53 protein-coding genes and 1 pseudogene (1 of these 54 only partly in view) are annotated in these 57237 nt (G+C 66.6%); 42 read left to right on the forward strand and 12 right to left on the reverse strand.

What is annotated here, in order from left to right; genetic code table 11:
• Together ASC92_RS29155 and ASC92_RS28420 are read left to right on the forward strand one after the other, a co-directional pair.
• On the forward strand, positions 1-718 hold a 718-nt coding region (locus ASC92_RS29155), incomplete at its 5' end, for an RHS repeat domain-containing protein (RefSeq protein WP_235505624.1).
• Positions 719-724: 6 nt separating this feature from the next.
• Positions 725-1060, forward strand: coding sequence for a hypothetical protein (locus tag ASC92_RS28420; RefSeq protein WP_157608950.1), 336 nt, complete (start codon positions 725-727; stop codon positions 1058-1060).
• An 86-nt stretch (positions 1061-1146) separates the two neighbouring features.
• On the opposite strand, the gene ASC92_RS28425 is transcribed toward ASC92_RS28420, so the two are convergent.
• A complete protein-coding gene (locus ASC92_RS28425) occupies positions 1147-1503 on the reverse strand; it encodes a hypothetical protein (protein ID WP_157608951.1) in 357 nt (118 codons plus the stop codon).
• Between the two features lie 424 nt (positions 1504-1927).
• On the opposite strand from ASC92_RS28425, the pseudogene ASC92_RS28990 reads away from it, so the two are divergent.
• The 10 genes and pseudogenes from ASC92_RS28990 to ASC92_RS00040 all read left to right on the forward strand — a co-directional run.
• Positions 1928-2392, forward strand: a pseudogene (locus ASC92_RS28990) (RHS repeat-associated core domain-containing protein); the annotation flags it as partial.
• A 410-nt stretch (positions 2393-2802) separates the two neighbouring features.
• Positions 2803-3210, forward strand: a complete 408-nt coding sequence (locus tag ASC92_RS28440; protein WP_157608952.1) for a hypothetical protein — start codon at positions 2803-2805, stop codon at positions 3208-3210.
• Positions 3211-3594: 384 nt separating this feature from the next.
• Positions 3595-4005: a hypothetical protein gene (locus ASC92_RS28445; protein WP_157608953.1), complete on the forward strand. Its 411-nt coding sequence runs from the start codon at positions 3595-3597 to the stop codon at positions 4003-4005.
• A gap of 276 nt (positions 4006-4281) precedes the next feature.
• Positions 4282-4917: a 2-hydroxychromene-2-carboxylate isomerase gene (locus ASC92_RS00010; protein ID WP_056508851.1), complete on the forward strand. Its 636-nt coding sequence runs from the start codon at positions 4282-4284 to the stop codon at positions 4915-4917.
• A gap of 7 nt (positions 4918-4924) precedes the next feature.
• Entirely contained in the window at positions 4925-5800 is an 876-nt protein-coding gene (dapF, locus tag ASC92_RS00015) for a diaminopimelate epimerase (protein WP_056508853.1), read from the forward strand.
• Positions 5797-6501: a DUF484 family protein gene (locus ASC92_RS00020; RefSeq protein WP_007838428.1), complete on the forward strand. Its 705-nt coding sequence runs from the start codon at positions 5797-5799 to the stop codon at positions 6499-6501. The genes dapF and ASC92_RS00020 overlap by 4 nt, the downstream gene beginning before the upstream one ends.
• Entirely contained in the window at positions 6498-7133 is a 636-nt protein-coding gene (locus ASC92_RS00025; RefSeq protein ID WP_056508856.1) for a YdcF family protein, read from the forward strand. Before ASC92_RS00020 ends, ASC92_RS00025 begins: the two co-directional genes overlap by 4 nt.
• Positions 7117-8109: a tyrosine recombinase XerC gene (locus ASC92_RS00030; RefSeq protein WP_056511675.1), complete on the forward strand. Its 993-nt coding sequence runs from the start codon at positions 7117-7119 to the stop codon at positions 8107-8109. The genes ASC92_RS00025 and ASC92_RS00030 overlap by 17 nt, the downstream gene beginning before the upstream one ends.
• 18 nt (positions 8110-8127) lie before the next feature.
• Positions 8128-9348 (forward strand): class I SAM-dependent rRNA methyltransferase, encoded by a 1221-nt coding sequence (locus ASC92_RS00035; protein WP_056508859.1) that lies wholly within the window; start codon positions 8128-8130, stop codon positions 9346-9348.
• Between the two features lie 109 nt (positions 9349-9457).
• Complete coding sequence (locus ASC92_RS00040) at positions 9458-10507, forward strand: CobW family GTP-binding protein (RefSeq protein WP_056508862.1); 1050 nt, start codon at positions 9458-9460, stop codon at positions 10505-10507.
• A gap of 50 nt (positions 10508-10557) precedes the next feature.
• On the opposite strand, the gene ASC92_RS00045 is transcribed toward ASC92_RS00040, so the two are convergent.
• Entirely contained in the window at positions 10558-12054 is a 1497-nt protein-coding gene (locus tag ASC92_RS00045; RefSeq protein ID WP_235505625.1) for a YdgA family protein, read from the reverse strand.
• A gap of 394 nt (positions 12055-12448) precedes the next feature.
• On the opposite strand from ASC92_RS00045, the gene dksA reads away from it, so the two are divergent.
• The 21 genes from dksA (at position 12449) to ASC92_RS28995 (ending at position 36814) form a co-directional block, all read left to right on the forward strand.
• Positions 12449-13423, forward strand: a complete 975-nt coding sequence (gene dksA / locus ASC92_RS29160; protein WP_235505626.1) for an RNA polymerase-binding protein DksA — start codon at positions 12449-12451, stop codon at positions 13421-13423.
• A gap of 49 nt (positions 13424-13472) precedes the next feature.
• Entirely contained in the window at positions 13473-15146 is a 1674-nt protein-coding gene (locus ASC92_RS00055) for an STAS domain-containing protein (RefSeq protein ID WP_056508871.1), read from the forward strand.
• A gap of 55 nt (positions 15147-15201) precedes the next feature.
• A complete protein-coding gene (gene hslV / locus ASC92_RS00060; RefSeq protein WP_056508874.1) occupies positions 15202-15747 on the forward strand; it encodes an ATP-dependent protease subunit HslV in 546 nt (181 codons plus the stop codon).
• Positions 15748-15749: 2 nt separating this feature from the next.
• Positions 15750-17078 carry an ATP-dependent protease ATPase subunit HslU gene (gene hslU, locus ASC92_RS00065; RefSeq protein ID WP_056508875.1) on the forward strand — a complete coding sequence of 443 codons (1329 nt, stop codon included), beginning with the start codon at positions 15750-15752 and terminating at the stop codon, positions 17076-17078.
• Between the two features lie 271 nt (positions 17079-17349).
• Positions 17350-17778, forward strand: coding sequence for a division/cell wall cluster transcriptional repressor MraZ (gene mraZ / locus ASC92_RS00070; RefSeq protein ID WP_013539433.1), 429 nt, complete (start codon positions 17350-17352; stop codon positions 17776-17778).
• Positions 17779-17786: 8 nt separating this feature from the next.
• The gene (rsmH, locus tag ASC92_RS00075; RefSeq protein WP_056508876.1) at positions 17787-18710 is read left to right on the forward strand and encodes a 16S rRNA (cytosine(1402)-N(4))-methyltransferase RsmH; all 924 of its coding nucleotides are present in this window, start codon (positions 17787-17789) and stop codon (positions 18708-18710) included.
• A gap of 1 nt (position 18711) precedes the next feature.
• The gene (ftsL, locus tag ASC92_RS00080; protein ID WP_056508877.1) at positions 18712-19077 is read left to right on the forward strand and encodes a cell division protein FtsL; all 366 of its coding nucleotides are present in this window, start codon (positions 18712-18714) and stop codon (positions 19075-19077) included.
• A complete protein-coding gene (locus ASC92_RS00085; RefSeq protein WP_056508879.1) occupies positions 19074-20828 on the forward strand; it encodes a peptidoglycan D,D-transpeptidase FtsI family protein in 1755 nt (584 codons plus the stop codon). Before ftsL ends, ASC92_RS00085 begins: the two co-directional genes overlap by 4 nt.
• A 2-nt stretch (positions 20829-20830) precedes the next feature.
• Positions 20831-22411, forward strand: a complete 1581-nt coding sequence (locus ASC92_RS00090) for a UDP-N-acetylmuramoyl-L-alanyl-D-glutamate--2,6-diaminopimelate ligase (protein ID WP_056508882.1) — start codon at positions 20831-20833, stop codon at positions 22409-22411.
• On the forward strand, positions 22408-23844 hold the full coding sequence (locus ASC92_RS00095; RefSeq protein ID WP_056508884.1) for a UDP-N-acetylmuramoyl-tripeptide--D-alanyl-D-alanine ligase: 1437 nt from the start codon (positions 22408-22410) through the stop codon (positions 23842-23844). Before ASC92_RS00090 ends, ASC92_RS00095 begins: the two co-directional genes overlap by 4 nt.
• Positions 23845-23859: 15 nt before the next feature.
• Positions 23860-25038, forward strand: a complete 1179-nt coding sequence (gene mraY / locus ASC92_RS00100; RefSeq protein WP_007832453.1) for a phospho-N-acetylmuramoyl-pentapeptide-transferase — start codon at positions 23860-23862, stop codon at positions 25036-25038.
• 7 nt (positions 25039-25045) lie between these two features.
• Positions 25046-27166 (forward strand): UDP-N-acetylmuramoyl-L-alanine--D-glutamate ligase, encoded by a 2121-nt coding sequence (murD, locus tag ASC92_RS00105; RefSeq protein ID WP_056508887.1) that lies wholly within the window; start codon positions 25046-25048, stop codon positions 27164-27166.
• Positions 27163-28461: a putative lipid II flippase FtsW gene (gene ftsW, locus ASC92_RS00110; RefSeq protein WP_056508890.1), complete on the forward strand. Its 1299-nt coding sequence runs from the start codon at positions 27163-27165 to the stop codon at positions 28459-28461. Before murD ends, ftsW begins: the two co-directional genes overlap by 4 nt.
• A complete protein-coding gene (gene murG / locus ASC92_RS00115) occupies positions 28458-29522 on the forward strand; it encodes an undecaprenyldiphospho-muramoylpentapeptide beta-N-acetylglucosaminyltransferase (protein ID WP_056508893.1) in 1065 nt (354 codons plus the stop codon). Before ftsW ends, murG begins: the two co-directional genes overlap by 4 nt.
• Complete coding sequence (murC, locus tag ASC92_RS00120) at positions 29519-30994, forward strand: UDP-N-acetylmuramate--L-alanine ligase (RefSeq protein WP_056508896.1); 1476 nt, start codon at positions 29519-29521, stop codon at positions 30992-30994. Before murG ends, murC begins: the two co-directional genes overlap by 4 nt.
• A complete protein-coding gene (locus ASC92_RS00125) occupies positions 30991-31962 on the forward strand; it encodes a D-alanine--D-alanine ligase (RefSeq protein WP_056508898.1) in 972 nt (323 codons plus the stop codon). The genes murC and ASC92_RS00125 overlap by 4 nt, the downstream gene beginning before the upstream one ends.
• A gap of 3 nt (positions 31963-31965) precedes the next feature.
• Positions 31966-32754 (forward strand): cell division protein FtsQ/DivIB, encoded by a 789-nt coding sequence (locus ASC92_RS00130; RefSeq protein ID WP_056508903.1) that lies wholly within the window; start codon positions 31966-31968, stop codon positions 32752-32754.
• 28 nt (positions 32755-32782) lie between these two features.
• Entirely contained in the window at positions 32783-34012 is a 1230-nt protein-coding gene (ftsA, locus tag ASC92_RS00135) for a cell division protein FtsA (RefSeq protein ID WP_007832444.1), read from the forward strand.
• Between the two features lie 170 nt (positions 34013-34182).
• Positions 34183-35394 carry a cell division protein FtsZ gene (ftsZ, locus tag ASC92_RS00140; protein ID WP_056508905.1) on the forward strand — a complete coding sequence of 404 codons (1212 nt, stop codon included), beginning with the start codon at positions 34183-34185 and terminating at the stop codon, positions 35392-35394.
• 306 nt (positions 35395-35700) lie between these two features.
• Positions 35701-36624, forward strand: coding sequence for a UDP-3-O-acyl-N-acetylglucosamine deacetylase (gene lpxC, locus ASC92_RS00145; protein ID WP_056508907.1), 924 nt, complete (start codon positions 35701-35703; stop codon positions 36622-36624).
• Between the two features lie 13 nt (positions 36625-36637).
• Positions 36638-36814, forward strand: coding sequence for a hypothetical protein (locus tag ASC92_RS28995; RefSeq protein ID WP_200935926.1), 177 nt, complete (start codon positions 36638-36640; stop codon positions 36812-36814).
• Between the two features lie 157 nt (positions 36815-36971).
• Here ASC92_RS28995 and ruvC read toward each other — a convergent pair whose 3' ends face one another.
• Entirely contained in the window at positions 36972-37520 is a 549-nt protein-coding gene (gene ruvC, locus ASC92_RS00150; protein WP_056508910.1) for a crossover junction endodeoxyribonuclease RuvC, read from the reverse strand.
• A gap of 147 nt (positions 37521-37667) precedes the next feature.
• Between ruvC and ASC92_RS00155 the strand changes: the two genes are divergently transcribed.
• On the forward strand, positions 37668-39743 hold the full coding sequence (locus ASC92_RS00155) for a tetratricopeptide repeat protein (protein WP_056508913.1): 2076 nt from the start codon (positions 37668-37670) through the stop codon (positions 39741-39743).
• A 15-nt stretch (positions 39744-39758) separates the two neighbouring features.
• On the opposite strand, the gene ASC92_RS00160 is transcribed toward ASC92_RS00155, so the two are convergent.
• Together ASC92_RS00160 and ASC92_RS00165 are read right to left on the reverse strand one after the other, a co-directional pair.
• Positions 39759-40748, reverse strand: a complete 990-nt coding sequence (locus ASC92_RS00160) for a phosphatidate cytidylyltransferase (RefSeq protein WP_056508916.1) — start codon at positions 40746-40748, stop codon at positions 39759-39761.
• A gap of 280 nt (positions 40749-41028) precedes the next feature.
• On the reverse strand, positions 41029-41907 hold the full coding sequence (locus ASC92_RS00165; RefSeq protein ID WP_056508920.1) for a lysophospholipid acyltransferase family protein: 879 nt from the start codon (positions 41905-41907) through the stop codon (positions 41029-41031).
• A gap of 9 nt (positions 41908-41916) precedes the next feature.
• On the opposite strand from ASC92_RS00165, the gene ASC92_RS00170 reads away from it, so the two are divergent.
• Positions 41917-42333, forward strand: coding sequence for a DUF2809 domain-containing protein (locus tag ASC92_RS00170; RefSeq protein WP_056511678.1), 417 nt, complete (start codon positions 41917-41919; stop codon positions 42331-42333).
• Here ASC92_RS00170 and mtgA read toward each other — a convergent pair.
• From mtgA to ASC92_RS00195, 5 genes are all read right to left on the reverse strand, one after another.
• Positions 42299-43042 carry a monofunctional biosynthetic peptidoglycan transglycosylase gene (gene mtgA / locus ASC92_RS00175; protein WP_056508923.1) on the reverse strand — a complete coding sequence of 248 codons (744 nt, stop codon included), beginning with the start codon at positions 43040-43042 and terminating at the stop codon, positions 42299-42301. The two genes, ASC92_RS00170 and mtgA, sit on opposite strands and share 35 nt — an antisense overlap.
• Entirely contained in the window at positions 43039-43899 is an 861-nt protein-coding gene (gene aroE / locus ASC92_RS00180; RefSeq protein WP_056508926.1) for a shikimate dehydrogenase, read from the reverse strand. The genes mtgA and aroE overlap by 4 nt, the downstream gene beginning before the upstream one ends.
• A gap of 25 nt (positions 43900-43924) precedes the next feature.
• On the reverse strand, positions 43925-44779 hold the full coding sequence (locus ASC92_RS00185) for a hypothetical protein (RefSeq protein ID WP_056508928.1): 855 nt from the start codon (positions 44777-44779) through the stop codon (positions 43925-43927).
• 49 nt (positions 44780-44828) lie between these two features.
• The gene (locus ASC92_RS00190; RefSeq protein WP_056508931.1) at positions 44829-46889 is read right to left on the reverse strand and encodes a ribonuclease catalytic domain-containing protein; all 2061 of its coding nucleotides are present in this window, start codon (positions 46887-46889) and stop codon (positions 44829-44831) included.
• A 69-nt stretch (positions 46890-46958) separates the two neighbouring features.
• Complete coding sequence (locus ASC92_RS00195) at positions 46959-47552, reverse strand: YqiA/YcfP family alpha/beta fold hydrolase (protein WP_056508936.1); 594 nt, start codon at positions 47550-47552, stop codon at positions 46959-46961.
• Between the two features lie 312 nt (positions 47553-47864).
• Here ASC92_RS00195 and ASC92_RS00200 point away from each other — a divergent pair, with 312 nt between their 5' ends.
• From ASC92_RS00200 to ASC92_RS00225, 6 genes are all read left to right on the forward strand, one after another.
• Positions 47865-48611: a response regulator transcription factor gene (locus tag ASC92_RS00200; protein ID WP_056508939.1), complete on the forward strand. Its 747-nt coding sequence runs from the start codon at positions 47865-47867 to the stop codon at positions 48609-48611.
• Between the two features lie 21 nt (positions 48612-48632).
• Positions 48633-50462, forward strand: a complete 1830-nt coding sequence (locus ASC92_RS00205) for a histidine kinase (protein WP_235505683.1) — start codon at positions 48633-48635, stop codon at positions 50460-50462.
• A gap of 32 nt (positions 50463-50494) precedes the next feature.
• Positions 50495-51649: a rod shape-determining protein RodA gene (rodA, locus tag ASC92_RS00210; protein ID WP_056508943.1), complete on the forward strand. Its 1155-nt coding sequence runs from the start codon at positions 50495-50497 to the stop codon at positions 51647-51649.
• Positions 51650-51682: 33 nt separating this feature from the next.
• Positions 51683-53143: a metalloprotease TldD gene (tldD, locus tag ASC92_RS00215; protein WP_056508944.1), complete on the forward strand. Its 1461-nt coding sequence runs from the start codon at positions 51683-51685 to the stop codon at positions 53141-53143.
• A 45-nt stretch (positions 53144-53188) separates the two neighbouring features.
• The gene (locus tag ASC92_RS00220) at positions 53189-53722 is read left to right on the forward strand and encodes a hypothetical protein (protein WP_056508945.1); all 534 of its coding nucleotides are present in this window, start codon (positions 53189-53191) and stop codon (positions 53720-53722) included.
• A gap of 228 nt (positions 53723-53950) precedes the next feature.
• The gene (locus tag ASC92_RS00225; RefSeq protein WP_056508948.1) at positions 53951-55069 is read left to right on the forward strand and encodes a 3-deoxy-7-phosphoheptulonate synthase; all 1119 of its coding nucleotides are present in this window, start codon (positions 53951-53953) and stop codon (positions 55067-55069) included.
• Here the strand turns inward: ASC92_RS00225 and ASC92_RS00230 are convergent.
• A complete protein-coding gene (locus ASC92_RS00230; RefSeq protein WP_056508953.1) occupies positions 55066-55575 on the reverse strand; it encodes a cupin domain-containing protein in 510 nt (169 codons plus the stop codon). The genes ASC92_RS00225 and ASC92_RS00230 overlap by 4 nt on opposite strands.
• Positions 55572-56975 carry a UDP-N-acetylmuramate:L-alanyl-gamma-D-glutamyl-meso-diaminopimelate ligase gene (gene mpl, locus ASC92_RS00235; protein WP_056508956.1) on the reverse strand — a complete coding sequence of 468 codons (1404 nt, stop codon included), beginning with the start codon at positions 56973-56975 and terminating at the stop codon, positions 55572-55574. Before mpl ends, ASC92_RS00230 begins: the two co-directional genes overlap by 4 nt.
• A 110-nt stretch (positions 56976-57085) precedes the next feature.
• On the opposite strand from mpl, the gene ASC92_RS00240 reads away from it, so the two are divergent.
• Positions 57086-57237: the 5' portion of a hypothetical protein gene (locus tag ASC92_RS00240; RefSeq protein ID WP_056508958.1), read on the forward strand. The gene runs 445 nt beyond the window's last position; the window shows 152 of its 597 coding nt (coding positions 1-152); its start codon is at positions 57086-57088; its stop codon lies beyond the right edge, outside the window.

Below are 57237 nucleotides of genomic sequence, written 5' to 3' on the forward strand. Positions count from 1 at the left end.
GGAGGCCTTCGCGAAGGAAGAGATCGCGTTCTACCAGTGCGACCATTTGGGCACGCCGCAGGAGCTGACGGACCATGAGGGGCGCATTGCCTGGTCGGCCAGCTACAAGGCGTGGGGTGAAGCCAAGCAGGCGATCAGCGAGGCGGGCAGGAAGGCGGGGTTCAGGAATCCGATTCGGTTCCAGGGGCAGTATTGGGATGAGGAGACGGGGCTGCACTACAACCGGCATCGGTACTACGACCCGCAGAGCGGGAGGTTTGTCTCCAAAGATCCGATTGGACTTTGGGGTGGCATAAATTTGCATACATATGCTCCCAGCTCAATTGCGTGGATTGATCCGCTGGGATTAAGCGGATTTCAACCTAAGCCACTTAAAATCGGAAGTGTTTATAGAAGTGCCTCTGGAACCGCGGATAGCATGACTCCGCGCCCAGGTGTGGACGATGTTAGAAAAGGAAGTCGACCCCCAGGGCTCTCTGCCGCTACAAGTATTGAAGGATTGGATTCTGGAAAATACGTTGAAATAGACATCGCACACGCATGCTCTTGCGGGTTGGATGTAATACACGATAAGGCCGACGGACATGTCACTATAAGGCCGGCGAATGATCCAAATGATGAAAATCTCAAGTCTTGGGCGGCTACTCGCGGCACTGGAAAGCCAAATTCGTATACAGAAGGTCTGCTCGGCGGCATTCGATCAAAAGGCAAAAAGTAACCGCTTATGAAATATTTTCTAGAAAAATACCTCAAAGAGATAGAGGGTTATTTCTTGGAGGCAGGCGACGTGACAGGATCCAATTCTGGGGTGAATGATAACGGAAGAGTGTTTTATGGTTACGCAAGTTTCTACCCGCAGGAACTCGATTTGATAATCCAATTGAGCAAAAACAAAGGGGAAGACTATCTTGTTGTTGCAGAGATAATGAATAAAGAGGGGCGGGAGGATGAGGAGATTTTTAGTTTTTCGGGTGATGAATCTTTTTTAAAAAATGAATTAAATGCGCGCCGAGATGAGTTGATTTTCAGGCTTCTTTTGCGCTTCAGGCAAGCTCTTTGAAATTCAAGAATAAAATAAAATTTTCCCGGGCTTTGAGTGTCGCCTCTATAAAACGGTAGCAAGAGCGGAATGCAAAATAATGACTTTCAATTTAACGGAGGCGCAAGAGGAGAGATTTTTTTTCCTTCAGAAAAGAAAACTTGACGAGCTTCTTGGTAGCTCAAGATTTTCTTTTGAAATGATTCGCTTCCCAGATTCGTCACGTCTTCTTGGGGAAATAAAAAGGGTTGCGGATCTGAAGGATGGATTTGAGGTTCAAGAGATGTTTCAGCTCTTGAATCGTGTTGTTGAATTTGCGTCAGGTCAAGATAAGGGGTGCTTTTTGGTCCTTCCTGGCCTTTCGCCAAGAAGTGGATTTGTTTACACGCAATATCCAATAATAAAGGCGAAGCCGCAATGTCTGTTGCTGTTTCTTGAATTAATAAGAGACAGAGGAATTCCAATGGATTACGTTGCGCTGGTTCTGGATGACTTGAAGCACGGTATAGTTTTAGACGTTTATGCCGGAGATCCTAAAATTCACCAAACAGACAGGGAAATTTGCAAGATCACGTCCTGGTAGGACAGGAGATAGGGTCGCATTTGCAGGCGACCACTCTGTTCGACTGGGGTGTAGACGCGCTGGCCTTCGAGAGCACGCAGAGCACCGAGGGGCAGCAGGAGTGGGCSTGGCGCGGCGACAGCGTGCACTACATCCACGAGCCCGGCTCGTTCGTGACATCCACGAGCCCGGCTCGTTCGTGCCGCTGTTGCAGATCCGGCAGGCYCATGCTGTCGAACTGAGCGAGACGACGGACGTGAAGGCGCTGATGGCCGGCAACGGCGGGCGCTACGACATCGAGCAGGACCCGCTATGGAACGGGCAGNCATGCTGTCGAACTGAGCGAGACGACGGACGTGAAGGCGCTGATGGCCGGCAACGGCGGGCGCTACGACATCGAGCAGGACCCGCTATGGAACGGGCAGCAGCAGAGAACGCCGGAGGCCTTCGCGAAGGAGGAGATCGCGTTTTACCAGTGCGACCATTTGGGCACGCCGCAGGAACTGACGGACCATGAGGGGCGCATTGCCTGGTCGGCGAGCTACAAGGCGTGGGGTGAAGCCAAGCAGGCGATCAGCGAGGCGGGCAGGAAAGCGGGGTTCAGGAATCCGGTTCGGTTCCAGGGGCAGTATTGGGATGAAGAGACTGGGTTGCACTACAACCGGTATCGGTACTACGACCCGCAGAGCGGACGGTTCGTCTCGAGCGATCCAATCGGGTTGCTTGGAGGTCACAACACACATGTATATGCGATCAATACAACGGAATGGGTTGATCCACTCGGATTAAGCGGGAATTCGGCGCAAAGACGCCAACAGAGACGTGCATCTGCGGGTAAAAAATGTTGCACCCCCTGTCCAGAATCCGGCCATTTGTATCGCGGAGTTGCTGCAAATCATCCAGCCTTGGCCGATGCAAAAAAAGGTATCGCTACTCCTGCTCTTTCTTCCGGAGGCGCATCAGTTGCCCAGCACAATGAAGGTGGATATTCTGGAGAAAGTCAATACACCTCCTGGTCTCGTGATAAGGAGATTGCTCGGTATCACGCAAATAAAGATGGGCCCGGCGGCGTCCTAATGAGCGCCCCACTAGGAGCCCCCAAAGCTGGGGATTGCTGGTCGTGGGAATTTTCTGACGATGCCTGGGGAGAGTCCGAAGTCCTACTTAAGGGCCGTCGTTCCGGTCTTGGAGTTCACAAACCATGATTCACTTGCTTGAGCTTAAAGAGTTTTTTCTAAATCAACCGAAAGAAGAGTGGGGTGCCATTTTCTTGGAAGTTGATGAAAATTCAAATGCGCTAGCGAATTTTTCTCGCAAAGCAACCGCCCTTTCATTGAAAAATGAGTTTTCAATTAAAAAAATTAGCACGGCGCGCGCAAAAATCCAAGCCGTGGGACTAGATGATCTAATTAAGCGACTTGAGGAAATTGATAAGGAAAGTGTTTTGGATGTTCAAGAAATTCGGACGCCAGCGTGGGTTGGATTTTGCGTCTCCGAAGAAAATCAGAAGATAATAGGCTGCACTTTTGTTAAAAACGTAAGGAGCGGAAAAAAAACACCGCCAAATTGGGATGGAACTATTGAAGAGTTGAATAAATTCAATTCTTAACTCGATGCATCAACGCCCAGATGCCGAAATCGCCGCCAAGCGTTAAATGGCGCCAGAGATCTAGCAGAAATTCCTCGCTCACAGCAAGCCGCCGGTTAATGGAGGTTTGGAAACGATCCAACGAAGTGTGGTGGAAAATTACTTTGGAATAAAGCAAAGGGAAGCAATCCGAAGAACTACGATTTCAGAAATCAAAGATATCAAATTCCGGAGCCAAAGTATTTATTTACAGCCTCTACTGGGAGTAAAACACAAAGGATTTAATCATCTTCAAATTAATTTGAATACATTCTTGCGGCGCAAGAATTATTATATTTAGATTTCACGCATCTCGAGCAGCGACAATTTTCAGCTTGCTGCACTTATCAAAAATCAGGGAATTCAATGCAACGACTCATATTGACGATATTGCTCTTGGCAACTAATGCCAGTTTTGCTGGAGAGGCCGCATCCAGGGAAATTAATCTCGGCAAACTACACCAAAGATATGTAAAGGCAGGTTATTCGACCATGGATCTGCCAGAATTCAATAAGAGGGTCGCATTTTCCGGCGTAGTGATCGGCGGACCGACCAACAGCTTCAAAAGAGGGCCAGATAGCGCGAATGGCGGTATTTTGCTCAAAGTGGGCGTTGCCGGGTCGGAAAACGAACTGGCTCGTATGGTTGCCCGCGATGCCGCTACCGCAGAAAAAATGGCGGCCCTGCCATCGGGTACTGCATTCAAAGCTACGTGCACCGTTGCGTTCGCATCGGGCACGGGCTATATCCCTTTGCAAGACTGCGTTTTCCCCTAGGCATGAATTAAACAATCGTCATCTCAAGTCCAGGGACGGTGGCGCCTTAGCGCAGGCTGCCCGCTTACGCTACACCGAAGCCGGTGATTCCGCCACCACCCTGTTCCGCTGGGAGGGCGACACACCGGCGTTCGAGAGCACGCAGAGCACCGAGGCTCGGCAGGAGTCACAGGCTCTGGCACGGCGACAGCCCGCACTACATCCAGCGCCCCGACCCCAAGGAGAAAAGGGTAGAGCGCGCGACGGCACCGCCCATGCGCTGCAGATAATCGAAACATGATCGCGCTCGACTGCTACTACAGCCTCTCCTCCCCCTGGGCCTACCTCGGCGGCCCGCAACTGCAGGACATCGTGCGCCGCCACCACGTGCGGCTCACGCTCAAGCCTTACGACTTCCAGGCCGTGGTGCCGCAGACCGGCGGCATTCCGCTGAAGACCCGGCCGGAGCCGCGCCGCACGTATCACGCGCTCGAGCTGGCGCGCTGGAGCGACTACCTCGGCATGCCGCTGAACCTGGCGCCCGCACACTACCCCAAGGGCGCGCCGAGCGACCCGAACTGGAACAAGTACCCGGGCTGGATGGTGATTGCCGCGCAGCTGCAGGGGCTCGACGCGCAGCCGCTGTCGCACGCGCTGCTGCGTGCGCTGTGGGCCGAGGAGCGCGACACCTCGCAGGCGGAAGTGCGCATCGCGGTGGCCGACGAAAGCGGCTATGACGGCGCCTCGCTGCAGGCGCTGGAGCAGGCGGCCGAGACGCTGGCGGCCTATCGTGCCAACAGCGCGGCGGCGGTGGAGGCGGGCGTGTTTGGCGCACCGACCTTCATCCTGAACGGGGAGCGCTTCTGGGGGCAGGACCGGCTGGCGTTTCTCGATCGGGCATTGGACAAGCTGCGCCAAGCCAGCGGCGGATAATCCGAGGATGCGAATCCGCTTTACCAAAATGCAGGGAGCCGGCAACGATTTCGTCGTGCTGGACGAAACGCGCGGCACGCTGGGCCTCAGCGCCGCGCAGTACCGATTCCTGGCCGACCGCCACTTCGGCGTCGGCGCCGACCAGATCCTCACCGTGCGGCCCTCGCCCGCGGAAGGCATCGACTTCCAATACGTCATTCACAACGCCGACGGCGGCGAAGTGGAGCAGTGCGGCAATGGCGCGCGCTGCTTCATGCGCTTCGTCAGCGAACACAAGCTGACCGAGAAGACCGAAGTGCGCGTGCAGACGCTGGCCGGCGTCATCGAGCCGCGCATGGGCGCGGACGGCCGCGTGACGGTCGACATGGGTGCCCCCGTCTTCGAACTCGAACGCGTTCCCTTCGACACTGCCGGGCTCGACCCGCTGCATGACGGTGCATGGCACAAGTGGCATCTTGCGCTCGGCACGCGTGCGGGCAGCGCTATCGTTTCGGTAGCGGTGCTGTCGATGGGCAATCCTCATGCGGTGCAGGTGGTCGACAACGTCGATACGGCCCCGGTGGCCGAGCAGGGGCCGCAGATCGAGCACCATCCGCGCTTTCCGCAGCGGGTGAATGCGGGCTTCATGCAGGTGGTTGACCGCTCCAACATCAAGCTGCGGGTGTTCGAGCGCGGCGCCGGCGAAACGCTGGCCTGCGGCACGGGCGCCTGCGCGGCGGTGGTGGCGGGCATCCGCCTCGGGCTGCTGGAGCGCCGGGTCGACGTGCAGACGCACGGCGGCATCCTCACGATCGAGTGGCAGGGAGAAGGCCAGCCGGTGCTGATGACCGGGCCGGCCACCACGGTCTTCGAAGGCGATATCGAGGTGCCTGAGCTGCCATGACCCACTTCACGAACAACAACGACGCCAAAAACGCCATGAATCCGATCACCGAAGACGACATCGCGAACTACCTGGCGAACACGCCCGACTTCTTCGAGCGCCATGCCCAGCTGCTGGCGCAGGTGCAGCTCACCAGCCCGCACGGCAACCGCGCCGTGAGCCTGCAGGAGCGCCAGGCGGAGATGCTGCGCGAGAAGATCAAGGCGCTGGAGCACCGCCTGATGGACATGGTGCGCCACGGCACCGAGAACGTGGTCATCGCCGACCGCCTGCAGCGCTGGACCAAGGGCCTGCTGACCACGCGCGATCCGCGCAGCCTGCCGTACAGCATCGCGGTCGACCTGCAGTCGCTGTTCCTGGTGCCGCAGACGGCCATCAAGGTGTGGGATTGCGGCAGCGAATACCTCAACGAGGCCTATGCCCAGTGGGTGAGCGACGACGTGAAGGCGCTGGCCACTTCGCTGACTTCGCCATACTGCGGGCTCAATTCGGGCTTCGAGGCGGCCAACTGGCTGCCCGAGCCGCAGGCGGCGATGTCGATTGCGCTGATTCCGCTGCGCCCCGACGCTGAATCGCCGGCCTTCGGCCTGCTGGTGCTGGCGTCGCCCGACGCGCAGCGCTTCAACGCCGAGATGGGCACCGACTTTCTCGAGCGCATCGCCGAGCTGGCGTCGGGCGGGCTTTCGCGGCTGCGTCCTTGAAACGCCCGCGCTGGTTGCGGCGGCCCTGGCAGGTCGCGCTGGCCGGCGCGCTGCTGGCCGTGGCGCTGGCGTATGCGGCCATCGGAGCGTTCATCTGGTCGCATGCCGAAGAGCTGCTGGCGCATCCGCCGCAGCGGCCGGCCGACGCGGCACTGGTGCTCGGCAGCCGCGCCTATCTCGACGGGAAGCCGCACCCGTGCCTCACCGGCCGGGTCGATACGGCATTGGCGATGGCGCATGACGGCGTGGTCAGGCAGCTGGTTTTTTCGGGCGGCGTCGATTCCGAAGACGGCCGCACGGAGGCCACGGCGATGCAGGAGCACGCCGTGGCGGCGGGCTTTGCCGGGCCGATATTGCTGGAGCCGGCGTCGACTTCCACGCGGCTGAATCTTTCGCTGTCGCGCCCGCTGCTGCTGGCGGCCGGCGTGCGCAGCGTGGTGATCGTGTCGGAGCCGTATCACCTGTGGCGCGTCGAGCGGCTCGTGAAGATGAGCGGTTTCGACCAGAGCTTCGACGTGCAGTACGCGGCGGCGCCCACGTCGTGCTGGCGGGCGCTCGGACCGTTCTCCAAGGGCGCATTGCGCGAGCCGGCGGCCATCATCAACAATGCCGGCCATGGCTACCTCTTCTGAGCCGGTCGCTGCATCCACTCCGCCGGACTGGATCGAGAAATACCTGGAGCACGTGCGCGTCGAGCGCCGGCTCGCGGCGCGCACGGTCGAGCTCTATGCCTTTCACCTGCAGGCCCTGCGCGACCACGCAGCAGAGGCGAGGCTGCCGCTGGACCGCGTGCAGACGGCCCACATCCGGCGCTGGATGGCGCAATTGCACAGCGCGGGGCGCGAACCGCGCGGCATTGCGCTGGTGCTGTCTTGCTGGCGCAGCTTTTACCGCTGGCTGGGCAACGAAGGGCTGATCGGCTTCAACCCCGTGCAGGACGTGCACGCGCCCAAGGCCGGCCGGCCGCTGCCCAAGGCCCTGGGCGTGGACGATGCGGTGCGCCTCGCCGAGTTGTACGACCCCGAGGCCGATCCGTGGACCGAGGCGCGCGACGGCGCCATCGTCGAGGTGCTCTACGGCTGCGGCCTGCGCGTGAGCGAGCTCACGGGGCTCGACGCACAGGCGAGCGGCACGGCGCGCGGCTGGCTCGACCTCGACGCGGGCGAGGCCAGCGTGCTCGGCAAGGGCAGCAAGCGCCGCATCGTGCCGATGGGCGGCAAGGCGGCCGAGGCGGTGCGCGACTGGCTCGCGGTGCGCGGCGACTGTGCCGCGCTGACCACCGCCCGGCTGCGCGACCCGCAGGCGGCCGCCGCGCTCTTCATCGGCGCCAAGGGCCTGCGGATGTCGTCGCAGGCGGTGTGGAAGCTGCTGCGCGAGCGCAGCCTCAAGGCGGGCCTTGCGGCGCCGGTGCACCCGCACATGCTGCGCCACTCCTTCGCCAGCCACGTGCTGCAATCGAGCAGCGACCTGCGCGCGGTGCAGGAGCTGCTGGGCCACGCCAACATCGCGACCACGCAGGTCTATACACGGCTGGATTTCCAGCACCTGGCCAAGGCCTACGACGCGGCACATCCGCGCGCCAAGGCCAGGCCCGAGAACGACAAATAAGTAAGCAAGCGACGAACAATGAAAACCCTTCGCCTCAAACCCGGCAAAGAGCGCTCGATGCAGCGCCGCCATCCCTGGGTGTTCGAATCCGCCATCGCGCGCGGCGGCGCCGACTCCGGCGAGACGGTGCGCGTGGAGTCGCACGACGGCGCCTTCCTCGCCTGGGCGGCGTTCAGCCCGGTCTCCAAGATCCGCGCGCGGGCCTGGAGCTTCGTCGAAACGCAGCGCATCGACGCCGCGTTCTTCGCCGCGGTGTGCGACCGCGCCGTGAATGCCCGCGGCCTGTTCGATCTGCAGAGCGACGGCGTGCGGCTGATTCATGGCGAGGCCGATGGCCTGCCGGGGCTGATCGTCGACCGTTACGGCGACACGCTGGTGGCGCAGTTTCTTTCGGCCGGCGTCGAGCGCTGGAAGGACGTGCTGGCCGATGCGCTGCTCAAGGCCACGGGCCTGAGCAAGCTCTACGAACGCTCCGACGCCAGCGGCCGCGAGCGCGAAGGCCTGAAGCCCGTCACTGGCTGGCTGCGCGGCGAGGGCGCCACCGAAATCACGATCCGCGAGCATGGCTGGAAGCTGTCGCTCGACATCGCCACCGGCCACAAGACCGGCTTCTACCTCGACCAGCGCGACAGCCGCCAGCGCTTTGCCGAGCTGGCGCAGCATCGGCGCTTCCGGCGCGTGCTGAACTGCTTCTGCTACACGGGCGGGTTCACCGTTGCGGCGCTGGCGGGGCTGAAGGCCGCGGGCGCGCTCGAAGGCGCGGAGCTGGTGTCGGTCGATTCGTCGCAGCCCGCGCTCGACCGCGCACGCGGCCACCTGGCGCTCAATGGCTTCGCGGAAGAGGGCTCCGGCATCAAGACCGAGTTTCTCGACGCCAATGTCAACACCGTGCTGCGCGAGTTCATCGAACAGGGACGCACCTTCGACGCCATCGTGCTCGACCCGCCCAAGTTCGCGCCCACGGTGGCGCACGCCGAGCGCGCCGCGCGGGCCTACAAGGACATCAACCGCCTGGCGCTCAAGCTGCTGGAGCCGGGCGGCGTGCTGCTGACTTTCTCGTGCTCGGGCGGCATCAGCGCCGACCTGTTCCACAAGATCGTGGCCTCGGCGGGGCTCGACGCGGGCGTGGACGGCTACATCGCCGAGCGCCTGGGCGCAGCGCCAGACCATCCGATGACCATCGAATTCCCGGAAGGGGAGTACCTGAAGGGCCTTGTGGTGGTCCGAAAGCCAGCCTGAAGCCGACTTGACCCTGCCACCAACGCAACTCAGTGGCATTGGCTAAACTGCCGGGCCGCGCCTTTTTCCGCCCCTTTTTCCTGTTTTCCGCTTCCGGAGCACTCCCTTCATGGCCCTCATTCCCGCGACCATCCTTACCGGCTTTCTCGGCTCGGGCAAGACCACGCTGCTCAAACGCATCCTGACCGAAGCCCACGGCCAGAAGATCGCGGTCATCGAGAACGAGTTCGGCGAAGAGAACATCGACAGCGACATCCTCGTGACCGAGTCGAAGGAACAGATCGTGCAGATGAGCAACGGCTGCGTCTGCTGCACCATCCGCGAAGACCTGCGCGAAGCGCTGCAGATGCTGGCCGCCAAGAAGCGCCAGGGCCTGCTCGATTTCGACCGCGTGGTGATCGAGACCACCGGCCTGGCCGACCCCGGCCCCGTGGCGCAGACCTTCTTCATGGACGACGAGATCGCCGAGAGCTACCTGCTCGACTCGATCCTCACGCTGGTGGATGCCAAGCACGCGCCCCAGCAGCTCAACGACCGCCAGGAAGCGCGCCGCCAAGTGGGTTTTGCCGACCAGATCTTCATCAGCAAGAGCGAGCTGGTGTCGGCCGAGGAGACCGATGCGCTCATTCACCGCCTGAAGCACATGAACCCGCGCGCGCCGCAGCAGAAGGCGCACTTCGGCGACGTGCCGCTGAAGGACATCTTCGACCTGCGCGGCTTCAACCTGAACGCCAAGCTGGACATCGACCCCGACTTCCTCAAGGAGGAAGACGATCACCACGACCATGACCACGCGCATGGCGAGGCATGCGACCACCCCTCGCACAAGAACGAAGGCCACGGCCACCACCATCACACCGACGACGACGTGAAGAGCTTCGTCTACAAGGCCGACCGCGCCTTCGACCCGGCCAAGCTCGAAGACTTCCTGGGCGCGATCGTCAACATCTACGGCCCGCGCATGCTGCGCTACAAGGGCGTGCTGAACATGAAGGGCACCGAGCGCAAGGTGATCTTCCAGGGCGTGCACCAGCTGATGGGCAGCGATCTGGGCCCCGAGTGGGGCAAGGACGAGGCGCGCCAGAGCCGCATGGTGTTCATCGGCATCGAGCTGCCGCGCGAGATTTTGGAGCAGGGCCTGGAGCAGTGCCTGGTCTGAGACCCTGAATCGCTCCTTCCCCCGCCTGGGAGAAGGAGAAACACCGCGGCTTACTGGCCTGCGTTGCCCATCGCGCCAAGCGGCTTGCCGTTGACCTTCAGGTTGCCCTCGCTGAACTCGACCTCACCGGTCACGTCGTCGCCGTCGCGCTTCACGAAACCCATGGTCTCGCCTTGCTCGACCAGGCCCGCCACCATTTCGGGCGGGGGCGTCTGGCCGCTCTCGGCGCCGGTTTCGGCCAGCTTCTCCAGCCACTTCATGGGCAGGCGCGCATGGGCCTTGAGCGCGCCGCGCTTCATCATCAGCGCGGTGCCCGGCAGTTGCAGGTCTTCGTCCGTCACGCCGGCCATGCTGACCGTGTAGCCGAGTTCGCCGCGCTTGCCGTCGATCTCGACCAGCATCTTGTCGAGGCCGGCTTCGGGGGCGTACTTGGCCATGGCCTTGAGGTCGGGAGCCAATTGCTCGGCCAGCGCCTGCATCGCGGCCTGGGAGGCCTTGCTGCCACCCTTGCCGCAGCCGTTGACGGCGGCGGACTGCATCCAGGCGTCGGCCAGCTTCTTGTAGCCGGCGGCGTGGATGCGGCGCGCGCTGCTGGTCAGCTCGAACTTGTCGATCTTCGTCTCGCCGATCTTGCCGGCGCCCTTGAGGGTGCCGCTCGACGCGTAGAGGCCGTCCTTGATGCTCGCGTCGGCCAGCAGGTCGATGCCCTGGAGCACGACGGTCGGCAGCGCCTTCGGTGTTTCGGCCGCAGCCGCACCGTCAGCGGCTGCCTTCTTCTTGATGGCGAACTCGAAGGTGTCGAGCCGGCCTTCGCTCTTGCCGGTGGCCAGGAACCAGCCGGCGCTGCTGTCCATGTCGGCCTTGGCGGTGAGCTTGCCCATCTTCATGGTGACGCCGCTGCGCGCGTCGCTGAAGTCCAGGCCGGGCACGGTCAGGTCGTAGTGTGCCTGGGTGCGTGCGGCGTTCACTTCCACGCGGGCCTGCGCGCCTTGCCATTCGAGCCGGCCCTTGCCTTCTTCGGCCAGCTTGGCCGGCGCGATGGCCAGGTCGGCCGTGAAGGCGCCGCTGAAGGCGACCTTGGTGTGCGCGCTCAGGGGCTTGGCCTTGCCGAAGAACTTCTCGGCATCGGCCTGCGCCTTGGCATCGAGCACCAGCTCGCTGTCGATGGTGGCTGCTGCCAGCGTGCCGCCGGCCAGCGGGCCGTGGTGGATGGTGTCGCGGATGGTGAGGCGCAATTGCTTCGGCGGCTTGATGCCGGCGTCTTCCTCGTCGTCTTCCTCCGCTTCCTCGCCCTCGGCGGGCTTGCTGGCGACCGCTGCGGCGGCATCGGGCGCACAGCCGATTTCCAGCGTCACGGTGCTGACGGCGCCGAGGAACCCGCGTTCGTACTTGCGCTCGGCCACGCGCACCAGCGCGGTCTGCTTGGGCAGCTCGTCGAAGGCGATGTCGTAGCGCGACTTGATCTGCGAACCGGCCCACCAGGTGCTGCCGCCGTAGGCAACGGCGATGGCCGCGGCCAGGACTCCCAAAACTGCTTTCTTGCTCAAGGCTTGCTTTCTTTTTGCGAATGATCGGATAGGCCCCGCCGCCATATGGGCAAACACATGGACGAAGGCTCTGGCCCGCGCCGCCCCCTCAGGCAACGCCGGGCGATGCTAACGGAGTTGGCCGGCACGTCAGGACATCGCCCGCGCCTGCGAGTTCTCTATACAATCGCGCGCCTGTTCCGGCAGCCATGTCCAGTTCCCATGGGCAAGATGTGGCTTCCGGCACGGGGCGCCATACGTTACTGGTGGGCTTTCGGGGGTATAACCCCGGGGTTCGCCACTGGCGAGCACCCCGACAACGGGGAGCCTGCGTGGCCTGAAAGCTGCAAGGGGCTCCCATGGGAGGAGACACCCAGTGAAAGCGCGTTCCAGTTCGTCCAAGGAGCCAGTCACCGTGAAGAAACCCGCCGCCAAGGCCACGCCAGCACCCAAGCCCGCCGCAAAGAAGGCGCCGGCTGCGAAGCAGGCTGTACCTGCGGTCAGGAAGGTTTCTGCCACCGCACATGGCCCTGTCGCGAAGGAGAAAAGCGCGCCGTCCAAAAAGCCCGCAGCACCACCGGCCAAGGCCGCGACCGCTGCGACCAAGAAGTCCGCCAAGCCTGCAACTGCCGCCACCCGGACCGCAGGCGCGGGCTCATCGTCATCCAAACCCGTCGGCCGCCCTGCTGCCGTTCCTTCTGCCCCCCGGATCCCCATGAAAAAAACGGCTGCCGCCTCCACTTCCGCCCCGGCGACACCCTCGATGCCCGCTCAAACCGCCACGCCCGCACCCGCCGCGCGTGGTGGCCGTGTGTCCCGGCTGTCGCAACTGACCGTGCCCTCGATGCCGCAATCCGTGGCATCGACCGCTGCCAAGTCCAGCTTCTCGCAGGCGCCTTCCACCGCGCTGGTGCCGCCGCCGCCCCTGGCCGTGAAGAAAGATCCGAAGCTGGCCAACAACTGGAAGACCAAGACGCCCGCCGAGCTGAGCGATGCCGAAGTCATCGCCATGCCCGACGACGAGTACATGAACGACAAGCAGATGGCGTTCTTCCGCCTGAAGCTCGAGGAACTCAAGCGCGGCATCCTCGAGAACGCCGGCGAGACCACCGAGCACCTGCGTGAAGACACGGTGGTCGTGCCCGATCCGGCCGACCGCGCCACCATCGAGGAAGAACACGCCCTCGAGCTGCGCACCCGCGACCGCGAACGCAAGCTGCTGAAGAAGATCGAGCAGTCGATCCAGCGCATCGACGCCGGCGACTACGGCTACTGCGACGAAACCGGCGAACCCATCGGTGTCGGCCGCCTGCTGGCCCGCCCAACGGCCACGCTGTCGCTCGAAGCGCAGCAGCGCCGCGAGCTCAAGCAGAAGATGTTCGGGGATTGACACAGGGTCAAGGTAGATAGAAACCAGCGTCTTCGATAGCCTTCGCCGAATGCCAAAGGAAGAATCGGGCCGCCTTTTTTCAAAGGTGGCCAAGTTTGTCCGCAATCCCCTGAAGGATTGGTCGGAGCTGGATGCCCCTGCCGCCGCCTCGACCTCGGACTCCTCGCTGCCCGCGCAGACCTACAGCCGCGAGATGCTGAAGGAGATGATCGAGCGGCGCCAGCGCAACGATTTCGTGCGCCGGCGCGAGTTCGACATGCTGCGCAAGCTGCGCCAGCGCGAGGCCGCGGCCCATGCCTTCGAGGCGACGGTCACGCCGTCCTCGTTCAACCTCAACAGCTCCTCCGAGGGATCGGAGGGCCGCGCGCTCACGCTCAAGAAGATCGACGAGATCGAGCAGCAGATGTCGCAGCAGTGGTGGAAAGGGCGGGGTCCGAACGGCGAAACGCTGGTCAACCCGCCGCCCGACGCCGGCGCCGAGACGCTGCCGCCGGTGCACACCGACGAGCTGCTGGCCGAGCCTGCCGTGCTGTTGCCCGTTCCGGCGGCCGCTGAGGCCGGTGGCAGCCCGGACGCGGCCGCCGGCGGCGTGCCGCTGATGTCGTCGCGCCTCGCGCACGACGGCGCGCTCGAAGAGGCGGTGATCCGCTTCGCGCACGGCGACGACACCGGCGCTGAAGCCATCCTGCTGCAGGCCCTGGCCTCCGAGAGCGCGCCGGCCACCGAGGACGGCCACGACAACGCCGCCGCCGAACGCGACGACAGCCGCTGGCGCGCCCTGTTCGATCTGTACCGTGCAACTGGCGATGCCGCCAAGTTCGCGGCCGCCCGCATGCGCTACGCGCAACGCATGCGGCGCATGGGCCCCGACTGGGTGTCGCTCGAAGAACTGGCCCGCAGCGTCAAGGCCGTGACCGCCAGCGAAGAGGCCGCCGAGGCGGCTGCCGAAGGCGGTGCCGCCCATGCCGATTGGACCTGCCCCGCGCGCCTGGCGCGCGAAGGCCTCATGGAACTCACCCGTGCGCTGTCGAAGGCGGGCGCGGTGTGGACGCTCGACTGGCGCGGGCTGCACGCCATCGAGCCCGAGGCGGCCGCGCCGCTGCGCGTGCTGTTCGCGCACTGGGCCGATTCGCCGGTCCAACTGCGCTTCATGGGCACGGCGCAACTGCTGGCCGTGCTGTCCGAGGCTGCGCCCAACAACGAGCGCGGCACCGACGACGTCTGGTGGCAATTGCACCTCGCGGCGCTGCGCATGATGCACCTGCCCGACGACTTCGAGCTGGTCGCGCTCAACTACTGCATCACCTATGAGGTGTCGCCACCCGCCTGGCAGGACCCGTGCGGCGAATGCACCACGCTGGCCGCGCCGCCCGCGAGTCGGTCCAACTCGGTCTGGTCGCTGCTGTCGGTCGGTGGCGATTCCGAGAGCTTCCCGTCCACCGAAAGCGGTTTTGCCGCGCTGGCGGGTGACCTGCGGGGCGAGTCGCTGTCGAACTGGCAACGGCTGGACAATGACCTGCGCCACACCACGGCGCCCGTCATTTCCTGTGCGGCGCTGCTGCGCATGGACCTGGCCGCCGCCGGCACGCTGCTGAGCTGGGTGCGTGCGCGCGATGCCAACGGCGAGCGCGTGCAGTTCGTCGACGCGCATCGCTTGATAGCCGCCTTGTTCAACCTGGTAGGCATTGCCGATCACGCCACGGTGGCGGTTAGAAAAAACTAAACCCGCGCCGCCTCTCGGCGGTTGCATTGCCGCCGCGCACCCCCAGATGGCTGCGATGGAACAGTTTCACGGCACCACCATCGTGAGCGTGCGCCGCAAGACCCCCCAAGGCGACCAGGTCGCCATCGGCGGGGACGGGCAGGTCACTCTCGGCAACATCGTCATCAAGGGCACGGCGCGCAAGGTGCGGCGGCTCTATCACGGCAAGGTACTCGCAGGCTTTGCCGGCGCCACGGCCGATGCCTTCACGCTCTTCGAGCGCTTCGAGGCCAAGCTCGAAAAGCACCAGGGGCACCTGACCCGCGCGGCCGTCGAGCTCACGAAAGACTGGCGCACCGACCGCGTGCTGCGCAAGCTCGAAGCCATGCTCGCCGTGGCCGACGCAACCACGTCGCTCATCATCACAGGCAACGGCGACGTGCTGGAGCCCGAAGACGGCGTGATCGCCATCGGGTCGGGCGGCGCGTACGCCCAGTCGGCGGCCAAGGCGCTGATCGACAACACCGAACTCTCGGCCGAGCAGATCGTGCGCAAATCGCTGGCGATCGCCGGAGAAATCTGCATTTACACGAACATGAACCACACGGTGGAAGCGCTCTGACCATGTCCATGACCCCCCAGGAAATCGTCTCCGAGCTCGACAACCACATCGTCGGCCAGCCCGCCGCCAAGCGCGCCGTGGCCATCGCCATGCGCAACCGCTGGCGCCGCCAGCAGGTCGGCGACACGCTGCGCCATGAGATCACGCCGAAGAACATCCTCATGATCGGCCCCACGGGCGTGGGCAAGACCGAAATCGCACGTCGGCTGGCGCGTCTGGCCGACGCGCCTTTCATCAAGGTCGAGGCCACCAAGTTCACCGAGGTGGGCTACGTGGGCAAGGACGTCGATTCGATCATTCGCGACCTCGCCGAAATCGCGGTCAAGCAGACGCGCGAATCCGAGAGCATCAAGGTGCGCGCGCGTGCCGAAGACGCCGCCGAGGAGCGCATCCTCGACGTGCTGCTGCCCCCGGCGCGCGGCGCCGACGGCGCAACGCCTGCGCTGGACGGCCCCAACCCCACGCGCCAGGCGTTCCGCAAGAAGCTGCGCGAGCATCAGCTCGACGACAAGGAAATCGAGCTCGACCTCGCCGAGGCCCGCGCCCCGCTCGAAATCATGGGCCCGGCCGGCATGGAGGAAATGACCGAGCAGCTGCGCGGCATGTTCGGCCAGATGGGCGGCGCCAAGCGCAAGACGCGCAAGCTCAAGATCGCCGAGGCGATGCGCCTGCTGATCGACGAAGAGGCTGCCAAGCTGGTCAACGAGGACGAGATCCGCGCGCAGGCCATCACCAACGCAGAGCAGAACGGCATCGTCTTCATCGACGAGATCGACAAGGTCGCCACCCGCAGCGAGGCGCAGGGCTCCGACGTGTCGCGCCAGGGCGTGCAGCGCGACCTGCTGCCGCTGGTGGAAGGCACGGCGGTCACCACCAAGTACGGCGTGGTGCGCACCGACCACATGCTGTTCATTGCGAGCGGCGCGTTCCATCTGAGCAAGCCCAGCGATCTCATTCCCGAGCTTCAGGGGCGCTTTCCGATCCGCGTCGAGCTGCAGTCGCTGTCGGTGGCGGACTTCGAAAGCATCCTCACGCAGACCCGCGCGTCGCTCGTGAAGCAGTACCAGGCGCTGCTCGCCACCGAGGGCGTGACGTTGGAATTCACGCCCGAGGGCGTGAACCGGCTGGCCGCCATCGCCTTCGAGGTGAACGAGCGCACGGAGAACATCGGCGCGCGCCGCCTGTCGACCGTGATGGAGCGCCTGCTGGATGAGGTAAGCTTCGACGCGACCCGCCTCGAAGGGCAATCGATCCGCATCGATGCCGCCTATGTCGACGAGCGCCTCGCGGCACTAAGTCACGACGAAGACCTTTCGCGCTTCATTCTCTGAAGCCGCTTCTCCTCCCCCTGTAACGGGGGAATCCTTCACGCATCACATTCACTGCGTGGGCTAAGTACTTCATTCTCAACGAAATTCGCCGATTTCAAGGATTTGGAATCGGCGCTAAGTCGTTGATTCCATTACAAAAAATAGCCCAAACGGCCAGTTGCTTCTGAAGTGTTTCCTGCTACAGTGCAAAAAAGTGCAGTTAAGTGGGAAAAAGTGCGGGTAGTGCCTCTTTCAGGTGCTGCAGCACTCCCAACACAGGGGTTTCGTGGTCGTGTTTCAAGGCGCTTCATCGCTCAGTCTGGATGCCAAGGGGCGGCTCTCCGTGCCGACCCGGCATCGTGACGTCCTGAGCGCAACGGCAGGCGGCCAGCTCACGATCACCAAGCATCCGCACGGATGCCTGATGGTGTTCCCCCGTCCCGAATGGGAAAAATTCCGCGAGCGCATCGCCGCGCTGCCGATGTCGGCGCAGTGGTGGAAGCGCGTCTTCCTGGGCAACGCCATGGACGTCGAGATGGACGGCACGGGCCGCATCCTGGTGTCGCCCGAGCTGCGCGCGGCCACCGGCATTGCCCGCGACACGCTGCTGCTGGGCATGGGCAACCACTTCGAGCTGTGGGACAAGGCCACCTACGAGGCCAAGGAGGCCGAGGCCACCCAGGGCGAGATGCCGGATGTGTTTCAGGACTTCGCGTTCTGAGGACTCACGTGAACACCCCATGGACCCATACGACCGTCTTGCTGAACGAGGCGGTGGAAGCCGTTCTTTCCGGCAACACGGCGGCAACCGGCACCTACGTGGACGCCACTTTCGGTCGGGGAGGGCATGCGCGTGCAATCCTCTCCAGGCTGGCGCCGGAGGGCAGGCTGATCGCATTCGACAAGGATGCGGAAGCAGTGGCCGAAGCAGCGCGCATCTCCGATGCGCGTTTTTCCATCCGCCATCAGGGATTCCGCTCGCTGGGCGAATTGCCCGATGCGAGCGTCGACGGCCTGCTGATGGACCTGGGCGTGAGTTCGCCGCAAATCGACAACCCGGTGCGCGGTTTCAGTTTTCGTTTCGACGGTCCGCTCGACATGCGCATGGACACCACGCGCGGCGAGAGCGTGGCCGAATGGCTGGCAACGGCCGAACTTTCACAAATTGCAGAGGTGATCCGTGACTATGGCGAAGAACGGTTTGCTGTTCAGATTGCAAAGGCGATTGTTGCTCGCAGACAAGAACGGGGCGCAATTTCAACCACCACCGAACTGGCCGAGCTCGTGGCTGGCACGGTCAAAACCCGCGAGCAGGGCCAGAACCCTGCAACGCGCACATTTCAGGCTTTTCGGATTTTCATCAACGCCGAGCTTGAAGAGCTGCAACAGGCGCTAGAGGCCAGCCTGTCCGTGCTCAAGCCCCAGGGACGGCTCGCGGTGATCAGCTTCCACTCGCTGGAAGACCGCATCGTGAAGCAGTTCATCGCCAAGCACTCGAAGGAGGTCTACGACCGCCGCGCGCCGTTTGCCGCCCCGAAGGTCATGAAATTGCGCGCCCTGGAGCGCATCAAGCCCTCCGACGCCGAGGTAAGAGGCAATCCGCGCTCGCGCAGCGCCATTCTTCGCGTCGCCGAGCGCACCGAGGCGCCCTGACATGGCGCGCATCAACCTGCTCCTGCTGATGGCCGTCATTGCGACGGCGCTGTACCTCGTGCACACGCAGTACCTCTCGCGCCAGCTCTATACCGAGCTCGATCGCGTGCAGCAGGATGCCCGCCGCCTGGAAACCGACCGCGACCGCCTGCAGGTCGAGAAGCGCGCACAGGCCACGCCGCTGCGCGTCGAGAAGCTCGCCAAGGAGCAACTGCAGATGCGCACCACCTCGCCGGCGATCACGCAGTACGTGCGTCCGGACGGCACGGTGATCCCGGCCGTTGCGCCCATTGCGCCCGTTGCGCCCGCACCGGCCCCGCCCAAGCCGGCCACCAAGCCGGCCACCGCAGCGAGGGCCGCACGATGAGCCGGGGCAACCGCAGCGTGCGCTACACCACCAGCCCCTTGCTCGCGAGCAAGACGCCGGTGTGGCGCAGCAAGTTCATCGTTGCCGGCATCGCGCTCGGCTTCGTCATGCTCGCGGGCCGGGCGGCCTACGTGCAGGTGCTCAACAACAGCTTCTTCCAGCGGCAGGGCGAAGTACGCTTCGCGCGCACGCTCGAACTGCCGGCCAACCGCGGCCGCATCCTCGACCGCAACGGGCTCATCCTCGCTTCCAGCGTGGTGGCGCCGAGCATCTGGGCCATTCCGGAAGACGTCGAGCGCGATGACCCCGAGGTGCGCGCCAAGCTCAAGCAGGTCGCCAAGCTGCTCGAGATGCCGCAGAAGGACTTCGACAAGAAGCTCGAAGACGAGGACAAGACATTCGTCTGGATCAAGCGCCAGGTCGACGAGCCCATCGCCAAGCAGATCGCGGCCCTGAACCTCAAGGGCATCTACCAGCGCAAGGAATACAAGCGCCAGTACCCCGAGGGCGAGGCCGCCGCGCACGTGGTGGGCTTCACCAACGTGGAAGACAACGGCCAGGAGGGCATCGAACTCGCGTTCAACAAGGAACTGGCCGGCAAGGCCGGTTCGCGCCGCGTCATCAAGGACCGCCTCGGCCGCGTGGTCGAGGGCGTGGGCGAGACCGTGCCGCCGCTGGACGGCAAGGACATCCAGCTCAGCGTCGACAGCAAGGTGCAGTTCTTCGCCTACCAGAAGCTGCGCGACGCCGTGACCGCGCGCAAGGCCAAGGCCGGCAGCGTGGTGGTGCTCGACTCCGTCACCGGCGAAGTGCTGGCGCTGGCCAACTACCCGAGCTACGTGCCGGACAAGCGCCAGAACCTCACTGGCGAGCAGCTGCGCAACCGCGCGCTCACCGACACCTTCGAGCCCGGTTCGACCATGAAGCCGATCACGGTGGGCATGGCGCTGGAAGCCGGCCGAGTGAAGCCCTCGACGTTGATCGAGACCAGCCCCGGCCGCTTCCAGCTCGGCGGCTTCACCATCAGCGACACCCACAACTACGGCACGCTGACGGTCGAGGGCGTGATCCAGAAGTCGAGCAACGTCGGCGCGCTCAAGATCGCCCAGAAGATGACCCCGCACGAGATGTGGGACACCTACACCGCGCTCGGCTACGGCCAGAAGCCGCAGATCCAGTTTCCCGGCGCCGTGACGGGCCGGCTGCGCCCGTGGAAGACCTGGAAGCCGGTCGAGCAGGCGACGATGGCCTATGGCTACGGCCTGTCGGCGTCGCTGTTCCAGATGGCGCATTCGTACACCTCGTTCGCGCACGACGGCTCCATCATTCCGGTGACCATCCTGAAGAATTCAGAGGCGCCGGTCGGCGTGCGCGTGTTCTCGCCGTCGAACGCGCTGGCGGTGCGCAAGATGCTGCAGATGGCCGCCGGCCCCGGCGGCACCGGCACGCGCGCGCAGACGGTCGGCTATTCGGTCGGCGGCAAGTCGGGCACGGCCCACAAGCAGGTCGGCAAGGGCTACGCCAGCAACAAGTACCGTGCCTGGTTCACCGGCATGGCGCCTATCGAGAAGCCCCGCATCATCGTCGCCGTGATGATCGACGAACCGAGCGATGGCCAGTATTTCGGCGGCGTCGCCGCGGCCCCCGTGTTCAGCGAAGTCGTGCAGCAGACCCTGCGCATGATGAACGTACCGCCCGATCTGGCGGTCAAACCGCTTGTGATGACGCAGGGCGTCGACGAGAGTTTCTGAACATGCTGACCTTCACTTCTCCCCAACTGGCCGCGGCCTGGCTCAAGGAGCGTGCGCCGCAGGCCGCGATGCATGCCGACAGCCGTGCCGTGGGTGCGGGCGACGTCTTCGTCGCCTGGCCCGGCGCCGCGACCGACGGGCGCAAGCACGTGGCGGCCGCGCTGGCGCAGGGCGCGGCGATCTGCCTGGTGGAGCACGAGGGCGTGGAGGCCTTCGGCTTCGAGGGCGCTCTTGTTGACGATGGGCGCATCGTGAGCTACCCCGGCCTGAAGGCCGCCACCGGCCCGATCGCCTCGGCCTTCTACGACAACCCCTCGGCCCTGCTCGACGTGCTGGCCGTGACCGGCACCAACGGCAAGACTTCCACCGCATGGTGGCTGGCCGAATCGCTTTCCACGCTGAGCGCGGCGGGTGGCGTGCGCGCCATGAACCCCGACGGCACCGTGCAGCGCGATGCACCGTCGCCCTGCGCGGTGATGGGCACGCTGGGCATCGGCGTGCCGCCCGAGCTGACCTACACCGGCCTGACCACGCCCGACCCGGTGATGATGCAGCGCGAGTTGCGTTCGCTGGTCGAGCGCGGCTTCGGCGCCTGCGCCATCGAGGCCTCGTCCATCGGCATTGCCGAACGCCGGCTCGACGGCGCGCAGATCGCGGTGGCCGTGTTCACCAACTTCACGCAGGACCACCTCGACTACCACGGCAGCATGGACGCCTACTGGCAGGCCAAGGCCGAGCTGTTCCGCTGGCCCGGTCTGCGCGCAGCGGTGATCAACATCGACGACACGCACGGCGCCAGCCTGTGCGCGAACCTGATCGACGCCGGCATCGGCGCGCTCGACGTCTGGACCGTCTCGGCCAGCGGCAAGCCGGCCCGCCTCATGGCGCGTGACATCGGCTACGACGCGCAGGGCCTGCAGTTCTCGGTGGCCGAGCACGGCTCCGCCGCGGTGGAGCGGCTGTCGACCGGCCTCATCGGCCAGTACAACGTGGCCAACCTGCTCGGCGTGCTCGGCACCCTGCGCGCGCTCGGCCTCACGCTGGGCCAGGCCGTGGCCGCCTGCGCCAACCTCACGAGCGTGCCGGGCCGCATGGACCGCGCGGGCACCGGCGAAGGTGCGCCGCTGGCGGTGGTCGACTACGCCCACACACCCGACGCGCTCGACAAGGCCCTGATCGGCCTGCGCCCGCTGGCCAGGCAGCGCGGCGGTGCGCTCTGGTGCCTGTTCGGCTGCGGCGGCGATCGCGACCCGATCAAGCGCCCGATGATGGCCGCCGTCGCCGAACGCCAGGCCGACCGCGTGATCGTCACCAGCGACAACCCGCGCAGCGAGAAGCCCGACGCGATCATCAGCCAGGTGCTGCGCGGCTTCTCGCGTCCCGAGGCTGCGCAGGTGCAACCCGACCGCGGCATCGCCATCGCCGACGTGATCGCGCAGGCCGCCCCGCAGGACGTCGTGCTCATCGCCGGCAAGGGCCACGAGGCCTGGCAGGAAATTGCCGGCCAGCGCATCGAGTTCTCGGACAAGGCCCATGCGCTGCAGGCGCTGGCGAAGCGGGGTACTGTGGGTACTGCGGCATGACCGACACGACGCCGCTCAACATCACGCTGGCCCAGGTGCAGCAATGGATTCCGGGTTCGCGCCTGGTGGGTGATGCCTCGACCGTCATCGCCCGCGTGCACACCGACACGCGCACGCTCGCCCAGGGCGACCTGTTCGTCGCGCTCAAGGGCGAGCGCTTCGACGCCAACGACTTCCTCGCCGACGCAAAGAAGCAGGGCGCCGTGGCCGCCATCGCGCACCGCGGCCTGGAAGCCGCCGGCCTCGCCGGCCTCGAAGTGCCCGACACGCTGGCCGCGCTGGGCGCACTCGGCGCGGGCTGGCGCGCGCAGTTCGAGCTGCCGCTGATCGCCGTCACCGGCAGCAACGGCAAGACCACCGTCACGCAGATGATCGCGGCCGTGCTCTTCGCCACGCGTGGGGAACGTGCCTTGGCCACGGCCGGCAACTTCAACAACGAGATCGGCGTGCCGCTCACGCTGCTGCGCCTGCGCGCGCAGCACCAGCGCGCGGTGCTCGAGCTGGGCATGAACCATCCGGGCGAGATCGCGCGGCTGGCCGCCGTTTCGCGCCCAACCATCGCGCTCGTCAACAACGCGCAGCGCGAGCACCAGGAATTCATGGCCACCGTCGAGGCGGTCGCCGTCGAGAACGGCGCCGTGTTCGCGGTGCTGCCCGACGACGGCACGGCCGTGTTCCCCCACGGCGACACCTTCACCTCGCTGTGGACCGACATGGCGCATGCCGGGGGCGCCCGGCGCTGCATGACCTTCGGCGAGTCCGAGGACGCCGACATCTCGCTCGACAGCGCCGAATGGAAGCAGGGCGCCTGGGCCGTGCGCATCCGCACGCCGCTCGGCGCCTTCGACGCGCGCCTGCACATCGCGGGCCGGCACAACGTGGTCAATGCGCTGGCGGCCACCGCCTGCGCGCTCGCGGCCGGCGTGTCGCTCGAGACCATTGCCGAAGGCCTGTCGGCCTTCGAGCCGGTCAAGGGCCGCTCGCGCGCCAGCGAGATCGTGCTGGCCGGCGGCCATGCGCTGACGCTGGTCGACGACAGCTACAACGCGAACCCCGATTCCGTGATCGCAGCCATCGACGTGCTCGCCGCCCTTCCGGGTCCGCGCCTGCTGGTGCTCGGCGACATGGGCGAGGTGGGCGACCGCTCGCCCGAGTTCCATGCCGAAGTCGGCGCGTGGGCGCGCCAGCGCGGCATCGAGTCCGTCTACACGCTGGGCGCGGCGACGGTGCACACCGCCACCGCTTTCCAGGACAGCGGCGAGGGACGCGACGGACGCCATTTCGACGAGTTCGACGCGCTCGGCGCGGCCGTGCTCGCGCGCCTGCCGCAGGTCGGCAGCGTGCTCGTGAAGGGATCGCGCTTCATGAAGATGGAGCGCGTGGTGAAAGCCATCGAGGCACAACAACAAAAGGAGGCCGGTCATGACGCATGAGCCGCGCGAAACGACATGCTGATGACCCTGGCCCAATGGCTGCAGACGCTCTCGCCCGAGTTCGGGTTCCTGCGCGTGTTCCAGTACCTCACCTTCCGCGCGCTGATGGCCGCACTGACCGCGCTCGTGGTCGGCCTCGTGGCCGGCCCGTATGTGATCCGCCGCCTTGCCGCACTCAAGATCGGCCAGCCCGTGCGCGGCTACGGCATGGAAACGCACTTGACGAAGAGCGGCACGCCCACCATGGGCGGCGTGCTCGTGCTGTTCGCCATCGCCTTCGCGACGCTGCTGTGGTTCGATATCTCGAACCGCTTCGTGTGGATCGTGCTGTGGGTCACCATGGGCTTCGGTGCCATCGGCTGGGTCGACGACTGGCGCAAGGTGGTGCGCAAGGACCCCGAAGGCATGCGCTCGCGCGAGAAGTACTTCTGGCAGTCGTTGGTCGGCCTGCTCGCGGGCTTCTACCTGCTGTTCAGCATCTCCGAAAGCTCCAACTGGCGCGTGCTCGAGTTGTTCTTCGCCTGGGTGCGCTCGGGCTTCGACCTCGACTTTCCGCCCAAGATCAACCTGCTGGTGCCCTTCTTCAAGGAAGTGAGCTACCCGCTCGGCGGCATCGGCTTCGTCATCCTCACGTACCTCGTGATCGTGGGCGCGAGCAATGCGGTGAACCTGACCGACGGCCTCGACGGGCTGGCGATCATGCCGGTGGTGATGGTGGGCTCGGCGCTGGGCGTGTTCGCCTACGTCACGGGCAGCGCGGTGTATTCCAAGTACCTGCTGTTCCCCAACATCCCGGGCTCGGGCGAGCTGCTGGTGTTCTGCTCGGCCATGGCCGGCGCGGGGCTCGCGTTCCTCTGGTTCAACACGCACCCGGCGCAGGTGTTCATGGGCGACGTGGGCGCGCTCGCGCTCGGCGGCGCGCTGGGCACCATCGCGGTCATCGTGCGCCAGGAGATCGTGTTCTTCATCATGGGCGGCATCTTCGTGGTCGAGGCGATCTCGGTGATGGCGCAGGTCATGTACTTCAAGTACACGAAGAAGCGCTTCGGCGAAGGCCGCCGCGTGCTCAAGATGGCGCCGCTGCACCATCACTTCGAGAAGAGCGGCTGGCGCGAGACGCAGGTCGTCGTGCGCTTCTGGATCATCACGATGCTGCTGTGCCTCGTGGGCCTTTCGACGCTGAAGCTGCGGTAACGGAACCATGCGGCATCTGAAAGACCTCCCCGTCCTCATCCTCGGCCTCGGTGCGTCCGGGCTGGCGATGACGCGCTGGTGCGTGCGCCACGGTGCCGTCGTGACCGTGGCCGACACGCGCGAAGCGCCGTCGCTGCTGGCGACGCTGCGGGCGGAACTGCCCGGGGTGAGCTTTGTCGGCGGGCCGTTCTCGTCCGCGTTGGTCGAGGGCACGCCGATTCGCGCCGTGTACCGCTCGCCGGGCCTGTCGCCCGAAACCATCGCGCCGGTGGCCGATGCGGCGCGGGCCATGGGCCTGCCGGTCGGTGGCGAACTGGACCTGTTCGCGCGCGCGCTGCTGGATCTGCGCTCGGTCGAGGTGCCGGTGGTGGAAGCCGGGCCGGAGCCTGAACCCGAAGCCGCCGCCGAAGTGGAAGCACCGGCCGAACCGGCCGCGGAAGCGCCTGTCGAAGCTACCGAACCCGAAGCTCAGGCGCAGCTGGCGCTGGAGGAGCCTGCGCCGGTTGAAGAAGCGGTCGAACCCCCGGCGCCGGCCGAAGCCGCTGAAGCTGTCGAAGCGCAGCCCGAATCGACCGTCCCCGCGATGGCCGAAGCGATGCCGCGCGACCCGTCGATGAGCGTTGCCGCGCCGATGCCGCCGCAAGCTTCGGAGTCCGCACCCGCCGAAGTCATCGCAACGACGGAAGCCGTCGAGGCCGAGCCTGAACAGGCCAACGGCGCAGTGCAAGCGGCACCGGAAGCGACGGATGCGCCCAAGGCCGCACCCGTCACCGTCTCCCGCCTCCCGACCACAGGCAAGCCCTACGTCCCGACCGCCGCCAGGGAGGCTGCAGAGTTCGTCGCCAAGATCGCCGAAATCTCCGCCACCAACCCGGCCTCGGCCGCCGTGGAGGAAGAGTCGCCCCAGCTCGAGCTGGCGCCCCCCGTCGAGCCCGAAGCGCCCAAGGGCTACACACCCGCGGTGCTCGCCATCACCGGCACCAACGGCAAGACCACCGTCACCTCGCTCATCGGCCAGCTGGTCGAACGCGCAGGCAAGACCGTGGCCGTGGCCGGCAACATCGGCCCGACGCTGCTCGACACGCTGTCGGCGCACATCGACGCCGACACGCTCCCTGATGTGTGGGTGCTCGAACTGTCGAGCTTCCAGCTCGACGGCGTGCAGGGCTTCGAGCCGACCGCTGCGACGGTGCTCAACCTCACGCAGGACCATCTCGACTGGCACGGCGACATGAAGGCCTATGCCGCGGCCAAGGCGCGCATCTTCGGTGCGCGCGGGCTCATGATCCTCAACCGCGACGACGACGGCGTGATGGCGATGTTGCCCGCGCCCATCAGGGTCAAGCTGCAGCGCCCGCAGATCCGCACGCACGTCACCTTCGGCAGCGCGATGCCGCTGCGCCCGGGCGACTACGGCATCGAGCGCGTCAACGGCATGGCCTGGCTGGTGCGCGCATTGGAAGCCGACGAAACGCAGAAGCGCAAGCGCGGCGCCGTGGTCGAGGAAGAAATCTTCCTGCAGCGCCTGATGCCTGCCGACGCGCTGCGCATCCGCGGTCGCCACAACGCGATGAACGCGCTGGCGGCCCTCGCGCTGGCCAGTGCCGCCGACTGCCCGCTGGGTCCGATGCTCTACGGCCTGCGCGAATACCGCGGCGAGCCGCATCGCGTGGAACCCATCGCCATCGTGGACGAGGTCGAGTACTTCGACGACAGCAAGGGCACCAACGTAGGCGCCACCGCAGCCGCGCTGACCGGCCTTGGTGAAGAGCGCCGCGTGGTGGTGATCCTCGGCGGCGAAGGCAAGGGGCAGGACTTCGAGCCGCTGGCCGAACCCGTGCGCCAGTACGCGCGCGCCGTGGTGCTCATCGGCCGCGACGCGCCGCTCATCGAAGCCGCGCTGGCACAGACCGGCGTTTCGCTGCTGCATGCCGGCTCGATGGACGAGGCCGTGAAGCTCGCATCCGCGCGCGCCAACCCCGGCGATGCCGTGCTGCTGTCACCGGCCTGTGCGAGCTTCGACATGTTCAAGGATTACGCGCACCGCGCCGAGGTGTTCCGCGAGGCCGTGCAGGCCTTCGAGGACGGCCCGCGCGGCATGGGCGATTCGACGGAGGACACGGTTTGAACTCTGCCGCCTCAGGCGCCACGCCCAACGCATCCACCGGCCGCTTCGGCGGCTGGTTCAGGCGCGCCCGCAGCGGGATCGACTCGCTGCCCGTGCACCTGCCCGTGCGGCTGGGCGGCGCCGGCGTCGCGCAGACAAAGGCCACGCCGATGCGCGTGCTGGGTTTCGACCAGGCGCTGGTCTGGGTCACGGTCGCACTGCTGATGTGGGGCCTGGTCATGGTGTATTCGGCCTCCATCGCGCTGCCCGACAACCCGCGCTTTGCGCGCGCCGGCTACAGCGCCTCGTACTTCCTCACGCGGCATGCGGCCTCGGTGATCTTCGCGTTCATCACCGCGCTGCTGGCCTTCCAGATTCCCATGAAGACCTGGGAGCGCGCCGCGCCATGGCTCTTCGTGGCTTCGCTGCTGCTGCTGGTAGCCGTGCTCATTCCGCACATCGGCATCAACGTGAACGGTGCGCGCCGCTGGCTGCCGATGGGCTTCATGCGCTTCCAGCCCTCGGAGCTGGCCAAGCTCGCGATGGTGCTCTACGCCGCCAGCTACATGGTGCGCAAGATGGAGATCAAGGAGCGCTTCTTCCGCGCTGTGCTGCCGATGGGCATCGCGGTGGTGGTGGTCGGTATGCTGGTGATGGCCGAGCCCGACATGGGCGCCTTCATGGTGATCGCGGTGATCGCCATGGGCATCCTGTTCCTGGGCGGCGTGAACGCGCGCATGTTCTTCGTGATCGCCGCGCTGGTGGTGGTGGCCTTCGGCACGATCGTCGCGACCAGCCCGTGGCGCCGCGAACGAATCTTTGCCTACCTCGACCCGTGGAGCGAGGAGCACGCGCTCGGCAAGGGCTACCAGCTGTCGCACTCGCTGATCGCCATCGGGCGCGGCGAGATCTTCGGCGTGGGCCTGGGCGGCAGCGTCGAGAAGCTGCACTGGCTGCCCGAGGCGCACACCGACTTCCTGCTGGCCGTGATCGGCGAAGAATTCGGCCTGGTCGGCGTGCTGCTGATCATCGGCCTGTTCCTCTGGCTCACGCGCCGCATCATGCACATCGGCCGGCAGGCGATCGCCCTCGACCGCGTGTTCTCGGGCCTCGTGGCCCAGGGCGTGGGCGTGTGGCTCGGCTTCCAGACCTTCATCAACATGGGCGTGAACCTCGGTGCGCTGCCGACCAAGGGCCTGACCCTGCCGCTGATGAGCTTCGGTGGCTCGGCGATTTTGATGAACCTTGTGGCGCTGGCCATCGTGCTGCGCATCGATTACGAAAACCGTGTCCTCATGCGGGGAGGCCGCGTATGACCGGCCGTACCGCACTCGTCATGGCCGGCGGCACCGGTGGCCACATCTTCCCCGGACTCGCGGTGGCCGAGGCCCTGCGCGAGCGCGGCTGGCAGGTGCACTGGCTGGGCGCACCCGGCAGCATGGAAGAAAAGCTCGTGGCGCCGCGCGGCTTTGCCTTTGAGCCGGTGCAGTTCGGCGGCGTGCGCGGCAAGGGCCCGCTCACGCTGTTCCTGCTGCCGCTGAAGCTGCTGCGCGCCTTCTGGCAGAGCCTGGCCGTGGTGCGCCGCGTGAAGCCCGACGTGCTCGTGGGCCTGGGCGGCTACATCACCTTTCCGGGCGGCATGATGGGCGTGCTGCTCAACAAGCCACTGGTGCTGCACGAGCAGAACTCGGTCGCCGGCCTCGCCAACAAGGTGCTGGCGGGCGTGGCCGACCGTGTATTCACCGCCTTCCCGAATGTGCTGAAGAAGGCGCAGTGGGTGGGCAACCCGCTGCGCTCGGCCTTCACTTCGCAGCCCGATCCGGCCACGCGTTTCGCGGGCCGCACCGGGCCGCTCAAATTGCTGGTGGTGGGCGGCAGCCTCGGGGCGCGCGGCCTCAACACCGTGGTGCCGCAGGCACTGGCCCGCATCGAGCCGGCCACGCGCCCGCAGGTGCTGCACCAGAGCGGCGCCAAGCAGATCGACGAGCTGCGCGCCAACTACACGGCGGCCGGCGTCGAAGGCGAGCTCACGCCCTTCATCGAAGACACCGCGCAGGCGTATGCCGACGCCGACATCATCGTCGCGCGCGCCGGTGCCAGCACCGTCACAGAAATCGCGGCCGTCGGCGCAGCAGCGCTGTTCGTGCCTTTCCCCTCGGCGGTCGACGACCACCAGACCACCAACGCGCGCTTTCTCGTGGACGCGGGCGGCGGGTGGCTCGTGCAGCAGGCCGACCTCACTCCTGAATTGCTGGCTGATTTGCTACAGAAAACCGGGCGCGATGCGCTGATAGAGAAGGCCGCCAAGGCCAAGACCATGCAGAAAACGGAGGCTGTGGAAGCCGTCGTCCAGGCCTGCGAGGAGCTTGCCAGATGAAGCACGCGATCCACCACATTCATTTCGTCGGCATCGGCGGTTCCGGCATGAGCGGCATCGCCGAAGTGCTGCTGAACCTGGGCTACAGGATCACAGGCTCCGACCTGTCCGACAGCGCCACGCTGCGCCGTCTCGCGGGCCTGGGCATCGGCACCTTCGTGGGCCACGCCGCCGCGCACATCGACGGCGCGGACGCGGTCGTCACTTCCACCGCCGTGCAGTCGGACAACCCCGAAGTGTTGGCCGCGCGCGAGAAGCGCATTCCAGTGGTGCCGCGCGCGCTGATGCTGGCCGAGCTGATGCGCCTGAAGCAGGGCATTGCCATTGCCGGCACGCACGGCAAGACCACCACCACCAGCCTGGTGGCAAGCGTGCTCGACGCCGCCGGGCTCGACCCGACCTTTGTGATCGGCGGGCGCCTCAACAGCGCCGGTGCCAACGCGCAGCTTGGCAGCGGCGACTACATCGTGGTCGAGGCCGACGAGTCGGACGCCTCGTTCCTGAACCTGCTGCCCGTGATGGCGGTGGTCACGAACATCGATGCCGACCATATGGAGACCTACGGGCACGACTTCGCGAAGCTCAAGAAGGCCTTTGTCGATTTCCTGCACCGCATGCCGTTCTACGGCGTGGCCATCCTGTGCACCGACGACCCGGCGGTGCGCGAGATCGTGGCCAACGTGACCTGCCCGGTCACCAGCTACGGCTTCGACGAGGGCGCCCAGGTGCGCGCCGTCGACGTGCGCGCGGTCGGCGGACAGATGCATTTCACCGCGCAGCGCCGCAATGGCGTGACGCTGCCGGACCTGCCCATCGTGCTGAACCTGCCGGGCGAGCACAACGTGCGCAACGCGCTGTCGGTGATCGCGGTGGCGGTGGAGCTCGGCATTCCCGACGAAGCCGTGCAGCGCGGCCTTGCGGGCTTCAAGGGCGTGGGCCGCCGCTTCCAGAGCTACGGCGACGTGCCGGTGCAAGGGGGCAATGCAGCCGGCACCTTCACCGTGATCGACGACTACGGCCATCACCCGGTCGAGATGGCGGCCACCATCGCGGCCGCGCGCGGCGCTTTCCCGGGCCGCCGGCTGGTGCTGGCCTTCCAGCCGCACCGCTACACCCGCACACGCGACTGCTTCGAGGATTTCGTGAAGGTCATCGGTACTGCCGACTCCGTGCTGCTCGGCGAGGTCTATGCCGCGGGCGAGGCGCCCATCGTGGCGGCCGACGGGCGCACGCTGGCGCGCGCATTGCGCGTGGCCGGCAAGGTCGAGCCGGTGTTTGTCGACGACATCGCGGCCATGCCGCAAGCCATTCTCGACAACGCCCGTCCGGGCGACGTGGTGCTCTCCATGGGCGCCGGGTCCATCGGCGCGGTACCGGGCAAGGTGGTCGAACTCGGCGCGGCGGTGGTCACGGCCACTGCATCCGCACCCTCAACATCGGAGCGCGTTTCGCGCAAAGGGAGGGCCTCATGAGCCTTCAGGACCCCCAACTCTTCGGCAAGGTTGCCGTGCTGTTCGGCGGCAGTTCCGCCGAACGCGAAATCTCCTTGATGTCGGGCACCGGCGTGCTCGAAGCCCTGCGTTCGCGCGGTGTCGACGCGCACGCCTTCGACCCGGCGCAGCGCGAGCTGGCCGACCTCAGGCGCGAAGGCTTCTCGCGCTGCTTCGTCGCGCTGCATGGCCGTCATGGCGAGGACGGCACCGTGCAGGGCGCGCTCGAGTTGCTCGGCATTCCCTACACGGGCTCCGGCGTGATGGCGTCGAGCGTGGCCATGGACAAGGTCATGACCAAGCGCATCTGGCAGGCCGACGGCCTGCCCACACCCAAGTACGTGCGCCTGGCCTTCGACCAGCAAAGCCGCGAACAGGTCATGGTGGTGCCCGACGTGCTCGGCCTGCCGCTGATCGTGAAGCCACCGCGCGAGGGCTCATCCATCGGCGTGACCAAGGTCGAGGGCTACTCCCAGATGCAGGACGCGGTCACGCTGTCCGCGAAGTACGACGCCGATGTGCTCTGCGAGGAATTCATCGAGGGCGAGGAAGTGACCTGCGCCGTGCTCGGCCAGGGGCTCGATGCGCGTGCGCTGCCGGTGGTGCGCATCGCCGCGCCCGAAGGCGCCTACGACTACCAGAACAAGTACTTCACCGACGACGTGAAGTACCAGTGCCCGAGCGGCCTGCCCGCGGCCGAAGAGCACGAGATCCAGCGCATCACGCTGGCCGCGTACCACACGCTCGGCTGCCGCGGCTGGGGCCGCGCCGACGTGATGATCCGCGCCAGCGACCGCAAGCCTTTCCTGCTGGAGATGAACACCTCGCCCGGCATGACCAGCCATTCGCTGGTGCCGATGTCGGCCCGAGCCGCGGGCATCGCTTACGAAGACCTGTGCCTGAGGGTGCTGGCTTCCGCGGCGCTGGATGCAAAGGGAGGCGCGAACTAAGCCATGGCCGACAGCATTCCCGCCCCCTTCGACGTCAAGCTCATGAACATCGTCGCGAACATTGCGTTCGCGCTGGTGACGCTCATGCTGCTTGCGGCGGGGGCGTGGTGGGTGCTGCGCCAGCCTTTCTTCCCGATCTCGGGCATCAAGGTGGACGGCGAGGTCACGCACAACAACGCGGTCACGCTGCGCGCCAACGTGGCACCGCAGCTCAAGGGCAACTTCTTCACCATCGACCTGGCGCGCGCGCGCGCCGCCTTCGAGTCCGTGCCGTGGGTGCGCAGCGCGGTGGTGCGGCGCGAGTTTCCGAACAAGCTGCGCGTGACGCTGACCGAGCAGGTGCCGGTGGCCAACTGGGGCGACGAGGCGGGCTCGAAGCTGATCAACGGCTTCGGCGACGTGTTCGAGGCCAACGTGGCCGAGGTCGACGACAACCTGCCGCGCCTCGATGGCCCGATCGAACAGGCGGGCCAGGTGCTGGGCATGTACCGCGTGCTGCAGCCGCAGTTCCAGCCCTACGACCTGGCCGTCGACGAGCTCACGCTGTCGAGCCGGGGCAGCTGGAAGGTGGTGCTCGACAGCGGCGCCGAAATTGAGCTTGGCCGCGGCCAGAGCGAGGAGGTGACGGCCCGCCTGCAGCGGTTCCTGAAGACCGTGACCCAGGTCGCGGGCCAGTACCGCCGCACGATGGCCGACGTCGAGGGCGCCGATCTGCGCCACAACGACGCGTATGCCCTGCGGCTGCGCGGCGTCACCACGGTCTCGCCCGAGGCCCCAAGAAAAATCAAGTAGCGAATACCGAGAAATCGAGGACATATCAATGCCCAAAGAATACAAAGACCTGGTCGTAGGACTCGACATCGGCACCGCCAAGGTGATGGTGGTGGTGGCCGAGGTGCTGCCCGGTGGCGAGCTCAAGCTGGCCGGCCTCGGCATTGCGCCGAGCAACGGGCTCAAGCGCGGCGTGGTGGTGAACATCGACGCCACGGTGCAGAGCATCCAGCAGGCCTTGAAGGAGGCCGAGCTGATGGCCGACTGCAAGATCAGCCGCGTCTACACCGGCATCACCGGCAGCCACATCCGCGGCATCAACTCGAGCGGCATGGTGGCGGTGAAGGACAAGGAAGTGACGCCCGCCGACGTGGCCCGCGTGGTGGAGACGGCGCGCGCCATCAACATCTCGAGCGACCAGCGCCTGCTGCTGGTGGAGCCGCAGGAGTTCGTCATCGACGGCCAGGATGTGAAGGAGCCGATCGGCATGAGCGGCATGCGGCTCGAGGCCAAGGTGCACATCGTGACCGGTGCGCAGAGCGCGGCCGAGAACATCATCAAGTGCGTGCGCCGCTGTGGCCTCGAGGTCGACCAACTGATGCTGAACCCGCTGGCCTCGAGCCAGGCGGTGCTGACGGAAGACGAACGCGAACTGGGCGTGGTGCTGGTCGACATCGGCGCGGGCACGACCGACGTGGCGATCTTCACCAACGGCGCGATCCGCCACACGGCCGTGATCCCGATCGCGGGCGACCTCATCACGAGCGACATCGCGATGGCGCTGCGCACGCCGACGAAGGACGCGGAAGACATCAAGGTCGAGAACGGCTATGCCAAGCAGCTGCTGGCCGACCCCGACACGCAGGTGGAAGTGCCGGGCCTGGGCGACCGCGGGCCGCGCATGCTGAGCAAGCAGGCGCTGGCCGGTGTGATCGAGCCGCGCATCGAAGAGATCTTCTCGCTGGTGCAGCAGGTGGTCCGCGAGTCGGGCTACGAGGAAGTGCTGTCGTCGGGCGTGGTGCTCACGGGCGGCAGCGCGGTGATGCCGGGCATGGTCGAGCTCGGCGAAGACATCTTCTTGAAACCCGTGCGGCGCGGCATTCCGAAGTATTCGAGCGCGTTGTCCGACATGGTCGCGCAGCCCCGCGCCGCTACAGTCATGGGCCTTCTCGAAGAAGCACGTTTCGCGCGCATGCGCGGCTTCAAGGTCGCGCAGAAGAACGGGTCGGTGAAGACCGCGTTCGGACGCTTCAAGGACTTCATCGTGGGGAACTTCTGACCATGATTCATTCCCCACTCTGGCTCGCGCGTGGCAGCCCTCCCTTGCATTTCAACGAGCGATGGCGGCGCACAGGTCCACCATCGTGACGGTCTCATCGTTGATCTCGTCACGGCACAAGAAAAATTCATAGATACACAACGGCAACTGCAAGATTCAAGGAGTTAAAAATGACCATCGAAATGATCGAAGTCGAAGAGTTCAATCAGGGCACGCAGATCAAGGTGATCGGTGTCGGCGGTGGCGGCGGCAACGCGGTCGCTCACATGATGGAACGTGGCGTGCAGGGCGTTCAGTTCGTCTGCGCGAACACCGACGCACAGGCACTGCAGCGCAGCAGCGCGCACAAGATCATCCAGCTCGGCACCAGCGGCCTGGGCGCCGGCAGCAAGCCGGACAAGGGACGTGAAGCGGCCGAGCTCGCGGTGGACGACATTCGCGCGGCCATCGACGGCGCGCACATGCTGTTCATCACGGCCGGCATGGGCGGCGGCACCGGTACCGGCGCCGCTCCCGTGATCGCGCGCGTCGCGAAGGAAATGGGCATCCTCACCGTGGGCGTGGTGACCAAGCCCTTCGACTGGGAAGGCGGCCGCCGCATGACCAACGCCGACGCCGGCCTGGCCGAGCTCGAAGCCAACGTCGACTCGCTGATCGTCGTGCTCAACGAGAAGCTGCTCGACGTGCTCGGTGAAGACATCACGCAGGACGAAGCCTTCGCGCACGCCAACGACGTGCTGAAGAACGCCGTGGGCGGCATCTCGGAAATCATCAACGAGTACGGCGGCGTCAACGTCGACTTCGAAGACGTGCGCACCGTGATGGGCGAACCCGGCAAGGCCATGATGGGCACCGCTGCCGCAGCTGGCCCGGACCGCGCGCGCATCGCCGCCGAACAGGCCGTAGCCTGCCCGCTGCTCGAAGGCATCGACCTCTCGGGTGCCAAGGGCGTGCTGGTGCTGGTGACGGCATCGAAGGGTTCGTTGAAGCTGAACGAGTCGAAGCTCGCGATGAACACCATCCGCGCCTACGCTTCGCCCGACGCGCACGTGATCTACGGCGCCGCCTACGACGACAGCCTCGGCGACGAGATGCGCGTGACCGTGGTGGCCACCGGCCTCTCGCGTGCCGACGCCCGCCGCCAGGCACCGACGCTCGAAGTGATCCGCACCGGCACCGACAACATCCCATTCACCGTGCCGACGCTCGGTGGCATGGGCCATGCCGGTGGCAGCGGCAGCCAGCCCAACTACGACGGCATGGCCGTTCCCAGCGTGTGGCGCACCAACCGCACGATGGCCGCCGCGAAGGTGGATGCGCTGTCTTCGGGCGGCATGGACGACTTCGAGATCCCGGCCTTCCTGCGCCGCCAGGCCGACTGAAATCGGCTCGCCCCCAGGCTGCGCGCACTTCGTGTCGCTTCGCCTTCCCCCTACCGGAGGCAACACCTGAGGCCCGGCAAAGCCGGTTCCTCGGTTTCGCGAAGCGGCCTATAGACGCAGAGGGCACGAAGGTTCGCAAGGGGCGCAGGGGGGACCTGAAAGGGACTTCCCCTGACCCTAGGCGCTGCGTTCACTTCGTGCCCCTTGCGTCCATCGTCGGGGCTTTTGTGGATAGGACCCATGTCTATCGGTGCCATAGCGAAGGGCATAGGAAGCCACGCCCGGCGCGCGCCTAAAATCCCCGGCGTGCTGCAACAACGAACCCTCAAGTCGATCAGCCGCGCCGTGGGCGTGGGGCTTCACAGCGGCCAACGCGTGGAGCTGACCCTGCGTCCGGCCCCGGCCGACACGGGCATCGTGTTCCGCCGCGTCGACCTGCCGGAGCCGGTCGAGATCCGCATGACCGCCGAGTCGGTCACCGACACGCGCCTCGCGTCCACGGTCTCCACCGGTGGCGCGAAGGTGCAGACCGTCGAGCACATCATGTCCGCCTGTGCGGGCCTGGGCATCGACAACCTCTACATCGACATCACGGCCGACGAAGTGCCGATCCTCGACGGGTCGGCCTCGTCCTTCGTGTTCCTGCTGCAAAGCGCGGGCATCGCGCTGCAGAAGGCGCCGCGCCGCTTCATCCGCGTGACCCGCAAGGTCGAGGTGCGCGAGGGCGAAGGCGCCAACGAGAAATGGGCGAGCCTGGAGCCGTACCACGGCTACAAGCTGAGCTTCGAGATCGACTTCGACCACCGCGTCGTCAACTCCACCGGCCAGCGCGTGGAGTTCGACCTGGGCACCGATTCATACAGCCGCGACATCGCGCGTGCGCGCACCTTCGGTTTCACCAAGGAGGTCGAGTACATGCGCAGCAAGGGCCTTGCGCTCGGCGGCGGGCTCGACAACGCCATCGTGATGGACGACACCAAGGTGCTCAATGCCGGCGGCCTGCGCTACGACGACGAGTTCGTGAAGCACAAGATCCTCGACGCGATGGGCGACCTGTACATCATCGGCAAGCCGCTGCTCGCGGCCTACACCGCGTTCCGCTCGGGCCATGCGCTCAACAACAAGCTGCTGCGCGAACTGCTCTCGCACAGCGACGCCTACGAAGTCGTGACCTTCGAGGACGAGAAGCGCGCGCCCCGCGGTTTCGGCGAAGTCGCCCGCGCCTGGTAGGCGGCGCCCGACGATGCTTCTTTTCCGCTGGGCCATCCTGCTGCTTCTGCTGGTGGCGGGCGTGTGCTTCGCGTTCTATGCGGGCACGGGGCAGACCAGATACCGGCGCATCGGATGGATCGTGTTGAAGTGGACGCTGCTCGCGGCGTTCGGCTTCTTCGCGGTGCTGATCGCCGAGCGCATCGCGTAGCTAGGCTCGCCCCCAGGCTTCGCGCACTTCGTGTCGCTTCGCCAACCCCCTACCGGGGGCAACACCTGCGGCCCGGCAAAGCCGGTTCCGCGGTGTTCCACGCATTGCCCTGTCAGGCGCTCAGCGCCTGACTGCTGCGCGAGCCACGTGCGCTGACTCAGCGCGAACGCCCTTGCCGGTACGTGCCGGCGTGGGTCTTCGACAGCTCGGCCGCTTCCGCGAGCCGTGCCATTGAGCGCCCCACCTGCGCATGCGTGATGGCGATGCCCAGCGCGTCCGCCGCATCGGCGCCCGGCAGGCCCGGCAGGTCGAGCAGCCGCCGCACCATCTCCTGCACCTGCGCCTTGGCGGCCTGGCCGTGGCCCGCCACGGCCTTCTTCATCTGCAGCGCGGTGTACTCGGCCACCGGGAGGTCGTTGCTGACCAGCGCGGTCACGCAGGCGCCGCGCGCCTGCCCGAGCAGCAGCGTCGACTGCGGGTTGACGTTGACGAAGATGATTTCGACCGCTGACGCATCGGGCTGGTAGCGGGCGGAGATTTCCGCGATGCCGTCGAACAGCACCTTCAGGCGCGCCGGCAGGTTGCCGGTGCCCAGGTGCCGCGTGCTGATGGTGCCGCTGGCCACGTAGCGCAGCGCATGGCCATCCGCATCGACCACGCCGAAGCCGGTGGTCTGCAAGCCGGGGTCGATGCCAAGAATGCGCATGAGAGAAACGAAAGGCCTACGCCTGAGCAAAGAGTAGAGAGAAGGACCGAGTCAGCGCTGGAAGGCCGCGCGATCGCGGGCAGAATCCATGCCGATTCGTACAGTCTGCCCCGCTTCCCGCAGGGCGCGCCACACAAGGAAGCGAATGTGAATGTAGTCGAGTCCTCCGCGCAGCGGCAACTGGACGAGGCGCAAGCCTTGCTCGAACGCCTGCTGCACCCCGCTGAACGCGCAGCCGCGAGCTTCCGGCGCGTCGAACTGCTCGACGACCTGGGCCGCCGCAACGAGGCGCTGGCCGGCTGCATCCGGCTGCTCGACGAATTCGCGGCCACGCCCGACGCCGGTGTGGTCGTGCCCTGCTGCCAGGCGCTGCGCCTGCTGGCGCACATGCTGCGTCAGATGCACCGCCCGGCCGATGCGCTCGCCACCCTCGACCGCCTGATCGACGCGCACGGCCAGCGCTGCGAGCCCGAGATCCGCGAGCACATCGCCCACGCGCTGTACCAGCGCACCTGGTGGATCGACGAGCCCGCGGCCCGCTGCGAGGCCTGCGACGCGATGAGCGAACTCCTCGACAACCAGCCCGATGCCGCGCTCGACGTTTGGCGCGTGGAGGCCCGGCTGCTCAAGGCCGAGATCGAGCACCATCGCGGCCTGCCGCAGGACGCACTGGCCACGCTCGATGCGGCCATCGAGCGCTTCGACGGCAGCACCGATCCGGGCGTGGTGCTGCGCGTGGCGCGCGCGCGCCTGGCCTCGGTGCTGAACCTGCGCGAGCTGGCGCAGCACGCGCAGGCCCAGGTGATGTGCCTGGCGGTTGCCGACCAGATCGAGGCCGGCCTCGCCGACGCAGCGGCCGAGCTGCGCATCGAGGGCGTGCGGGCACTGACGCTGTTCTTCGACGGGTTCGGCATCGACGAGCATGCGAACCGCGCCGAGCTGGTCGGCTGGCTGCTCGAGCGCTACGGCCGCGATGCCTCGCCGCAGGTACGCCGCATGGCCGTGCGCCGTGCCTACGACTGGTCGGTGGGCCTGCGCGAGCAGGACGACGGGGAGGCCGCGCTGGCGGCCTGCGAGCGGCTGCTCGCCACCTTCGGCGCGGACACCGACGCCGGGGTGCAGCGCACCGTGGCGGGTGCGCTGCTCAACAAGGGCTTCGTGCTGCTCGAACGGCTCGGCCGGACCGAAGAGGCGCTCGCCGTGTACGAGCAGCTCGCAAAGCAGCTGAAAGACACGCCCGCGCCCGAGCTGCAGGACACGCTGGCCAAGGCCACCGCCGGCCGCCAGGCCTGCCTGAAGCGGCTGCGCAAGGCCGATGCCGCCGGCAATCTGCCGGAACTGCCGTCCGAACTGCGCGACGAAGTGCGCGACAAGGTCAGGCAGGGCCGCAAGCACGGCGATGCCGGCGAGTCGAACGAAGCCATCGTGCTGTTCGACGAGGTGCTGGCCGCGCATGCCGCATCACCGCATCCTGAACTGCGCCGGCAGTGCGCGCGGGCGCTGGTCCACAAGGCTTTTTGCCTGGTCGCGCTGGAGCGCTTCGCCGAAGTGGTCGCAGCCGCCGATGCGATGGACGCGCGCTACGGCGCCGACCCGTCCACGGAAATGCAGGAGACCGTCGCGCTGTGCCTGCAGTACAAGAGCACCGCGCTCGACCGCCTCGGCCTGCATGACGACGAGATGCGCGTGCACGATCAGATCGTCGCGCGCTGGGGCAACTCCGAGCTGCCGGACCTGCGCGGTCGCGTGGTCGGTGCGCTGTTCCGCAAGGGCGCCACGCTGCGCCAGGCCGGCCAGCTCAAGGCGGCCGTGGACTGCTATGACGAGGCCATCGCTCGCGCCATCGGCGCGAGGGAAGGCACGCTGCAGCTGTGGGCCGCCAAGTCGATGATCAACAAGGCCAAGGCGCTCGACAAGCTCGGCGACCCCGTGGGACAGGCCAAGGCTTACCGCGCGCTGATTGCGCGCTTCGGCGATTCGGGCGATGCCGCGCTGCGCGAGCGCGTTGCCAATGCGTGCGAGTGGCTGGCCGAGGCCGAAGGCCGGCAGGGGCGCGTCGACGCGCAGCGCGCGGCGCTCGAAGCAGCGCTGGGGCGCTTCGGCACGGCGTTGTCGGCCGAGCAGCGCGCGCGCCTCATGCGCGAGCTGCAGGCGTTGAAGGCCAAGGCCTTCGGCCGAAAGGCCAAGGAGGCCTTCGATCGCGTGGTGCGACGCAAGGCCTGAAGGCCCTGCGGGGCTTCAGACGTTGAAGTACCAGCGGATGGAGTGGAAGAAGATCGGGGCTGCGAAGCACAGGGCATCCACGCGATCCAGCAGGCCATTCGCACCGGTCACGCCCACGCCCTTCTGGCCCCAGTTCGGAATGCCCCGGTCGCGCTTGAGTGCCTTCATCACCAGGTGCCCCATCGACCCCGCAATGCAGGCAATGACCGACACCGCGAGCGCCTGCCCGAACTTGAACGGCGTGATGAACGAGAACAGCGCGCCCACCAGGCTGGCCACGGCGATGCCGATGCCCCAACTGGTCCAGTTGAAGCTGCGGCTCACGTTGGGCGCGAAGGGCGTACGTTGCATGCGGCGCGAGATCAGGTGCTGCACCAGCACCGAGGTCTGCACCACGAACACCAGGAAGAACACGAGGAACGCGCTCTTGCCTTCATAACCCGGGAAGCTCAGCAGCAGCAACGCCGGCACATGGCTCATGCCGTAGACGCAGACCATGATGCCCCACTGCAGCTTGGCGTTGCGCTCGAGGAAGTGGTTCGGGTCGTTCGCCAGCGCGCTCGCCACCGGGATCGCGAGGAACACGTACACCGGGATGAACACGGTGAACAGATCGAAGCGCGCCGTGGCCACCAGCCAGAACTGGATCGGCAGCACCACGAAGAAGGCCAGGATCAGGCTGCGGTGGTCGCCGCGCCGCGTGGGCGAGAGCGTGATGAACTCACGCAGCGCGAAGAACGAGATCAGCGCGAACAGCACGGTGGCCACGGTTTCGCCGAGCGCCCACCCGATCCAGAAGATGATCACCATGAACCACGTGGTGCCCAGCAGCGCGCGGAAGTGAGCGAGTTCGGCCTGCCAGGCGGCGTCGCGCACTGGGTTGCGCTTTTCCCTGAAGCTCAGGAAGAAGGCCACGGTGCTCACGATCACGAGCAGGCCGAAGACGATGAGGAAAAGCGCCGCGACCTGTTGGGTCGGGGTGAGGTTGCGCAGGAACTGGTTCATCTGTCAGTTTTCCGTTGCGCTTTGTGTTGCGGGTTTTGTTCGGGGTGCGTGCGAAGGCCACCGGGTACTCCCCTCCGCGAATGTCCCCCGCTTCGCTCCTCCTTTATTTCGCTGCGGGGAGCACCCGGTGCCCTTCGCACAATGGACGCTGCCGCGATGGGGTGCCTTGCGCAGCGAAATAAAGGAGGAGGCCGCAGGCCGGGGGACATTCGCGGAGCAAGGTACCCCGTCGGCGTGATCACACCCCGAACCGCCCCGAATCGAAAAGCAAGGCTTCATTTCAGACGTCGCGCAATGCGATCACTGCAGCACGTGCGCGATCAAGGAAAGGCCGCCGCTCTTCGCCTTCTTCGACACGAAGAGGCGCGCCGAAAGTGACCGAGCAGAGGATGGGCACCGGCACGATCTCGCCCTTGGGCATCACGCGCTGCACGTTGTCGATCCAGGCGGGCACCAGCACCACCTCGGGGAACATCGTGGCGAGCGTGTAGAGGCCCGACTTGAACTTCTGCGGCTCGCCCGTGTGGCCGCGCGTGCCCTCGGGAAAGATGATGATCGAGTCGCCGCTGCGCAGGGCCTCGACGAGGGGCGCGAGCGGGTCGGGGGCAGGCGCCGCCGCGACGGCCGGGGCTTCGGGTTCTGCAGGCGGTGGCGGCTCGGGCGGGGGCGCAGGCGGTGGTGCCGGGGGCTCGGGAAGGTCGAGCCGGCCTTGGGCTTCGGGCACGGTCTCGGCGGGCGGTTCCGGTGTCGTCAATGGCAGCAGGGGCTCCATCGACGGCTCGATGCGCTCGGCCGGTGAGAGAGCAGCAGCTCGCGCGACGGGCGTCGGCGGCGGGGCCTCGACCGCCACAGGCGCAGGGGATGCTGTCGCAGCCGCCGTCGTCTGCCGCTCCACGTACACCGCGTTGAACACCTCCGTCGTGATCCAGCGCTTGATCGGCGTGTTGGCCCAGTAGTCGCGCGCCGCGATCGGCCGCGTGATGCTGCGCAACTCCTCGGGCAGCGCCGCCCAGATCATCACGAGGTCGGCATGGCTCTGGTGGTTGGCGAAATAGATGCGCTGCTCGGCCTTCGGCGGACAGCCATACCAGCGCGCCTGGGCGCCTGTGAGCAACCGGACGATTCCCAACAACAACCAACCCGTGAGCTTTGCCAGCATATGGGCGCGATGATACGGGCCATGCGATGGCGTTTCGATCCTCTTTCCCTGGTGTGGGCGGTGGCCCTGTTCTTCGTTCTCGTGCTGCTGGCCACCGTCGGCGCGCGCTGGGGCTGGCTGCGCAGCTTCTTTGGCGACGTGCTGGCCGTGGTGTGGGTGTACTTCGTCTTCAGGACCGCGATCGCCGCGCGCGTATTGCCGCTGGCATTGGCCGCGCTGGGCGTGGGGCTTGCCGTCGAACTCGGGCAGTACCTCGCGGCGACGTGGCATCTGCACATTCCAAACCGCGCGCTGCGCATCGTGCTCGGCAGCACGGCCGACTGGTGGGACGTGCTGGCCTATGTGATCGGTTTCGGCGCGGTGCTGGCCATCGAAAACCTGCGCAGCACGCTCAGGGCAGTTCGGCCGCAGGCATCCGTGCCATGACCGTCGATGCCCGTCCGCTCAGGTAGGGCGAACCGAGCCGGCGCTCGAAGAACCTGGGGCTCGGCAGCATCACCGCGAGGCGCGCGGCCTCGCTGGTGCTCAGGCGCGACGCCGGCTTGCGGAAGTAGTACTGCGACGCCGCCTCGGCGCCGAACACGCCTTCGCCCCACTCGACGTTGTTGAGATAGATCTCGAGGATGCGCCGTTTGTCCAGCAGCACTTCGAGCAGCGTGGCGAGCACCAGCTCCTGGCCCTTGCGCAGCAAGGTGCGTTCGCTGGACAGCAGCAGGTTCTTCGCGAGCTGCTGCGTGATGGTCGAGCCGCCGCGCAGCTGCACGGGCCGCACCGGCTTGCCGCGTGCCAACGCGCGCGCCGCGCGTTTGGCGGCGATTTCCTCGGCCTTGGCGTTGCGCTGGCGCGCGCGCTCGATGGCTTCCCACTCCACCCCGTTGTGGTCGACGAAGCCGGCGTCCTCGCTCGCGATGACGGCGCGCTTGAGCGTGTCGTTGATTCGCGAATAGGGCACCCACTGCTGCCGCCAGCCGCCGCCGCTGCCCTGCTGAATGGCGATCTGAAAAGCCGCGGAGCGCTGGAACGCGGTGCTTTGCGGATCGACCACCGCCATCGCCGCGATGCGCGCCACGAAGAACAGCTCGAGTGCCACGCCCGCCACCACGAGGCAGGCGATCAGGCGCAGCAGGGCTTTCATTTTTTTGCAGCGGCGAGCGATGCGCGCACTTCGGTCAGCACCTGTGCGGAAGGCGGGCGCACGCCGCGCCAGATCTCGAACGACTCGGCCGCCTGCTCGACCAGCATGCCAAGCCCGTCGCGCGCGGCCGCACCGTGCGCCATGGCCCAGGCCATGAAGCCCGCGGCCGCGGGGCCGTACATCATGTCGACCGCAAGCCCGCCAGCGCGCAGCACGCTGGCCTTCACCGGCACCGCATCGCCCGCGAGGCTGGAGGCGGTGGCGTTGACCACCACGTCGAAGGCGCCCGGCACTTCGTCGAGCGCCCAGGCCTCGAGCGAGGCGCCATGGCGCAGTGCGATGGCCGCATGGCGGCGCACCAGCTCGACCGCCTTGCCGACGGTGCGGTTCGCGACCACGACGCGCGAGACGCCTGCGTCGAGCAGCGGGCCGAGCACGCCGGCCGCCGCACCGCCCGCGCCGATCAGCAGCAGCGCCTTGCCTTTGAGCGGCACGCCCGCGTTGTGCACGATGTCGTTGACCAGGCCGATGCCATCGGTGTTATCCGCATGGATGCTGCCGTCGGCGTCGAAGCGCAGCGTGTTGACCGCCTGCGCGAGCAGGGCGCGTTCGCTGGTGTGCTGCGCCAGCGCGGCGGCTTCGAACTTGAATGGCACCGTGATGTTGCAGCCGCACGCGGTGTCGCCGCGTTCGGCGGCTTCGCTGCGAAAGGCCGCGATGCCCTCGGCGAAGGCGCCGAGCGGAATCAGCCGCCGGCCATAGTCCAGCTGCTGGCCGCATAGTTCGGCAAAACGCGCGTGGATGCGCGGCGAGCGGCTGTGCTCGACCGGGTTGCCCATGACGCAGTACAGGTCCATGGCGTCTGCCTTCCAGGATGTTTGTCTACTGCGAGGAGAGCTCGACCGACCCGTCGTGCGCGAACCGGAAGTGCGGCCGGATCACGATCTGGTCCGCATGCTCCTTGCGCATCGCGTCGGTGAACCTGCCGAAGTTGCCGACGCTGGCGACGATGGCCTGGGCGCGCCGGTCCAGCACGGGAACGCCCGAGCTTTCATCGACCACCGTCGAGAGCAGCCGGCCGTCGAAGTTGACCGTGATGGTCATCGTGAGCTCGCCATAGAGCTTCTTGCCGGCAAGCGTCGGAAAGTTGGCTGTGCCCTGCGCTTCCACCCGGCGGCGCAGCGAGTCCACGTAGCTCGCGAAGGCCGCCTCCCGCGTGAAGGGGCTCAGGAAGCGCTTCTTCGGGCGTGCGTTTTCCTCGTTCACGCGGCGCTCGATCTCGGCCAGCAGGTTGATCATCTGCCGGCGCTTTTCTTCCTGCGCCGTGGCCTCGGTCGGGTCGCCGGGGTTGCGCGGGTCGGGCGCGGGCATGGCGGCGAGGTCGCGCTTGAGCTGGGTGAGCATCTGCAACTGCTCGGTCTGCATCGCATCGACCTTGCGCTGCGCGTCCTCGAACGAATCGCCGACGGTGGTGAAGCTCGACGGCGGCAACGGGCTGGTCGCGCGGCCCTTGTCGAGGTCGCCGCCGCCCGCAAGCGAGGTCTGCGCACGCAGCCGGGCACTCGGGTCGGGCTTGTCGTTGGTCTTGCTGTTGACCAGGATCACTTCGAGCGGCGTGTCGCTGAAGACCTTGTTGAACGATTCGGGATCGACGAAGCGCACTGCAAGCAGCACGGCATGCGCAATGACCGACACGCCCAGTGCAATCTGCAGCGTGCTGAGGTCCTTGAAGTTCATTCTCGAAATTCCTCCAGGGGGCGCATTTCTCCGGACGACCTGCCGAAGTTCATGCTGGCGTGTTTTCGGGTGCGGCTTCGCTGTCGCTCAGGTCGACGGCAATGGCGATCGGGCCTGCGACCACTTCTTCTTCCTCGCCGTTCTCCTCGTCGGCGGCCGCATCGGCCTTCGGCGCGTCGAGGCGTTCGAGCACGGTGCCGGTCACGTCGAGCGCGATCTCGTCGATCTCGCCGAGCTTCACGCGCAGCCGCGCGCCGCGTTCCTGCTGGCCGGCCACCGGGAACACCAGCGGCAGCGTGTCGGCACGCACCAGCGCGCCGTTCGGCAGGTCCTTGATGACGGTGGCTTCGAGCTCGGTGATGCCCTGCTGCTGCAGGTACTTCAGCGTCCAGAAGCGTTCCATGCCGCCCTGGTAGGCGTTGTACGTGGCATAGGCCGCGTCGAATCCGGAAAGGATCGAGAACAGGTCGGCGTCCTTCGGTTTGAAGGGTGCGGCCAGCGCCGCGGTCTTGCCATGGCGCGCGGCGGCAATGATCTGCCACTGGTTCACGAGGTCGGTATAGCGGCGCAGCGGCGAGGTGCTCCACGCGTAGCTCTTCACGCCCAGGCCCGCATGCGGCAGCGCGCGCGTGCCCATGCGCACCTTGATGCCGGGCGCAAGGCTCGCCTGGCTGCGGTAGAGGCCGGGCACGCCGAGCTCGCCGAGCCAGCCGCCCCAGCTGCTGTTGGCCAGGATCATGGCCTCGGACACGATCAGGTCGAGCGGTGCGCCGCGCTGGCGCGTGCTGATCTGCACCTGCTCGCTGCCGGTGGGCTCGCCGCCTTCGTTACCGACGAGGCGGAAGTTGTAGTCGGGCCGGTTGAAGTTCTCGGGCTTGCCGCGCACCACTTCGCGCTGCGCCTTCAACTGCTTGGCGAGGCGGAACAGGAAGGAGAGCGGGGCGCGCAGGTTCGCGGCGGCTTCGGGCGTGCCGTCGCTCTGGAACGCGGCGTCTTCGAGCCAAGGCTGCGTGACGACGCTGTCGAGCTGGTCGTGGCGCAGGTTGGCGACGATCGGCACGCGCTCCAGTTTCGTTTCGGTGGCTTGCAGTTCCAGCGTGGCTTCGTCGAAGCGCGCATAGAGCGACACGGCAGGCCGGTCACCGCCTTCGAGCAGCGTGTAGGTATTGACCACGTCGTCGGGCAGCATCGTGATCTTGTAGCCCGGCATGTAGACCGTCGACATGCGCGCACGCGCCACATTGTCGATGGCGCTGCCCGGCGCCAGCGCCAGGGCCGGAGCCGCGATGTGGATACCGACCGTGACGGTGCCCGTGCCCAGGCCCTGCACCGAGAGCGCGTCGTCGATCTCGGTGGTCTGCGAATCGTCGATCGAGAAGGCCTGCAAGCCGGACGCCACCGGCAGGTCGTCCACGATGGCCGGTGCCGCGAGCGCGGGAAAACCGGTGCCCTTGGGGAAGTTCTCGAACAGGAAGCGGCGCCAGTGGAACTGGTAGGGCGAGTCGATGGCCCCGGCGCGCTCCAGCAGATCGAGCGGCGCGCGCTGCGTGGCACGCGCGGCGTCGACCACGGCCTTGTATTCGGGGGCGTTCTTGTCGGGGCGGAACAGGATCTTGTAGAGTTGCTCGCGCACCGGCGCGGGGCACACGCCCTCGGCCAGCTGCCCGGCCCATTCGGTGATCTGCGCCTGGACGGCTTTCTTCTTCTCGATGGCGGCCAGCGCCTGCTGCACGATTTCGGCCGGCGCCTTCTTGAAGCGCCCCTTGCCCGCGCGGCGGAAATAGTGCGGCGCCTCGAACAGCGCGAACAGCGCGGCGGCCTGCTGCGCCAGCGAGGGCTTGTCGCTGAAATAGTCGGCAGCGAGATCGGCAAAGCCGAATTCCCCCTCGGCCGCGAATTCCCAGGCGAGGTCGAGGTCCATGGCGGCAGCGAGCGTGCGCGCCTCGGCGATCAGATCGGCGGGCGACGGTTTCTCGAAACGCAGCACGATGTTGGCGCCCTTGACCTTGACGCGCTTGCCGGTGTCGAGCTCGACCTGCGCCGACGCTTCGGCCTCCGACAGCACGCGGCCGCCGAGGTACTTGCCGGCTTCTTCAAACAATACAAACATGGCCCGATTGTCCCATGCTGAATCGGGCGCCGATTCCCTTCCAGGGAGACCGCGAAGCCTGGGGTGAGCCTAGATTGGGTTGATGAACGCCATGACGTCGTCGAGATGCGCTTTCTCGAAATCCGACAGGGCGTGGTCGCTGCCTTCGAGCAGCTTGATGTTGCTGTCGGGGTAGCGCGCGGACATCTCGTGCCAGTCGAGCGCTTCGTCGCCCTTGGCGATGATGGCGAAGACGCGCTCGGGTCGCGTGAGCGGGCCGACTTCCATCGCGCGCAGTTCGTGGATGTATTCGGGACGAAAGTAGAAATGCTCGGCGGGGTCGTGCCAGAGGGTCTGGTCGCCGATGTAGCGCGTGAGGTCGCGCGCGGGATGCACGGCCGGATTGAGCAGCACCGCGCGGCAGCGCGTCATGCCGGCCACGTAGGTCGCGTAGTAGCCGCCGAGCGACGAGCCCACCACCGCCATCGACTTGCGCGGCCAATGTGCGATGCCTTTCATCACCATGTCGATGGCATCGTGCGGCGAAGGCGGCAGTTGCGGGCACCACCACTGCAGGTTCGGGTGGCGCTGTGCCACGCGGTCCGCGACGATCCGGGCCTTGGCCGAACGAGGCGAAGAACGAAAGCCGTGCAGATAGAGCAGGTGAGTGGTGTGCGCATCCATGCGAGGAAAAGTCGGGAGGTGCGGCTGTTGCACCTCGCTTGGCGGGACCGGGTAATTCTGCATGAGGTCTGTTCTCGCAAGGCCGCTTCCAACATACGAAAAGCCCGCTGCGCGGGGTTCTTCGGGAACGCATAGCTTACTGAGGCCTGGGGCGCATGGGCACCCTGCGTACGTGGCATTCAAAAGTACTCATGTGATGGCCGTGGGCGCAAATGGCCTGCCCTCGGAAAAAGCGCGGTTTCGTGGAGCCTTGCCATGTGCCTCCCATGAACCGGGGAGGCGCGTACAAATTCGTCGGGCGCGCCGAGGCTTATGCTCTGCCCCATGAACATTGAGGCTCAGGAGGACGCGACGCTACACCGCTGGGGCGTGCTCGTCGTCGAAGACGACAGCCGCGCGCGTGCCTTCTTCGAGGCCAGCGTGCAGCGCAGCCCGCGCCTTTTCTGGCTCGGCAGCGCCGGAACGGTGCAGGAGGCGCTGGGCTGGCTGGCCCGCACTGCCACCATTCCCGACGTGCTGCTGGTCGACCTCGGCATGCCCGACGGCACGGGCCTCGACGTGATCCGGGACGCGGTCGCGCGCTTCCCAGGCTGCGAGCCGCTGGTGGTGTCGGTCTTCGGCGACGAGGAGAACGTGCTCGCCAGCATCGAAGCGGGGGCCGTGGGCTACATCCACAAGGACGCCGCACCGGAGGACATCGCGCAGACCATCGTGGAGATGAAGGCCGGCGCCTCGCCGATCTCGCCCATGATCGCGCGGCGCGTGCTCGCGAAGTACCGCAGCCTGCAATCGGCAGCTCCTCCCGGCGCGGCGCCGGGGGCGGCGCCCGAAGCAGCCGCGGAGGAGTCCGACCGCGGCCTGCTGTCGGCGCGCGAGCACGAGGTGCTGACGCTCATCGCGCGCGGCTTCTCGTACGCGGAAATCGCGCGGCTCAAGGGCCTGAGCGTGCACACGGTGCAGACCCACATCAAGAATCTCTACGGAAAGCTCGCCGTGCATTCCAAGAGCGAGGCGGTTTTCGAAGCGACGCGTCTCGGCCTGTTGTCTCATCCGGGCTGAACGCAGATGCGACCAGGACGGGTGTTGTTGCTGGTGCTTTGGCTGGCGATGCTCTTCGCGGGCACCGCCGGCGTCTGCGGTGCGGCCGCGTCCGAGGCACCGATCGAACTGCGCCAGGGCACCGTGACGACCTCTGTCGACGGCACCACGCGCACGGGGCCTGTCGAGCTGCCCTACCACTGGGACCGCCGTCACCAGGGGCGTCCCGGCCTGGCGAGCTTCGACCTGCCGTTCACACTCGGAGCCGTGCCCGAGGCGCCGTGGGGCATCTTCATCCCGCGCGTCGGCAACGTCTTCGAGGTACAACTCAACGATGCGCTGCTGCAGGTCTACGGCGACCTGGGCCGCGGCAATGACGCCGACTACGCCAAGGCGCCCATCTACGTGCCGGTACCCGGGCGCCTGCTGCGAACGGGCGACAACCTCCTGCAGATCCGCCTGCGCGCCGACACCGCCCGGCGCGCGGGGCTTTCGCGGGTGGTCATCGGGCCGGCCGCGCCGGTGCGCACCGAACTCTTCGAGAGTGCCTACGCATGGCGCTTCACCGGCTCGGTGCTGCTGATGGCCTTCAGTTTGATCGTGGGCGGCATCGCGCTGGCGCTGTGGCTGACGCAGGTCGACGCCGATCCCAGGGGCGCGCAGCGGCGCGATGGCATCTACTTCTGGGCCGCGCTGGCCGAGTTCTGCTGGGCGCTACGGGTGGCCGACGGCGTGATCGCGGAGCCGCCGCTGTCCTGGGGGCCATGGGGCGTGCTGATGGCCGCCTGCTATGCGGGCTGGGCAGCCTCTTCCATGATGTTCGCCTACCACCTCGCGGGATGGGGGCGCGAGCGCCGCGGCCGGTGGGTGCGCTGGCCGATCGCGGGCATCGTGGCCGGGACGGTGCTGTTCAGTGCGCTGTCGCTGCGGCGCGACGAGCCGATGTGGCTCACCGGCTGGCTCGCCGCCGAGATCGTTTTCGTCCTGGCCTTCGCCGGCGCCTTCGCGGTTGCCACCCTGCGCAAGCCGAACGCCGAGAGGCTGCTGGTGGCCGGCGCTGCCCTGGTGACGGTGGCCTTCGGCACGCGCGACTGGCTGGTGATTCGCCTCGGCGACGCCTATGGCGAGACCACCTGGGTGCGCTATTCGTCGGTGTTCTTCGGCGTGGCGCTGCTGCTGATCGTGCTGCGGCGCTTTCGCGCGGCGAGCATGCAGGCGCGCGGCTCGGTCGCGGCGCTCGCGGAGCGGGTGGCCCAGCGCGAGCGCGAGCTCGCGGCCACCTACGCAGAGCTCGAAGCCGCGGCGCGCGACCAGGCGCGCACCCACGAGCGCGAACGCATCCTGCGCGAGATGCACGACGGCGTGGGCTCGCACATCAGCTCGGCGATCCGGCAGCTGCAGTCGGGCCAGAGCAGCTCGGGCGACCTGCTGCGCACGCTGCGCGATTCGCTCGACCAGTTGAAGCTGTCGATCGATTCGATCCACCTTCCGCCGGGCGACGTGGGCGCGCTGCTGGCGGCGGCGCGCTACCGGCTGGAACCCCGGCTGGCGGCGGCGGGCATCGAGTTCGAATGGGCGGTGGACGAGGTGGAGCCGGTGGAGGGGCTCGACGCGCTGGGCATGCGGCAGTTGCAGTTCCTGCTGTTCGAGGCGATCTCCAACGTGCTGCAGCATGCGCAGGCCACCGTGCTGCGGTTCGAAGCCGGCATGCAGGGCAAGACGGTGCAGCTGCGGGTGATCGACAACGGCAAGGGCTTCGACGCGGTGAAGCACCTGCCGCGATCGCTGGCGGAGCGCTCGGTGGCCATCGGGGCCCGGCTGGCGGTGGAAAGCCGACCCGGGCGCACGGTCGTTCAGCTCGAATTCGATTGAGGGGGCCGGCGGGGCTGAGATAATCCGCCCCCATGTCTGCCGTGTTCAACCAGCCCTCCCTGGCGCGTCGCATCGCGCCCATCTTCCAGGGCTTCGACGGCTTTCTGGCCTTCGCCGTGCTGCTGCTCGCGTTCGCCGGGCTGCTGACCATGTATTCCTCCGGCTACGACCACGGCTCGCGCTTCATAGACCATGGCCGCAACATGCTGCTGGCCGGCTTCATCATGTTCGCGGTGGCGCAGGTGCCGCCGCAGCGGCTGATGCTGGCCGCGGTGCCGCTCTACGCAATGGGCGTGGCCCTGCTGGTGGCCGTGGCGCTGTTCGGCATCACCAAGAAGGGCGCCACGCGCTGGATCAACGTGGGCGTCGTGATCCAGCCCAGCGAAATCCTGAAGATCGCGATGCCGCTGATGCTTGCCTGGTGGTTCCAGCGGCGCGAAGGCCAGCTGCGGCCACTCGATTTCGTGGTGGCGACGGTGCTGCTGGCGGTGCCGGTCGGCCTCATCATGAAACAGCCCGACCTCGGCACCTCGCTGCTGGTGCTGGCGGCCGGGCTGGCGGTGATCTTCTTTGCCGGGCTGCCGTGGAAGTTGATCGTGCCGCCGGTGGTGATCGGCGCGATCGCGGTCACATTGATCGTGAGTTTCGAGACGCGGCTGTGTGCCGACGGAGTCGACTGGCGCGTGCTGCACGACTACCAGAAGCAGCGCGTGTGCACGCTGCTCGACCCCAGCAAGGACCCGCTGGGCAAGGGCTTCCACATCATCCAGGGGATGATCGCCATCGGTTCGGGCGGGGTGGGCGGCAAGGGCTTCATGCAGGGCACCCAGACGCACCTCGAATTCATTCCCGAGCGCACCACAGACTTCATCTTCGCCGCGTATTCGGAGGAGTTCGGGCTGATGGGCAACCTGGCGCTGATCTCGGCCTTCATCCTGCTGGTCTTCCGCGGGCTGGTCATCGCGACCAACGCGGCCACCTTGTTCTCGCGCCTGCTGGCGGGAGCGGTGACGATGATTTTCTTCACCTATGCCTTCGTGAACATGGGCATGGTGAGCGGAATTTTGCCGGTGGTGGGAGTGCCGCTGCCGTTCATCAGCTACGGCGGCACGGCCATGGTGACGCTGGGGCTGGGGCTGGGCATCCTGATGTCCATCGCCCGGGCGCGGAGGCTCGCCCAGAACTGAGCGAAGACTGGGGGCGAGCCATAGAATCCTGAAATGATCTCTCGCGAACCCACCATCGAGCGCCTCGCCACGGCGCAACAGCTCCTTCTCACGCCGTTCGGCCTGGACGAATCGCACCTGAGCAAGGCCCTGGCCGAGATCACCGCGCACCGGGTGGACGACGCCGACCTGTACTTCCAGTACACCCGCAGCGAAGGCTGGAGCCTCGAAGAGGGCATCGTCAAGACCGGCAGCTTCAGCATCGACCAGGGCGTCGGCGTGCGCGCGGTCAGCGGCGAGAAAACCGCCTTCGCCTACTCGGACGATATTTCCGAAGCCTCGCTGCTCGACGCGGCACGCACGGTGCGCTCCATTTCCTCCGCCGGCCGCACCGGCCGCGTGAAGACGGCGACCCGCAAGATCGCCTCCAGCCGCTCGCTCTACGACGGCATCGACCCCATCGCCACGCTCGACAGCACCGCCAAGGTGAAGCTGCTCGAAAAGGTCGAGAAGCTGGCCCGCTCGCGCGATCCGCGCGTGGCGCAGGTCATGGCCGGCCTCGCAAGCGAATACGACGTGGTGCTCGTGGCCCGCGCCGACGGCACGCTGGCCGCCGACGTGCGCCCACTGGTGCGCCTGTCGGTCACCGTGATCGCCGAGCAGAACGGCCGCCGCGAAATCGGCTCCGGCGGCGGCGGCGGGCGTTTCGGCCTGGCCTATTTCACCGATGAGCAGATCGCCGAGTACGTCGACCACGCCGTGAAGGCCGCGCTGACCAACCTCGACGCGCGCCCGGCCCCGGCCGGCGAAATAACCGTGGTGCTCGGCTCCGGCTGGCCCGGCATCCTGCTGCACGAAGCCATCGGCCACGGGCTGGAGGGCGACTTCAACCGCAAGGGCTCGAGCGCGTTCTCGGGCCGCATCGGCCAGCGCGTGGCGGCCAAGGGCGTGACGGTGCTCGACGACGGCACCATTGCCGATCGCCGCGGCTCGCTGAACGTCGACGACGAGGGCAACGCCAGCCAGCGCAACGTGCTGATCGAGGACGGCATCCTCAAGGGCTACATCCAGGATGCGCTCAACGCGCGCCTCATGAAGGTCAAGCCCACCGGCAACGGGCGCCGCGAAAGCTACGCCCACGTGCCGATGCCGCGCATGACCAACACCTACATGCTCGGCGGCGACAAGGACCCGAAGGAAATCGTCGCCAGCATCAAGAAGGGCCTCTACGCCACCAACTTCGGCGGCGGGCAGGTCGACATCACGAGCGGCAAGTTCGTGTTCTCGGCCAGCGAGGCCTACTGGGTCGAGAACGGCAAGATCCAGTACCCGGTGAAGGGCGCGACCATCGTGGGCAACGGCCCCGACGCGCTCACCCGCGTGACGATGATCGGCAACGACATGGCGCTCGACTCCGGCGTGGGCACCTGCGGCAAGGAAGGCCAGAGCGTGCCCGTGGGCGTCGGCCAGCCGACCCTGCGCATCGATGGTTTGACCGTAGGCGGAACGGCCTGATCGCTTGCTAAGCTCGCTCCTCGTTTTCACAACAAGGAGCATTCGATGAGGAACAGGATCAACTCGTCCGCGGCGCTGTGGGCCGTGGCAACCACGGTTGCCTTGCTGGGCGCCGGTTGCGCATCGCGCGGCGGCTCGGGCGGCAGCCAGCCTGCCGCGGCGCCCGCGCCCGCTGCCACGGCGCCGGCGCGCGGCGGCGCAAAGACCGGCATGGACGCCCAGGGCAACGTCACCGATTCCTCCAAGGTCGAGGCCGGCAGCGGCCGCACCGTCAAGGGCCTGAACGGCTACGAAGGCGAGATCACCGGCAACCCGGCGCGCAACAGCAAGTTCGCGCGCCTGCAGATCGGCATGAGCGCCAGGCAGGTCACCGACCTCGCGGGCCAGCCGACCGACCAGGGCGCCTACGTCACCGGCAAGGCCTTCATTCCGTTCTATTTCGGCAGCGACCGCCATCGTTATGAGATGACCTACAAGGGGCAGGGGCGGCTGGTCTTCGCGGGTGGCGGCATGGGCGACTACTCCAGCGGCAACCTGATCTGGATCATCCACAACCCGAACGAATCGGGCTACCGATAAACAACGCACGTCCCGGTCGCTTGACCGGGATTTTGCTTTCCGTGCTACATTTCGCCTCCATGTCCGCTCTTCGCGCTTATTTCTTTGCCTACTTTTGGTTCCCGGTTTCCGGCGGACGAGAGGCGAGCGCGTAAAGCAAACGAACACCCTCCCAAAACCGCCGGTGGCCTCAAGCCCCCGGCGGTTTTTTTATGCCCTGACGATATCCACTCCAACAAGGAAGCACCCATGAGCACGAACACTGCCCCCGCCAGCGACAGCTGGTATGCGAGCGTCGAAAAAACCAGCAAGACCGACGACGAACGCATCAAGGACATCAACGTGCTGCCCCCTCCCGAACATCTGATCCGCTTCTTCCCGATCCGCGGTACGCCGGTCGAAACGCTGATCGAAGGCACGCGCCGCAGCATCCACAACATCATGGCCGGCAAGGACGACCGGTTGCTGGTGATCATGGGCCCCTGCTCGATCCATGACCCGGCCGCCGCGCTCGAGTACGCCCGCCGCCTCAAGGTCGAGCGCGAGAAATACGCCGGCACGCTGGAAATCGTGATGCGCGTGTACTTCGAGAAGCCGCGCACCACGGTCGGCTGGAAGGGCCTCATCAACGACCCGTACCTCGACGAGAGCTTCCGCATCGACGAAGGCCTGCGCATCGCACGCCAGCTGCTGATCGACATCAACCGCATCGGCCTGCCGGCGGGCAGCGAATTCCTCGACGTGATCTCGCCGCAGTACATCGGCGACCTGATTTCCTGGGGCGCCATTGGCGCGCGCACCACCGAAAGCCAGGTGCACCGCGAACTCGCCTCGGGCCTGTCGGCGCCCATCGGCTTCAAGAACGGCACGGACGGCAACATCCGCATCGCCACCGACGCCATCCAGGCGGCGGCCCGCGGCCACCACTTCCTGTCGGTGCACAAGAACGGCCAGGTCGCCATCGTGCAGACCAACGGCAACCGCGACTGCCACGTGATCCTGCGCGGCGGCAAGGCGCCGAACTACGACGCCGCCAGCGTCGAAGCCGCCTGCAAGGACCTCGAAGCCGCCAAGCTACCGCCCACACTGATGGTCGACTGCAGCCACGCCAACAGCTCCAAGCAGCACCAGAAGCAGATCGACGTGGCGAAGGACATCGCCGCGCAGATCGCCGGCGGCTCGAACCGCGTGTTCGGCGTGATGATCGAAAGCCATCTGCAGCCGGGCGCCCAGAAGTTCACGCCGGGCAAGGACCAGCTGTCGGGCCTCGAGTACGGCAAGAGCATCACCGACGCCTGCATCGGCTGGGACGACTCGGTGCAGGTGCTGGACACGCTCTCGCAAGCGGTCAAGCAGCGCCGGGGTTAAAGCATTTCGGCTAGGTCGGGCCAGTGGTGCCGCATCGACGCAGCCTCGCTGCTGTCGGGCGGCACCATCGAGAAATCGGCGAAGTCGAAGCCCGGCCCGACCATGCAGGCGACCAGCGTGTAGTCGCCCGAACTGTGGCCCTGGATCGGCCGGGCGGCCTGCCACTGGCCGGCGGGCACCACGTGCTGGGGACGCGTGCCGTGCACATCGACCGGGCCCAGCTTCACGTGAGCCGGCGCGGTGCGCATCGCGGCGTCGCAGGTCCATAGTGCCAGCGGTACGCCTTCAAGATGAACCCAGACTTCGTCGGACAGCACCCGGTGCCAGCGCGAATGCTGGTTCGCTTCGAGCAGGAAGTAGATGCTGGTCAGCGCGCTGCGGGGCGCGCGGCCGTCGGCGGGCGCCACGCTGGCGGGCGATCGGAACACCTCGGCATACCAGCCGCCCTCAGGATGGGGCTGGAGCTTCAGGGCGTCGATCAGCTCACGCGCGCGCATGGCGCTCATGATGCGTGGGTGGCGCGCAGCGCCGCAAGCAGTTTGTCGTGCACGCCGCCGAAGCCGCCGTTGCTCATGCAGACGATGTGATCGCCCGGCCGGGCAGCGGCCACGACCTGCCTCACGAGCGGCTCGATGGCGCCGGCCACCTGCGCACGCGCGCCCATCGGCGCAAGCGCTGCCGCCGCGTCCCAGTCGAGCCCGGCCGTGTGGCAGAACGACAGGTCGGCCGATTCCAGGCTCCAGGGCAACTGCGCCGCCATGACGCCCAGCTTCATCGTGTTGCTGCGCGGCTCGAAGGCCGCGAGGATGCGCTCACTTTGCTTGCCGGCCGCGTCGAGCTTCTGGCGCAGGCCGTCGAGGGTGGTGCGGATGGCCGTCGGGTGATGGGCGAAATCGTCATAGACCGTGATCGCCCCGCCGTCGCACTCGACCGTGCCGCGCAGTTCCATGCGCCGGCGCACATTGCGGAAGCTGCCCAGCGCCCGGGCCGCTTCGGCCGGCGCCACGCCCACGTGCTCGGCCGCGGCGATGGCGGCCAGCGCATTCATCTGGTTGTGCAGGCCCGAGAGTTCCCACTCGACCCGGCCGACGACTTCGCCCTGCTGCAGCACGTCGAAGGCGTCGTGCGAACCGCGCGCCTGCCATTTGCCGCCGGCACCGAAACGGGCCAACTCGCTCCAGCAACCCTGGGCCAGCACGCGCTGCAGGCTTTCTTCGGTCGCGTTCACCACCAGCCGCCCGGTGGCCGGTACGGTGCGCACGAGGTGATGGAACTGGCGTTCGATGGCAGCAAGATCGTCGAAGATGTCGGCGTGATCGAACTCGAGGTTGTTCAGCACGGCGGTGCGCGGCCGGTAATGCACGAACTTGCTGCGCTTGTCGAAGAAGGCCGTGTCGTACTCGTCGGCCTCGATCACGAAGGCCGGGCCGTCCCCCAACCGGGCCGAGACGCCGAAGTCCAGCGGCACGCCGCCCACCAGGAAGCCGGGCGCCTTGCCGCCTTTTTCCAGCACCCACGCCAGCATCGATGTGGTCGTCGTCTTGCCATGCGTGCCGGCCACGGCCAGCACATGGCGGCCCAGCAGCACGTGTTCGGCCAGCCATTGCGGGCCGCTGGTGTAGGGCTTGCCAGCGTCGAGGATGGCCTCCATCAGCGGGAACTTGGGGCTGCCGTCGGGCAGCCGTGCCCGGGACACCACGTTGCCGACCACGAACATGTCGGGCGCCAGGGAGAGCTGGTCGGCGCCGAAGCCCTCGATCAGGTCGATGCCGAGGGCGCGCAACTGGTCGCTCATCGGCGGGTACACGCCGGCGTCGCAGCCCGTGACCCGGTGGCCTGCCTCGCGCGCCAGGGCGGCCACGCCGCCCATGAACGTGCCGCAGATACCCAGAATATGAATGTGCATCGGTCGATTCTAGGGAAGCGGCATGCCGCGCCCCTGCCGGGCCGCGTGTTTCTCCCGCTCTTCGTACTGATGTTCATGTGAGGGGCGCCCACTGCGGGCAAAATGCCCCAATGGACACGTCCAAGCGTGAAATTGCCGCTGTTGCTGCCCGCCTCGTCGTCGAGGAGGGGCTGGAATACGGCCCGGCCAAGCGCCGGGCCCTGCGCGACCTGGGCCTTTCGACGCGCACCGCCCTGCCGAACAACGACGAGGTCGAGGCCGA

The sequence above is a fragment of the Variovorax sp. Root411 genome, from assembly GCF_001425205.1.
In the GTDB taxonomy this organism is placed as follows: domain Bacteria; phylum Pseudomonadota; class Gammaproteobacteria; order Burkholderiales; family Burkholderiaceae_C; genus Variovorax.

Coding starts and splice junctions, on each gene's coding strand:
- rodA (WP_056508943.1), top strand. CDS start 50,495: ATGTCTGCCGTGTTCAACCAGCCCTCCCTGGCGCGTCGCATCGCGCCC.
- ASC92_RS00055 (WP_056508871.1), top strand. CDS start 13,473: ATGCCAAAGGAAGAATCGGGCCGCCTTTTTTCAAAGGTGGCCAAGTTT.
- dapF (WP_056508853.1), top strand. CDS start 4,925: ATGCGAATCCGCTTTACCAAAATGCAGGGAGCCGGCAACGATTTCGTC.
- ASC92_RS00030 (WP_056511675.1), top strand. CDS start 7,117: ATGGCTACCTCTTCTGAGCCGGTCGCTGCATCCACTCCGCCGGACTGG.
- tldD (WP_056508944.1), top strand. CDS start 51,683: ATGATCTCTCGCGAACCCACCATCGAGCGCCTCGCCACGGCGCAACAG.
- murD (WP_056508887.1), top strand. CDS start 25,046: ATGCGGCATCTGAAAGACCTCCCCGTCCTCATCCTCGGCCTCGGTGCG.
- ftsL (WP_056508877.1), top strand. CDS start 18,712: ATGGCGCGCATCAACCTGCTCCTGCTGATGGCCGTCATTGCGACGGCG.
- ASC92_RS00195 (WP_056508936.1), bottom strand. CDS start 47,552: ATGGATGCGCACACCACTCACCTGCTCTATCTGCACGGCTTTCGTTCT.
- hslU (WP_056508875.1), top strand. CDS start 15,750: ATGTCCATGACCCCCCAGGAAATCGTCTCCGAGCTCGACAACCACATC.
- mtgA (WP_056508923.1), bottom strand. CDS start 43,042: ATGAAAGCCCTGCTGCGCCTGATCGCCTGCCTCGTGGTGGCGGGCGTG.
- ASC92_RS00220 (WP_056508945.1), top strand. CDS start 53,189: ATGAGGAACAGGATCAACTCGTCCGCGGCGCTGTGGGCCGTGGCAACC.
- ASC92_RS00170 (WP_056511678.1), top strand. CDS start 41,917: ATGATACGGGCCATGCGATGGCGTTTCGATCCTCTTTCCCTGGTGTGG.
- ASC92_RS00230 (WP_056508953.1), bottom strand. CDS start 55,575: ATGAGCGCCATGCGCGCGCGTGAGCTGATCGACGCCCTGAAGCTCCAG.
- ASC92_RS28440 (WP_157608952.1), top strand. CDS start 2,803: ATGATTCACTTGCTTGAGCTTAAAGAGTTTTTTCTAAATCAACCGAAA.
- ASC92_RS00035 (WP_056508859.1), top strand. CDS start 8,128: ATGAAAACCCTTCGCCTCAAACCCGGCAAAGAGCGCTCGATGCAGCGC.
- ASC92_RS00010 (WP_056508851.1), top strand. CDS start 4,282: ATGATCGCGCTCGACTGCTACTACAGCCTCTCCTCCCCCTGGGCCTAC.
- ASC92_RS00160 (WP_056508916.1), bottom strand. CDS start 40,748: ATGAACCAGTTCCTGCGCAACCTCACCCCGACCCAACAGGTCGCGGCG.
- ASC92_RS00165 (WP_056508920.1), bottom strand. CDS start 41,907: ATGCTGGCAAAGCTCACGGGTTGGTTGTTGTTGGGAATCGTCCGGTTG.
- ASC92_RS00190 (WP_056508931.1), bottom strand. CDS start 46,889: ATGTTTGTATTGTTTGAAGAAGCCGGCAAGTACCTCGGCGGCCGCGTG.
- ASC92_RS00095 (WP_056508884.1), top strand. CDS start 22,408: ATGACCGACACGACGCCGCTCAACATCACGCTGGCCCAGGTGCAGCAA.
- mpl (WP_056508956.1), bottom strand. CDS start 56,975: ATGCACATTCATATTCTGGGTATCTGCGGCACGTTCATGGGCGGCGTG.
- ASC92_RS00085 (WP_056508879.1), top strand. CDS start 19,074: ATGAGCCGGGGCAACCGCAGCGTGCGCTACACCACCAGCCCCTTGCTC.
- ASC92_RS00225 (WP_056508948.1), top strand. CDS start 53,951: ATGAGCACGAACACTGCCCCCGCCAGCGACAGCTGGTATGCGAGCGTC.
- ASC92_RS28420 (WP_157608950.1), top strand. CDS start 725: ATGAAATATTTTCTAGAAAAATACCTCAAAGAGATAGAGGGTTATTTC.
- mraY (WP_007832453.1), top strand. CDS start 23,860: ATGCTGATGACCCTGGCCCAATGGCTGCAGACGCTCTCGCCCGAGTTC.
- ASC92_RS00200 (WP_056508939.1), top strand. CDS start 47,865: ATGCTCTGCCCCATGAACATTGAGGCTCAGGAGGACGCGACGCTACAC.
- ASC92_RS00040 (WP_056508862.1), top strand. CDS start 9,458: ATGGCCCTCATTCCCGCGACCATCCTTACCGGCTTTCTCGGCTCGGGC.
- ASC92_RS00130 (WP_056508903.1), top strand. CDS start 31,966: ATGGCCGACAGCATTCCCGCCCCCTTCGACGTCAAGCTCATGAACATC.
- murG (WP_056508893.1), top strand. CDS start 28,458: ATGACCGGCCGTACCGCACTCGTCATGGCCGGCGGCACCGGTGGCCAC.
- ASC92_RS00185 (WP_056508928.1), bottom strand. CDS start 44,779: ATGAACTTCAAGGACCTCAGCACGCTGCAGATTGCACTGGGCGTGTCG.
- murC (WP_056508896.1), top strand. CDS start 29,519: ATGAAGCACGCGATCCACCACATTCATTTCGTCGGCATCGGCGGTTCC.
- ASC92_RS00125 (WP_056508898.1), top strand. CDS start 30,991: ATGAGCCTTCAGGACCCCCAACTCTTCGGCAAGGTTGCCGTGCTGTTC.
- ftsZ (WP_056508905.1), top strand. CDS start 34,183: ATGACCATCGAAATGATCGAAGTCGAAGAGTTCAATCAGGGCACGCAG.
- ASC92_RS00020 (WP_007838428.1), top strand. CDS start 5,797: ATGACCCACTTCACGAACAACAACGACGCCAAAAACGCCATGAATCCG.
- ASC92_RS28995 (WP_200935926.1), top strand. CDS start 36,638: ATGCTTCTTTTCCGCTGGGCCATCCTGCTGCTTCTGCTGGTGGCGGGC.
- aroE (WP_056508926.1), bottom strand. CDS start 43,899: ATGGACCTGTACTGCGTCATGGGCAACCCGGTCGAGCACAGCCGCTCG.
- ftsA (WP_007832444.1), top strand. CDS start 32,783: ATGCCCAAAGAATACAAAGACCTGGTCGTAGGACTCGACATCGGCACC.
- ruvC (WP_056508910.1), bottom strand. CDS start 37,520: ATGCGCATTCTTGGCATCGACCCCGGCTTGCAGACCACCGGCTTCGGC.
- ASC92_RS00090 (WP_056508882.1), top strand. CDS start 20,831: ATGCTGACCTTCACTTCTCCCCAACTGGCCGCGGCCTGGCTCAAGGAG.
- hslV (WP_056508874.1), top strand. CDS start 15,202: ATGGAACAGTTTCACGGCACCACCATCGTGAGCGTGCGCCGCAAGACC.
- ASC92_RS28445 (WP_157608953.1), top strand. CDS start 3,595: ATGCAACGACTCATATTGACGATATTGCTCTTGGCAACTAATGCCAGT.